This is a genomic window from Myxococcus qinghaiensis (assembly GCF_024198215.1).
GTDB classification, from domain to species: Bacteria; Myxococcota; Myxococcia; order Myxococcales; family Myxococcaceae; genus Myxococcus; species Myxococcus qinghaiensis.
Genome location: NZ_JAKCFA010000037.1, coordinates 1 through 57,671 on the forward strand (window position 1 = coordinate 1; position 57,671 = coordinate 57,671).

General features: G+C 68.1%; 38 protein-coding genes (1 of these 38 running past the window's edge). 22 read left to right on the forward strand and 16 right to left on the reverse strand.

What is annotated here, in order from left to right:
• Positions 1-108 precede the first annotated feature (108 nt).
• The 5 genes from LZ199_RS42425 to LZ199_RS42445 form a co-directional block, all read right to left on the reverse strand.
• Positions 109-2,634 carry a hypothetical protein gene (locus tag LZ199_RS42425; RefSeq protein WP_253999574.1) on the reverse strand — a complete coding sequence of 842 codons (2,526 nt, stop codon included), beginning with the start codon at positions 2,632-2,634 and terminating at the stop codon, positions 109-111.
• Positions 2,631-3,758, reverse strand: a complete 1,128-nt coding sequence (locus LZ199_RS42430; RefSeq protein ID WP_256569832.1) for a metallophosphoesterase family protein — start codon at positions 3,756-3,758, stop codon at positions 2,631-2,633. Before LZ199_RS42430 ends, LZ199_RS42425 begins: the two co-directional genes overlap by 4 nt.
• Before the next feature lie 496 nt (positions 3,759-4,254).
• Entirely contained in the window at positions 4,255-4,515 is a 261-nt protein-coding gene (locus tag LZ199_RS42435; RefSeq protein ID WP_253999522.1) for a DUF3892 domain-containing protein, read from the reverse strand.
• A 90-nt stretch (positions 4,516-4,605) separates the two neighbouring features.
• Positions 4,606-5,283 carry an iron-containing redox enzyme family protein gene (locus LZ199_RS42440; RefSeq protein ID WP_253999573.1) on the reverse strand — a complete coding sequence of 226 codons (678 nt, stop codon included), beginning with the start codon at positions 5,281-5,283 and terminating at the stop codon, positions 4,606-4,608.
• Between the two features lie 84 nt (positions 5,284-5,367).
• The gene (locus LZ199_RS42445; protein ID WP_253999523.1) at positions 5,368-6,174 is read right to left on the reverse strand and encodes a GNAT family N-acyltransferase; all 807 of its coding nucleotides are present in this window, start codon (positions 6,172-6,174) and stop codon (positions 5,368-5,370) included.
• Between the two features lie 270 nt (positions 6,175-6,444).
• On the opposite strand from LZ199_RS42445, the gene LZ199_RS42450 reads away from it, so the two are divergent.
• From LZ199_RS42450 to LZ199_RS42470, 5 genes are all read left to right on the forward strand, one after another.
• The gene (locus tag LZ199_RS42450) at positions 6,445-7,032 is read left to right on the forward strand and encodes an RNA polymerase sigma factor (RefSeq protein WP_253999524.1); all 588 of its coding nucleotides are present in this window, start codon (positions 6,445-6,447) and stop codon (positions 7,030-7,032) included.
• Position 7,033: 1 nt separating this feature from the next.
• Positions 7,034-7,408: a hypothetical protein gene (locus LZ199_RS42455; protein ID WP_253999525.1), complete on the forward strand. Its 375-nt coding sequence runs from the start codon at positions 7,034-7,036 to the stop codon at positions 7,406-7,408.
• Positions 7,405-8,133, forward strand: coding sequence for an ImmA/IrrE family metallo-endopeptidase (locus LZ199_RS42460; RefSeq protein WP_253999526.1), 729 nt, complete (start codon positions 7,405-7,407; stop codon positions 8,131-8,133). Before LZ199_RS42455 ends, LZ199_RS42460 begins: the two co-directional genes overlap by 4 nt.
• 2 nt (positions 8,134-8,135) lie before the next feature.
• On the forward strand, positions 8,136-9,317 hold the full coding sequence (locus LZ199_RS42465; RefSeq protein ID WP_253999527.1) for a hypothetical protein: 1,182 nt from the start codon (positions 8,136-8,138) through the stop codon (positions 9,315-9,317).
• A gap of 275 nt (positions 9,318-9,592) precedes the next feature.
• Positions 9,593-11,533, forward strand: a complete 1,941-nt coding sequence (locus tag LZ199_RS42470) for an ATP-binding protein (RefSeq protein ID WP_253999528.1) — start codon at positions 9,593-9,595, stop codon at positions 11,531-11,533.
• 7 nt (positions 11,534-11,540) lie between these two features.
• Here the strand turns inward: LZ199_RS42470 and LZ199_RS42475 are convergent, their stop codons facing one another.
• Positions 11,541-13,565 (reverse strand): serine/threonine-protein kinase, encoded by a 2,025-nt coding sequence (locus LZ199_RS42475; RefSeq protein ID WP_253999529.1) that lies wholly within the window; start codon positions 13,563-13,565, stop codon positions 11,541-11,543.
• A gap of 220 nt (positions 13,566-13,785) precedes the next feature.
• Between LZ199_RS42475 and LZ199_RS42480 the strand changes: the two genes are divergently transcribed.
• Entirely contained in the window at positions 13,786-14,940 is a 1,155-nt protein-coding gene (locus tag LZ199_RS42480) for an alkaline phosphatase PhoX (protein ID WP_253999530.1), read from the forward strand.
• Positions 14,941-15,006: 66 nt separating this feature from the next.
• Here the strand turns inward: LZ199_RS42480 and LZ199_RS42485 are convergent, their stop codons facing one another.
• Positions 15,007-15,669 carry a hypothetical protein gene (locus LZ199_RS42485; protein ID WP_253999531.1) on the reverse strand — a complete coding sequence of 221 codons (663 nt, stop codon included), beginning with the start codon at positions 15,667-15,669 and terminating at the stop codon, positions 15,007-15,009.
• Between the two features lie 433 nt (positions 15,670-16,102).
• On the opposite strand from LZ199_RS42485, the gene LZ199_RS42490 reads away from it, so the two are divergent.
• The 3 genes from LZ199_RS42490 (at position 16,103) to LZ199_RS42500 (ending at position 19,424) form a co-directional block, all read left to right on the forward strand.
• Positions 16,103-17,821 carry a B12-binding domain-containing radical SAM protein gene (locus tag LZ199_RS42490; protein WP_253999532.1) on the forward strand — a complete coding sequence of 573 codons (1,719 nt, stop codon included), beginning with the start codon at positions 16,103-16,105 and terminating at the stop codon, positions 17,819-17,821.
• Between the two features lie 84 nt (positions 17,822-17,905).
• On the forward strand, positions 17,906-18,793 hold the full coding sequence (gene folD, locus LZ199_RS42495) for a bifunctional methylenetetrahydrofolate dehydrogenase/methenyltetrahydrofolate cyclohydrolase FolD (RefSeq protein WP_253999533.1): 888 nt from the start codon (positions 17,906-17,908) through the stop codon (positions 18,791-18,793).
• Positions 18,794-18,905: 112 nt separating this feature from the next.
• Positions 18,906-19,424 carry a hypothetical protein gene (locus tag LZ199_RS42500; protein ID WP_253999534.1) on the forward strand — a complete coding sequence of 173 codons (519 nt, stop codon included), beginning with the start codon at positions 18,906-18,908 and terminating at the stop codon, positions 19,422-19,424.
• Between the two features lie 17 nt (positions 19,425-19,441).
• Here the strand turns inward: LZ199_RS42500 and LZ199_RS42505 are convergent, their stop codons facing one another.
• Positions 19,442-20,449 (reverse strand): zinc-binding alcohol dehydrogenase family protein, encoded by a 1,008-nt coding sequence (locus tag LZ199_RS42505; RefSeq protein WP_253999535.1) that lies wholly within the window; start codon positions 20,447-20,449, stop codon positions 19,442-19,444.
• Between the two features lie 266 nt (positions 20,450-20,715).
• Here LZ199_RS42505 and LZ199_RS42510 point away from each other — a divergent pair, with 266 nt between their 5' ends.
• Positions 20,716-21,132: a peptidase inhibitor family I36 protein gene (locus tag LZ199_RS42510; protein WP_253999536.1), complete on the forward strand. Its 417-nt coding sequence runs from the start codon at positions 20,716-20,718 to the stop codon at positions 21,130-21,132.
• Positions 21,133-21,192: 60 nt separating this feature from the next.
• On the opposite strand, the gene LZ199_RS42515 is transcribed toward LZ199_RS42510, so the two are convergent.
• The gene (locus tag LZ199_RS42515; protein ID WP_253999537.1) at positions 21,193-25,227 is read right to left on the reverse strand and encodes a PPC domain-containing protein; all 4,035 of its coding nucleotides are present in this window, start codon (positions 25,225-25,227) and stop codon (positions 21,193-21,195) included.
• 326 nt (positions 25,228-25,553) lie between these two features.
• The gene (locus LZ199_RS42520) at positions 25,554-25,844 is read right to left on the reverse strand and encodes a hypothetical protein (protein WP_253999538.1); all 291 of its coding nucleotides are present in this window, start codon (positions 25,842-25,844) and stop codon (positions 25,554-25,556) included.
• A gap of 317 nt (positions 25,845-26,161) precedes the next feature.
• Here LZ199_RS42520 and LZ199_RS42525 point away from each other — a divergent pair, with 317 nt between their 5' ends.
• The 9 genes from LZ199_RS42525 to LZ199_RS42565 are packed head-to-tail and all read left to right on the forward strand — an operon-like array spanning position 26,162 to position 37,650.
• Entirely contained in the window at positions 26,162-27,004 is an 843-nt protein-coding gene (locus LZ199_RS42525) for an enoyl-CoA hydratase-related protein (protein ID WP_253999539.1), read from the forward strand.
• Positions 27,001-27,687, forward strand: a complete 687-nt coding sequence (locus tag LZ199_RS42530; protein ID WP_253999540.1) for a TetR/AcrR family transcriptional regulator — start codon at positions 27,001-27,003, stop codon at positions 27,685-27,687. Before LZ199_RS42525 ends, LZ199_RS42530 begins: the two co-directional genes overlap by 4 nt.
• Positions 27,684-28,511, forward strand: a complete 828-nt coding sequence (locus tag LZ199_RS42535) for an SDR family oxidoreductase (RefSeq protein WP_253999541.1) — start codon at positions 27,684-27,686, stop codon at positions 28,509-28,511. The genes LZ199_RS42530 and LZ199_RS42535 overlap by 4 nt, the downstream gene beginning before the upstream one ends.
• 48 nt (positions 28,512-28,559) lie before the next feature.
• Positions 28,560-30,398, forward strand: a complete 1,839-nt coding sequence (locus LZ199_RS42540; RefSeq protein ID WP_253999542.1) for an AMP-dependent synthetase/ligase — start codon at positions 28,560-28,562, stop codon at positions 30,396-30,398.
• A gap of 32 nt (positions 30,399-30,430) precedes the next feature.
• The gene (locus tag LZ199_RS42545) at positions 30,431-31,570 is read left to right on the forward strand and encodes an acyl-CoA dehydrogenase family protein (protein ID WP_253999543.1); all 1,140 of its coding nucleotides are present in this window, start codon (positions 30,431-30,433) and stop codon (positions 31,568-31,570) included.
• Between the two features lie 29 nt (positions 31,571-31,599).
• Entirely contained in the window at positions 31,600-32,748 is a 1,149-nt protein-coding gene (locus LZ199_RS42550; RefSeq protein WP_253999544.1) for an acyl-CoA dehydrogenase family protein, read from the forward strand.
• A gap of 34 nt (positions 32,749-32,782) precedes the next feature.
• A complete protein-coding gene (locus LZ199_RS42555) occupies positions 32,783-33,994 on the forward strand; it encodes an acetyl-CoA C-acetyltransferase (protein ID WP_253999545.1) in 1,212 nt (403 codons plus the stop codon).
• 41 nt (positions 33,995-34,035) lie between these two features.
• Positions 34,036-36,213, forward strand: a complete 2,178-nt coding sequence (locus tag LZ199_RS42560) for a 3-hydroxyacyl-CoA dehydrogenase NAD-binding domain-containing protein (RefSeq protein WP_253999546.1) — start codon at positions 34,036-34,038, stop codon at positions 36,211-36,213.
• Between the two features lie 30 nt (positions 36,214-36,243).
• Positions 36,244-37,650, forward strand: a complete 1,407-nt coding sequence (locus LZ199_RS42565) for an aldehyde dehydrogenase family protein (RefSeq protein WP_253999547.1) — start codon at positions 36,244-36,246, stop codon at positions 37,648-37,650.
• A 90-nt stretch (positions 37,651-37,740) separates the two neighbouring features.
• On the opposite strand, the gene roxA is transcribed toward LZ199_RS42565, so the two are convergent.
• Entirely contained in the window at positions 37,741-39,762 is a 2,022-nt protein-coding gene (gene roxA / locus LZ199_RS42570) for a rubber dioxygenase RoxA (RefSeq protein WP_456094069.1), read from the reverse strand.
• Positions 39,763-40,117: 355 nt separating this feature from the next.
• Here roxA and LZ199_RS42575 point away from each other — a divergent pair, with 355 nt between their 5' ends.
• On the forward strand, positions 40,118-41,086 hold the full coding sequence (locus LZ199_RS42575; protein ID WP_253999549.1) for an SAM-dependent methyltransferase: 969 nt from the start codon (positions 40,118-40,120) through the stop codon (positions 41,084-41,086).
• Between the two features lie 68 nt (positions 41,087-41,154).
• On the opposite strand, the gene LZ199_RS42580 is transcribed toward LZ199_RS42575, so the two are convergent.
• Complete coding sequence (locus LZ199_RS42580) at positions 41,155-42,018, reverse strand: family 3 encapsulin nanocompartment shell protein (protein WP_253999550.1); 864 nt, start codon at positions 42,016-42,018, stop codon at positions 41,155-41,157.
• 13 nt (positions 42,019-42,031) lie between these two features.
• The gene (gene lysW, locus LZ199_RS42585; RefSeq protein WP_253999551.1) at positions 42,032-42,229 is read right to left on the reverse strand and encodes a lysine biosynthesis protein LysW; all 198 of its coding nucleotides are present in this window, start codon (positions 42,227-42,229) and stop codon (positions 42,032-42,034) included.
• A 218-nt stretch (positions 42,230-42,447) separates the two neighbouring features.
• Here lysW and LZ199_RS42590 point away from each other — a divergent pair, with 218 nt between their 5' ends.
• Positions 42,448-43,704 carry an MFS transporter gene (locus LZ199_RS42590; protein ID WP_253999552.1) on the forward strand — a complete coding sequence of 419 codons (1,257 nt, stop codon included), beginning with the start codon at positions 42,448-42,450 and terminating at the stop codon, positions 43,702-43,704.
• Between the two features lie 7 nt (positions 43,705-43,711).
• Here the strand turns inward: LZ199_RS42590 and LZ199_RS42595 are convergent, their stop codons facing one another.
• The gene (locus LZ199_RS42595; RefSeq protein ID WP_253999553.1) at positions 43,712-54,046 is read right to left on the reverse strand and encodes a non-ribosomal peptide synthetase; all 10,335 of its coding nucleotides are present in this window, start codon (positions 54,044-54,046) and stop codon (positions 43,712-43,714) included.
• Positions 54,047-54,140: 94 nt separating this feature from the next.
• Complete coding sequence (locus tag LZ199_RS42600) at positions 54,141-55,241, reverse strand: ornithine cyclodeaminase family protein (protein ID WP_253999554.1); 1,101 nt, start codon at positions 55,239-55,241, stop codon at positions 54,141-54,143.
• Between the two features lie 185 nt (positions 55,242-55,426).
• Here LZ199_RS42600 and LZ199_RS42605 point away from each other — a divergent pair, with 185 nt between their 5' ends.
• The gene (locus tag LZ199_RS42605; RefSeq protein ID WP_253999555.1) at positions 55,427-56,458 is read left to right on the forward strand and encodes a hypothetical protein; all 1,032 of its coding nucleotides are present in this window, start codon (positions 55,427-55,429) and stop codon (positions 56,456-56,458) included.
• Between the two features lie 84 nt (positions 56,459-56,542).
• Here LZ199_RS42605 and eno read toward each other — a convergent pair whose 3' ends face one another.
• A protein-coding gene (gene eno, locus LZ199_RS42610; protein ID WP_253999556.1) for a phosphopyruvate hydratase crosses the window boundary here: on the reverse strand, positions 56,543-57,671 show its 3' portion. 155 nt of this gene lie beyond the right edge of the window; the window shows 1,129 of its 1,284 coding nt (coding positions 156-1,284); its start codon lies beyond the right edge, outside the window — the gene reads right to left on this strand; its stop codon occupies positions 56,543-56,545.

The window sequence follows — 57,671 nt, forward strand, 5'->3', positions numbered from 1 at the left end:
ACCTGGGACTGCTTCTACTCCCGGAACGAAGGAGCGAGAGGCGCTACCCACGAGTCGTAAAGATAAAAATGAGCAACTACGACAAGAAGTGGGTGAAACGCCCCCGCCCTAACTGACCGGCATTGGCGCTAGCCGCAGGCAGAACAGGGTCTGCTCCTGCATCCCCCACGAGTAGCTCGCCAACGCCTTGTCCCCGTCGGAAGTCCGCATCCCCGCATCGAGGGACTCGGGTGCCAGCGAGAGCTGCTCGTTCCGCCCACCGCCGCGGATGTGCTCCAGGCGCGAGTGAACCGCGTCCTGGACCGGTGTCACGAACGTCCGATTCACGCGCTCCCGCCATTCACGCACCAGCTTCCGGAGAAGCTCGGCCGCGTCGGCCCGGGTCTTGATCTGCTGGTGCTCCTCCGTCGCCAGCACGAGCCGCTCCTCCGCTTCCCCCAGTCGCGAGTACACCCCCACCTCCGCCGCCTGCCCCAGCAGCGTCTCCGCCCGGGTGATTCGCTCCTGGGCCGTCTTCTCGTCCCCCATGACTCGCTCACGCGCCTCCTCGAGCTGCCGACGCTGCGTGGCCGCCCGCTCCTCCGGGCTCGGCAGCTTCGCCCTCAACCCCTTCACCATGTTCTCCAGACGCACCAGCTCGCCCTGAGCTCGCTCGACCTCGGCCCCGAGCTGCTCCAGTGACATGCCCAGCGCCTGAAGCTGGGCCTTCATCGTCAACTCCAGTTCTCGCGCCGTCTGCGTCGCGGAGTCTCGCGCCTGGGTGAGCGTCCGCACCTGCTTCTCCGCCTCGCGATACGCCGCCTCCGCGTCGGCCTTCTTCTTCTCCCGCTCCTTCACCTCCTGCTTGCGGAGCTTCAGCTCCTCGGAGAGCACCGCGAGCTCCGGAAACGGGTGCGTGGCCAGCTCTTGAACCGAGAGGTTGAGCTGTCCCGCCAGCGTCCCCACCTTCCCCGCCAGCTCACGCCGCCTGTCCCGGAGTTCCTCCATACTCTCGACGCCCGCGGTCTCCAGGAACGTTGTCCGGGCGCCTTCGTGCTTCTGTTGCTCCTGGAGCACCACCCGCTGCGACTCCCACTCGGCACGCAGCCCGTGTGGGCTCTCGACGCCATGCTCGTGGAGGCGGCGCGCCAGCTCCTTGCGGAACTTCTCCACGTCCGCCTGGAGACTCCCAATCTCCTCGGCCTGGGTGCGAACACTCACCTCGCCCACACCCTGGATGCGCAGACTGCCCGCGCTCACGCCCGCGAACAGCTTCTCTTCGGCCTTCGCCAGCTTGAGGCGTTGGACGCGCCCCTCTGCTTCCCACTCGATGCTCCGGGCCCCCTCGGGCTTGAAGACGACCTCGATTCCCCGCACCTCCAGCTTGTCGTGCGCCTGTCGCAGCTTGCGCTCGACATCCTCCACGCGCTTGACGTCGGTCTCGGACAACGGCCTCAACGCCGCTGTCTTTCGCCGCAGCCCCTCCACGGCGACCTCCAGTCGCTCTCCCTGCTTGAGCTGTCCGTCCAGCCGCTGCTGCTCCACCAGCACCTGCCGAGCCTGGTCCAGCAGGCGTCCGCGTTCTTTTCGCTGCTCCGCCTGCTCCTGTTCGCCGAGCCGCGCCTGGTAAGAATCTCGGGCCTGCCGCTGCGACTCCTCCCGGCCACCCATGTCATCCTGGGCCTTCTTGAGGAGCGGCTCCGTCTTCGTCGCGAGAGTCTGGTGCAGCGTCACTTTCTGGCGGAGTGCGAGCAACTCCCGCTGCTTGCCGTCCAGATGCGCCCACTCCTGACGCTGGCGCTCCACATCCTTGTCCCGAAGCGCGATCTGCTGCTCCAGCTTCGCCTCCACCTCGACACGTGCTTGAAGCGCCGTGAGTCGCGTCTCGAAGTCCGCCCGCTCTCCCGCGAGGTCAGCCAGAGCGCTCCTCGCCTCCTCCATGTCCCGGGCATGCGCCGCACTCGCCTCCTGCTCTGCACGAAGTCTCTTCACCTCTTCCTCGATGGACGCCACGAGCGTCGCCCTCCCCACCAGCTCGCTGCCCGTCGCCGCCTTGCCCTTCTTCTCCGTGAAGAACTCGAGATAGGCGGCCTCCACCCGCTTCAGCACCTCCTGTTCCTGCTGACTCATCGCCGCGACACCCACGGCCGCCATGAGCCGCGCCTTCAGGGACATATCCATTTCCGGCAACACATGACGCTCGGGGGATTGATTCAGCCAGAGCAGTCGGGCCAGCCCCCAGTGCCCCATCTTCGTCGCACCGGACTGTGCTTCTCGGGAGAGCAGGAACCCTCGCGCCATTTCATCCGACCGCTGCGAGTCCGCGAGCCGCTCGAACCGGGTCCCCGTCCACTCGTCCAGCAGGCTCGTGGCATCGTCCAGGAACGCCTTCTCCAGGCGATAGCGCTTCCCTCCTGACTCCAGCTCGACCGTCACGCGAGGCGACAACGTCGTCCCCCACGGACGCAGGTTCTGTATCTCCTTGTCCTTGGTCGAGTTCCGGTCGAACAGCGCCCGCGCGAGGGCCAGGACGAGGCTCGACTTCCCCGCCTCGTTCGGCGCATGGACGACATGGATGCCCACTCCCAATCCCTTCAACTCCACGGGATTTCGGAAGCAACGGAAGTGCTGAACGCGAAGTCCGCGCAGAATCATCGCCACGCCTCCATCACCAGCTCCGACAAGAGACTGCGGGCAGCGAGCCGGCCAGCCTCCGACACATCCGCCAGTCCAGGAGACGAGGGCCGGGACAACTCCTCCAGGAGTGAAGCGACCAGGGGGCTGGAAGCAGCCGCCTTGGCCAGCAGCCCCTCCACTTCGGCTTTCTGAATGTCGCATCGATCGACAACGACATGCAGGAACGCCCTGCCCAGAAGCCCCTCCTTGAGCCGCGCCAGCACCGGCGTCGCGGCTTCCGAGGACACCCCCATGGTGCGAAGCCGCAGCAGCGTCCTGGCCGGCTGCGCCGTATCCCTCACGAGCCCCAGGACGCGCTCGGCCTCCCGCTCCGCATCCTTGCCCAGGTCCAGCTCCACCGTGCGCCACTGCAACACGCCGGTGGAGACCGGGGTCAGTCGGGGCGGCGCGCCTCGCGACGCGAGCTCCACGAGCAAGGCCTGTCCCGAGCCGTCCTCGCCGAACTTCGTCGCCTCATGCGCCCCCGCATAGGCGGTGCGCCCCTCGTGGACGTACTGCCCATGCCAGTGCCCCAAAGCGAGGTAGTCGAGCCCGACCCGGCTCACGGCATCCAGGCCAATGGGAAAGTCGTCTGCGGCATGCTTCCCCTCGATGCGAAGTGAGCCGTGCGCCACGCCTACACGGATGGCATCCACGTTCGCACGAGCTCGCCACGAGGCTGTCGGGTCCTTCATTCCTTTCTTCTGTCGAAGCGGGGCGGCCAGCAACACCGCCGACGTCCCTGGAATGGGAACGGGCGCATCACCATCCAACATGTAGACCCGAGCGGGCCGCTGCTTCCAGGAGGCCCGGTGGTAGACGGCGTCAGGCGTCAGCGCGTCATGGTTGCCCGGAAGGACGAACACCGGCGCCCGCGAGCCCTCCAACACCGACACCACCTGATGAACGAGCCGGTCCTCGACCAGATTGTCCTCGAAGATGTCGCCCGCGAGCACGACGGCATCCACCTGATGGCGGTTCGCCGCCTCAATGACATTGCGAGCCGCCTCCAACCGCGCATCACGCACCGAGGACGCCACCTGGGCCACGTGTCTTGCCCGAAGCCCCATCTGCCAATCCGCGGAATGAAGAATCCTGACCATGCCTCACCGAGCTGCCGCGAAGTCCAGACGCGGCGGGAAGGAGTGTCGACCCGAACTCGATACACGGTACCGACACACGGGAAGGTCAGGACATACCTCCCGAGGAGTAGCCTCTCCCCCCGCAGGCCCTACCCGATGAGTGAGGACGCACCCACCCGGGTAACAAATATCAAACGCATCAATCCATCCGAGGGGCGTGTCTTTGTCCCAGAGGCTCCGCTAGGATCGATGCATGCACCCGCTCACCGCCAGCGTGGCTCGACTCCAGCCAGACAGGCGGAGTCCGGCCCTCTCGGGTGTTCCATGCCTGGGAGGTAGGGCGACGGGCCGGAAGGGCATCTACCACTGGGGTGGTAGGGACAGCTTTCCCCTCTCCCGTCTATGGAGAGGAAAAAGGGGATGAACATGGCAACCCATCGGAAACCTGGCTGAGCCACCACGGACGGGGCCGGCCCTTCCTCCGGCCCCGCCCGTGGCACCCAGTCACCCGGCCGGCTCAGAACTCCGGCAGGGACAACAGATTGTCGACAACACTGATGTTCGGCACCGACCGCAGGTAGGCCGGTCGCGCATTGACGACCTCCACCCGAGCATCCACGGGCAGGGCCTGGACCCTCGCATCGCCACCGTCTTCAATCCATTCCACCATCTGCTGCCGCGTACTCGTCCCCGTCATGAGTCCATCACGCCAGCGAACCCGTGAGATGTGCTCAAGCCTCCGCCCGCCCTCGAGGTGGATGTGAGTGATGTAACGCATGGCGCCCCCGCTCGCGTGGATGTCCTGCTTCGAGCGGGAGAATGGCGGGGGCCGGGTGGGTTGTCTCTACCTCGGGAGAGGTATGGAAGCTCACAGCTCACGGAAGATGGCCGGATATACGACGCGCGTCGTGCGAGCCGACAGCAGCACGGCGGACTGCTCCTCCACGTCCGTCAGCGTCCGGAGCACCGTCGCCAGCTCCTCCACGTGGTCTCCATCCAGTCCACCGTGGGCCCGCAGGAACGTCACCGACTTGCCGATGTTGGGAATGGCCGCGACCTGGACCAGCCGCTCGGACGCCTCCGTCGCTCGCGCCAGGGAGAGGTACTCCAACACATAGGACGTCCCCAGGACCGCGGTGGGGATGCCCGCCCGGGAGGTGAAGAAGTTCCAGCCGGTGTAGGCCTCCACGCCAGGGCACGGCTCCATCGCGTGGACCTGCTCCTGCGAGCAGCCCAGGTTGTACAGGTCGGCGAGCAGCCAGCGCTCGTGCCCGCGCTCCTCCGCGGCCTTCTGGAGCAGCAGCTCCGCCAATCGCGGGTGCCGGCCCAACCGATTGAGCCGCTCCCCCGCGCTCTTCAGCAGCGGAGTGCTCCAGCGCGCGTAGTGATACGTCTGCACCAGGTAGTGGATGTAGCCCTCACGGTCCAAAGTGCCCGCGAACAGGCGGCTCGCGTCGGGATGCGCATCCAACGTCGCCACCAGGGCGCGCGCCTCCTGCTCCAGCAGGCCCACCCAATCCATCGGCTTCGAGCACTCCAGCGTCATCTGCACGGACGTCTCCTGTCCGGGGCTCACGCTCCCGGCTGTTACGGGTTGAAGGTGAAGGAAGAAATGCGGCGGGGCTGGGGGTCAGCCGGCGCGACGCAGGAGGCCGTCGAGCGCGCGGAACCGCTCCAAGGTGCTGCCGGGGACGTCGTCGAGCGCGGCGATGAGCGGCAGGATGAAGCGGCCGAAGCTCGCGTCGTAGAGCGGCCCGGAGATGAACCGCGCGCCCATCTTCCGGGCGAAGAGACAGGGCGCCCTCGGCATCCGCAGCCCGTCCAGGCGGCCCCACCGCGCGCGCTCACGCTCCGCGGGCGTATAGAAGGGACTGCTGGGGAACACCGGCGCCTCGCTCGGCTCCGAGTCGCGCACCCGCCAGCGGGGGCTCGTCCATCCCCGGTACGCCGCGACCTGGGCACTGAGACGGGCGTCCTCCCACGAGTCCGTCTCCAGGTTCGCCGCTGCAATCCAGTGCGTCACGCCGCGCCGCCGGCTCTCCGCGTAGATACCCGCCTGCAGATGCGCCACCGCCTCGGAGTGCCGCCAGCGCTCGAGTACGCAGAAGCGCGCGGTCTCCGCGAACACCATGCCCGGCCCGCCCACGCCCGACAGGTCCAGCCGCTGCTCCAGCTCGATGCCCAGCCGCCCACCCGTGGCGAGCGCCACCTCGGGGTTCGTCATCAACATCCGCAGCGTCGCCACCGGCTCGCGGTCCGCGTAGACGACCAGATGCACCGTGGTCTCCAGCGTGTCGAAGCAACTCACCTCCCGCCTCGACGGAGAGGACTTCGCGGTCATCAGCTTCAGCTCTCCCCCAAACACAGCCCAACGGACGCGAAGCGCGTCATCGAGCTCTCGCTGGGTGGTGGCAACTCGGCAGTGCATGGACGTCATGGGTTCCCTCACGAACTCAGGTCGGTCGCGGCGGCTCGCCGTCTCCTGTCCCTTCATTCGTTGCCGGGATCCAAAGTGCGCACGGCGCTGATTTCTCCGGCGCAAGCCCGGCGGCATACCACCTGGGAGGTACAGACAGAGGGACTGGCCTCCAGCAACCTTTCATGGAGATGCACAAACCCACCTCCGTCGAACTCGCCAGGGTGGGAACGAACATACATGTCGCAGTCAACCCGAGAGCGGGCAGGAGTTTCCCGGCGAGGAGTGGGGATGAGGTTTCCATCACAAGCGGAGGAACAGGCACTTCATGAGCGCGTCCTTAAAAAGAACGAGGCACTGGCCTCCCAGGATGTCTTCAGGGTCTTCATGGACCCCATCACCCGAGTGCTTTGCCGCAGCCGGAGAAGACCCGAAGACGACGAGGCGTACGACGCGGTCTGCGACGTCCTCATGGAGTATCTGGAGAATCCCGAACGGTACCAGGCCCACAGGAGCCGTCTGTCCTCGTATCTGACACGGAACGCCGAAATGCAGGCCCGGGATACGCACCGCGCCCGGGAGGCCCGCCAGCGCCGAGAAAGGGAATTCGGGGAGGTAATCGAACTTCGCGCGACGGCTCCGAATAGAAGCCTGGAGATCAACGTGGAGGTGGGGCACCTCATGGGACGACTCGAACAGGCCATTCAGGAGCGGGACCGGGCCGCCTTCGGGCTCATCCTCCAAGGTGAGCGCTCCACCGACGCCCTGGCCAAGGCCATGAACCTGCCGACGCTGCCGGAGAAAGAGCTCCGCCGCGAGGTGAAACGGAACCGGGACCGCCTCATGAAGACCCTGGGACGGATCGGGAAGGAGGAGTGAGATGTCGAACCCTGATTGGCTCGAACGGGCCGCCCTGCGTGCCCAGCGCGCGTCCTGGACGCTTGCCTATACATTCGAGAGGTATCGCCAACTGGAGGAGCGGACCGAGGCCGAACTCGCGCGGGACCTGTGCTGCACGCGGGAAGTCCTCTACTGGCTGTGTCTGTGCCGCAAACCCGAGGGCCCGGACTTCGACACCCAGGTCACCGCCATCACCGAACGTCATGAAGTGAATCGCAAGGCGCTGGTCGACGTGATTCGACACGTCGAAATCGTGGAGGCCCTGTCCAAGCAGGTCACGGCCGCCAACGGAGAGGAACCTCCCCTCCAGATGGCCGCGAGAGACCGCGTCCCGGGCGAGAAGACGAGTCCATGACGCCGCTCTGGCTCGAGGAGGCCGTGGAGGAGTGTGGCTTCACGGCCCCCTCGCGCTTCCCACGAAACCTGTCGACGGAGATTCCCTCGCGGCTCTCCGTCAAGGTGGTGGCCCTGCCCCACCTGACGCAACAGGCCGTGAGGGACTGGCTCTTGCGCCGGGGCATCCGTCAGCCCGTCGAGGGTGATGCGAATGACTTCCATGGCTGCATGGTGGCGAAAGCCGGACACGGCTTCCTGTTCGTGGACAGGTCCGAGGAAAACGCCGAGCAGCGCTTCACCGTCGCGCACGAACTGTCGCACTTCATCCTGGACCAATGGCTTCCACGCCAGCGGGCCTTGCGGGTGTTTGGCGAGCAGATACTGCCGGTGCTCGACGGCCTGCGTGAGCCCACGCCAGAAGAGTCCATGACGGCCCTCTTCGAGAAGCTCTCGCTGGGGCCTCCGGTCGACCTCATGGCCCGCGATGCCTCCGGGCACTACGCCCGTCGCGCGGTGATGGACTCCGAGTGGCGCGCGGACCTGCTGGCCCTGGAACTGCTGGCTCCGGCGAGGCTCGTGGCGCCCCTGGTGATGGACATTCCCGCCGAGGAGGCCACGGGCCTGCTGTTCTTCCGGTACGGACTTCCCCGGCAGAAGGCCGACACCTACGTCCAGGAGTTGCGCCGCCGCCTGCGCACTCCGCGATTTTCCATCGAGAAGTTCCTGGGAGTGGAGGGAGGGTAGACATGTCGAGCAGGCTTCCACCGGAAGAGACAGGTGAGTTGTTTGGGGATGACGACTATCGGGAGACGTTCGGCGAGGACGTGACCTCCGTGTTGGACCTCGACCGATGGTCCACGGGGCTCGACCTGGACAAGGTCATGGAGAGATTCCGGAGCGAGATTGCCGGAGCCATGCACAAGGAGGGGCGGCTGCGCACCCTCGTCCGCAACGAGATTCTCCCCCGACTGTCCACCCGCAGCGGCATGCTTCCCGAGGCAGGGGTCTACAAAGTCACGCCAGAGGAGCTGTCGCTCATCCATGAGCGGCTGCTCTTCCAGGGCAAGGTCGACGCCGTGGCCGGCAGCTCCGTGAACCACGACAGCCTGCCCATCGGCATCTCCCAGATTGGCGTGGGGGTCGTCGGCTACCAGGGGAACTCCGGCGCCTTTTCGAAGCGCCTGTTTCGCAAGGAGATGGCCGCGCGAAACACGAATCCCGCCCAGGAAGCGATGGACTACATCAACATGCGCCAGAACCGCTTCCAGGGGAACAAAGACACCCTGTCCCGGATGGCGCGTCGGGGCATCCGGACCTATGCGGAGCGGGCCGCTCTCTTGAACAAGTCCTCCGCCGAGTGGCGGATGGGCATTGGCAATCCCTGCGCGCACGAGCTGCTCTCCGGCTCCGGCTACATGACCCTGCTGGAGCGCTCGCTGTCCGTGCTCCAGCGTGTCATCCATGAACACAAGAAGTTCGTCTTCGTCTCCGGCTCACTCCAGGACCGGGGATTCCTGACGATGGGCTTCGCGCTCGACGCGGGCGAGTACGCGCTCCTCGAGACGCTCGAGAGTGATGGCGAGCACATCGTCGGGGGCTGGGAGTACGGAGGCCGGAGCAAGCGCATGGCCTGGGAGTTCGTGCGCGACTCGAGCTCGTGCGTCGTGAAGGGACTGTTCCGGATTTCGGACCACTCCCCTCCCCGGCTGTTCTACGCGCACCGCGAGCACGTGCACGAGGCCGCCTGGGTCGCCATGGCCGACAGCGTGCTGCGTCCCGAGCGCGGCTTTCCCCTGCTGCTCGACGTCGCGGAGATGTCCTGCCGCAGCGCCTTTGGCGACGACGGCTTCCTGGGGCTGGTCCACGACGCGTATGCCCAGGCGGGCGCCAATCTCCAGTTCTTCAGTGAGCGCAGCATGCGCCGGTAGGGGGAGACACCATGTCCCATGATGGCAAGGGTCCGAGGTCACCAGGTCCAGGGCTGTTCGACAACACCCCGAGTCGTGCACCGCATGGTCTGAACGGCCACCCGGCGCCGCTCCATGCCCTCGGAGGACCTCGCGGTGAGCCACCGCGCCAGGGGCCGCCCACGGGCGGTGAGCCTCGCAGGCAGTCGTCTCCGGTACCGCCGTCCCGCACGGCTCCTCCGCCGTCGAGCAGACCCTCGCCACCGGAACCACCTCCTCCAGCAGCTCCGCCGCCGATGACCGCGCGCGAGGGACGCGGCGGCGTCGTCCGCGCGACACCGCCGGAGGCTCGCGCCGCGCTCGAGGAACTGAGGAACGACACGACGGCGGCCCCGCTCGACCCCGAGCTGGAGCTGGCCGCGGGCTTCACCCACTTCGACACCACGTCGAGCGAGGACAACCTGCTCACCGTCCTGCTTGCCCGCGACGACATCCACCTGCTCGCGTCCCAGACGCTGGTGCGGGTGAAGTCCCGCGAGGACAAGCGCACCTACCTGGGGGTCGTCGTCCGAGGCCCCTTCGCGGAACCCAACGCCGTCCCCGCCAACTCGACGATGGCCATTGGCGTGGTGACGCACGGCAAGAAGCTCACATACACGTTCGACTACCACGGTCGCGCGGAGGTGGAGCTCCTGGGCGAAGAGGTGGAGGGCACGCTGAAGCCTCCCCGCTTCCGGCCGCGTCCCCAGAGCCCCGTGTTCGTACTGGATGACAAGGAGAGCGAGCGTGTGCTCGGCGTGGGCGGCGACCTGTGCCTGGGCGTCGTCGTGGGTTACGAGCGGATGGAGGCCCGCCTCAACGCGCGCGACAAGTCCGTCCTGCCCCGCCACACCGGCATCATCGGGACGACGGGCGGCGGCAAGTCCACCACCGTGGCCACGCTCATCCACCGCGCCCAGGCGGAGGGCATCGCCACCGTCATCTTCGACGTGGAGGGTGAGTACACGCATGTGGATGAACCCACGGACCACGTCGCCATGCTGGAGGCCCTCAAGCGCAGGGGCCAGCGGCCTCAAGGCGTCAGGGACCTGCACCTCCACCACCTGACGGGCCGCTCCAGCCGCAACCCGCGCCACAAGAACCTGCACCGCTTCGCCCTCAACTTCTCCAGCCTGTCACCCTATGCCCTGGCCGAAATCCTGGACATGTCGGATGCGCAGCAGGAGCGATTCCTCAAGGCCTACGACGTCACCAAGCTGCTCCTGGAGGACTTCAAGATCTTCCCGATAAGCGAGCAGGAGAGACAACAGGCGCTGGACGTGGACGAGCTGTCGACAGGATATCCCCGGATGACCATCCAGCATGTGCTGGATGTCGTGAGCGCCTACATCTACAGCCTCAGTGACGAGGGCCGCGCGGAGGCCAGGCCCCGTCCTCGCGCCTCGTCACGACGCAGGGAGCCCCTGTTGGAGGCACTCGAGGGACTGGATGCCCCAGCACCCGAAGAGGCCTCGCCTCCGCCGGGCAACGCCCTCACACTCTACAGCGACTTCAAGAGCAACCCGGGAATGGTCATGCGCCGGGTGATGGCCCAGAGCAGCCGGCACGAAATCAGTTGGAAGGCCCTGGCCAGCAAGCTTCACCGCCTGCGTCGCCTCAACATCTTCGACGTGGGGTCAGCTCCGGGCGTGGCCTACAACTCGATGCTCGCACCAGGACGCGTGTCGGTCATCGACCTGTCGGACACGGACTCGCCCCAGCTCAACAACCTGGTCATCGCCGACATCCTGCGAGGACTTCAGGAGGCGCAGGAGGCGCGCTACGAGAAGGCGAACAACCAGGACCAGGCCGTCACCCCCGTGCTCATCATCATCGAGGAGGCACACGAGTTCCTGTCCGCCAGCCGCATCAGCCAGATGCCCGTGCTCTTCGAGCAGGTCGCCCGCATCGCCAAGCGCGGACGCAAGCGCTGGCTCGGGCTCGTCTTCGTCACGCAGCTGCCTCAACATCTCCCCAATGAGGTGCTGGGCCTGCTCAACAACTTCATCATCCACAAGATGACCGACAGCTCCGTCATCTCCCGCATGCAACGCACGGTGGGAAGCATCGACGAGAGCCTCTGGAACCGGGTGACCCGGCTCGCGCCAGGTCAGGCCCTGGTCTCCTTCAGCAACTTCGCCCGCCCGCTGATGGTGGCGGTCGACCCCGCCCCGGTGAAGCGCCTGCTCGTCGACTGAGCTGGCGTTACTTCCCGCCCTCCGCACGCCATTTATCGTAGGCCTTGACCAGCTTATCGACAGGGGCGTGCACTGGGTGGGAAGCGGGAGCCACCACGAGAAATTGCCTGAAGTGCTCGATTCCCGCCTCCCTCATGTTGAGTTCTTCAAAGGACAGCCCGCGCATCAAGTGGCAGTCGGCATTGTCGGGGGCCACCGCCAAGCACTCGGCGGTGACAGCCAGCACCTCCCGGTGTTCCTTCCGCTTGCGCAAATCCCTGGCGCGGCGAACCAGGTCATTCACAGAGGGCGGGGGAGCAGCGGCGTCGTAGACAACCGTGTAGCCAGTGGTCGATGGCTTCGCCTTTGAGACAGGTTTCGAAGGGGCCGGACGCTGCACGGGCTTCCTCGCCTCACTCCTCCTCGAATACTCCTCCATCAGCGTCCGCGCGGTTCCGACCAGTGAATGCTCGGGATGGCGCTCGACGAAGCGCTGATACCGACTCACGGCTTCATCGAAGCGCCCTTCTCTCGCCAGGCTGGCGCCGGAGATCATCAGGCACTCGGCGTGGTCCTCCACCGTCTCAAGACATTGTTTCGCGAAGTCGATAGCGCTCTGATAGGAGCCCCCATCAAGCGCCCTCTGGGCCCACTTCCGGTACGACTCCGCCACCTCGGCGGCGGACTTGGGTTTGGGAGGCATGCCCCCTATCTGTCCCGGAATCGGATACGCGGGATTGACCCCACTGTCTCGTGTCGCCACGGGCGCGGCTGGAGCGTCCCTTCCCTTTCCGGTCGCATCCCATAGGAACGCGTAGGCACCCAACCCCAGGCCCACCACCAGCAGCACGACGAGCGCGCTCCCCAGGACCCGACTCGACGGCTTGCCCCGTGGCGCGGGCGCCACCGCCGCATGGTCCTCCGGTGGGGCCACCACCGCCGGCAACAGCTTGCGCTTCGTCCGCTGTGGCAACGGCTTCGGCATCCCGTCCTGGCTCAAGCCCCCTTCCATCGCCGCTCGGGACGGTGTCGAAGAGGGTGCGTCCGCCGGCTGCCGCCACAGGGTCAGCTCATCGACGAAGGAGGAGGGCACGGACAACTCCCGTCCCTCTTGCGCCACGTCCTCGCGAAACAATGACCGCGTCAGATAGGCCAGGTTCATCGCCGAGAACCGAGGCGCATGCGAATACAGGAATCCCGCCAGCGCATCCCCGAAGGCATTCGCCGACTCGTAGCGCCCCGAGGCCTCCACGGACAGCGCCTTCATGACCAGCGCGTCGAGCTCCGCTGGAAGCTCCGGGAATACCGCCCGGGGCGAGGGGAACTCGCCGTGCGCCATGCGCATCAGCACCGCGGCCTGGGTGCCCGTCACCGGCAACTGGCCACAGAGCATTTCGTACAACACCAGCCCCGTGGCCCAGACATCCGTGCGCGCATCCACCTCCAGCCCCCGGGCCTGCTCCGGGGAGAAGAACATGAACTTCCCCTTCACCACCCCGGGCTCCGTCTGGAAGTTGCGAACCAGGCGAGCCTTGGCGATGCCGAAGTCGACAATCTTCACCTGGCCCTCGTAGCTGATGAGGACGTTGTCAGGGGAGATGTCGCGATGGACGATGCCCAGCGGCATCCCCTTGTCGCCCGTGCGCGTATGCGCGTAGTGCAGGCCTCGGCACATCTCCACGGCGATGTATGTCGCAAGCGGAATGGGCAACCGTGGCAGGCCCGTCTTCGCCGCGCGCTTCAGGATGTGGTGCAGCGGCTGGCCGTCCACCAACTCCATCGCCAGGTAGTACTGACCCTCCACGCGGCCGAAGTCGAGGACCTGCGCGATGTTGCCATGGGACAACGTGGCGGAGATGCGCGCTTCGTTGATGAACATCGACACGAAGGCGTCGTCCGCCACGAACTCAGGAAGCACCTTCTTGATGAGGACGGCCTTCGTCACGCCGGCGTCGCCCGTCCACCGGGCTCGCCACGTCTCCGCCATTCCGCCCCGACCAAGCCAGGACACCAGCTCGTATCGGCCAAACCTGTCGCCGGGTTGCAAGGCCATGTCAGTGCAGACCCTACCGCATATTCCTGGCAGCCAGAACTTGCCGGGCCCTTCGGGCAGACCACGCAGAGCACGACGGCCCAGGTCATCCCCAGGGCCGTCCAGGGACGCGCGCGGTGCCATGTCCCCCCGTGGACACGCCCCCGTCCTCGGAGCGCGATGGGCGCGCGGCATGCCTGGAACCAGTCTCCAGGGCTTGTCCCCGAACTGGAGCAAGCCCATGCAGCGCAGGAACTTCCTTCGACTCACCGCGATGAGCAGCGGACTGCTCGTCCTGGGGCCCGGCTTCTGGCGTTCGGCCTATGCGGCCCCGTCGCGGCCAGGCCCCGGCCCCTATGGCGCCCTCTCCGGAACACCAGATGCGCAAGGCCTGCGACTGCCCGCGGGCTTCACCTCTCGCATCCTCGCTCGCACGAATGAAGTCGTCCCTGGGACGAACTATCCCTGGCACGGCAGCCCGGATGGCGGCACGTGCTTCGCCACGGGCGACGGTGGCTGGGTCTACACGTCCAACAGCGAGCTGCCCCTGCTCGGCGGTGCCTCCGCGCTGCGCTTCGACGGCGGCGGCGGCGTGGTGGGCGCCTATCGCATCCTCGGCGGAACCATCGCCAACTGCGCGGGAGGCCCGACCCCGTGGGGCACGTGGCTGTCTTGTGAGGAATGGGACGGCGGACACGTATGGGAGTGCGACCCGCTGCGTCCCTCGCAGGGCCTGCGCCGCGCCGCGCTGGGCACCTACGCCCACGAGGCCGTCGCGGTGGACCCCGTGGGACGACGGCTGTACCTGACGGAGGACCGCCCCCACGGGCGCTTCTACCGCTTCACGCCAGCCCAGTGGCCTTCACTCGCCTCCGGCACGCTCGAGGCCGCGCGCCTGTCAGGCAATGCGCTGGAGGGCACCGCGAGCTTCAGCTGGGTGAAGGTCTCCGCGTCGAGCCCCGCCTGGCTCCAGCCCGCGCGGTTCGTGACCACCGCGTTCGATGGCGGAGAGGGCTGCTGGTACGACAGCGGCACCGTCTACTTCACCACCAAGGGCGACAACCGCGTCTGGGCCCACACCCCGTCCACCGGACGGGTGGAGATTCTCTACGACGACAACCTCTTCCCGGACTCGCCCCTGCATGGCGTGGACAACGTCACCGTGTCCCGCTCGGGGGACCTCTACGTGGCCGAGGACGGAGATGACCTCCAGCTCTGCCTCATCACCCCGCAGCCGGAGCGGATTGTCTCACCGTTCCTCCAGCTCGAAGGCCATGCGGGTTCGGAGCTCACCGGCCCCGCATTCAGTCCAGACGGGCACCGGCTGTACTTCAGCTCGCAGCGGGGAACGGACGGACAGGGCGTCACCTTCGAGGTGAGCGGGCCCTTCCGCTGAACACAACCACAGCCCCCGCGCGGCGCAATCACACCTCGCCGCGCGGGGACGTCACAGCGGGGTTCGTCAGGGCGAGTAGTAGAACGCCGAGCCCCAGAAGAAGCCCGACTTCCCGCTGGGAGGCGTGCCGAGGTAGCAGTTGGCGCCGTCGAACCAGCCCGCCTCACACACGTTGTTCGGGCCGCGCGTCATGTAATAGTTGTTGGCATGCATGAAGGGCGAGCCGTCGCCCGCAGGCATCGAGGCCACGAAGCAGTTGGCGCCATCGAAGGTCGCGTCGACCGTGGTCCCGTTCCAGACGACGTCGCCCGGGCACGCATCACCGGCCACCGACACCACGAAGCTGGAGGAGCAGACCGTCTGGCCCGCGGTGTTGGTGACACTCAGGTTGACGGTCGACCAGCGACCCGGCTGCGCCGCGGCAGCCAGGATGAAGCTCAGATACATCGTCGTCGAGGAACCGATGAAACCCTTGGTGCCATTGCTCCAGGACACGCCCGGCGCGGCGCTGAAGGCCAGGTTGATGAGACCCGCGCTCCCGGAGGAGGTCGCGGTGATGATGTACGTCCCGTAGGCCAGCCCCGAGACATTGATGGTGTCGGAGTACCCCGTGCCTGGGTTCACGGTGGTGTTGGTCGGCCAGCTCGTACACTGGGCATCCGCACGGCCCGGAGAGGCGACGATGAGCGCCATGGCGACGGCCGCGGCACACAGCCAACCGCGAGACATACCGATACGAGAGGAAGAAGTCGAAGACGAGATGCGCATGCAGCCCCCTGATGAGTGAGAACCGCACTTTGCTGTGATTGAAGGTCTGCATACAAGCCTGAATGCGAATCATTCACATCCATTTCACCTCCCACTGTGACATGCCACGCTACAAGTCTGTCAGCCACGTCAGGAACGATGAGAAAACGGGCTGTCTTTGTAGCGTCCGTTGCTACAGCCGTGGCGAGCCTGTCAGACGTGATGCCTCCCCCCGCATCGAAGCGAAGGCCTCGGCGATACGAATCCGGAGTCCGAGGCGGGGCGAAGGCGCGGCAGGCCCAGGCGGCCCCGGCGCCGCTCGGACGCCCGCCCGCTGGAGGTCACCATTCCCGCGCCGACGGAGGCCCGAATCGTCTACTGTGCCCCCCTTCTCGGAAAGGTCGGTGCTTGTCGCATGGGTGGTGGTCGTGAGCTCTCGCCAGTTCTCCTCGTGGGCGCCGGTACGGGCGAGGCCACGTGCGGCATCCTCTACCTGGCGAGCTACCTGCGACGTGGCGGCATCGAGGCCTTCGTGCGGCTGTACGACGGCGACGAGACGGAGGCGGAGGTGGTGCGCTCGTTCGAGGGCCTCGTCGCCCGCGTCCGGCCGCGCGTGGTCGGCATCAGCCTCAAGTGGTTCCACCACGTGGACCGCGCGCTGCTCATCGCCCGGACACTGAGGAAGATAGACCCCGGGATTCGCATCGTCGTGGGTGGCAACTCCGCGTCGTACTGGTGGAGGGAGCTGCACGCGTTCGACTGCATCGACCACATCGTGCTGGGTGACGGCGAGGTGCCGCTGCTGGCCATCTGCCAGGGGGAGGAGTCCCCGCCCAACTGCGTGTCGCGCTCCCCGTCCGGCGCCTCCCGGCGACTGCCCCTGACCTACATCCAGGGCGCCACCAACACCGAGGACATCTACTACTCCCACTTCGACGAGCTGTTCCTGAGCCAGTTGGACCGCAACTCGTTCTCCGGCTGGGTGGCGCCCGGCAAGGGGTGTGGCGAGAACTGCCTCTATTGCGGCGGGGCCCGGGGCAACCAGAAGGCGGCCTTCGGGCGCGCGAAGCCGTTCCTGCGCTCCGAGCAGAGCGTGCGGAGGGACCACCAGGAGATCGCCGGACAGACGTGGCAGATGCGCTACGACTTCGCCGGCAGCACCGCGGAGTTCCTGGGGAGCACCTGGGCGGGCGTGGACCTCTCGAAGCACTGCTGCACGTACTTCCTGTGGGGCGTGCCGCGCCTGGAGCTCGTCGCCGAGCTGGCCCGGACCTTCAAGCGCGTCTACATGGTCATCGACATCGGCTGCTTCTCCGAGCAACAGCGCCTGGACCAGATGGGCAAGGGCCTGCTCAAGCCCTGCGCCAGGGACAGCGAGCTGCTCCAGGTCATCGACGCCTGTCGCCGCCATCCGAACCTGGACATGGAGATCTCCGGCATCGGCGGCCTGCCGTTCACTGACACGGCCCGGCTGGCGGAGGAGCTGCGGCTGGTGGAGCGCGTCATCAGCCTGGACTGCGTGGTGGGTTATCAGCGGCTCGAAGCGCAGCCCGGCGCCCTGGTCACCGAGCATCCCGCCCGCTTCGACATGGTGAGCGAGGCGAAGACGTTCAAGGAGTTCGTCGACTACTTCGAGCAGCGCGAGCCCGGCGACGTGTCGGTGCCGATGATTCGCTTCCGCGACGCGGCGCTCGAGGCGGCCGTGCAGCGCAACTCCGACCAGGTGGACGCGCTCGCCTGGAAGCACCGGGACACGCGGCGCACCGTCGACGTCAATGGACGCACCCGGCTCCTGAACACCGCGCCGTCGACGCGGCGATTCACGCTGGGGGAGTGGCTGGGCCAGCACCGGGCCCCGGCGAAGGTGGCTCAGGAGCCCGTGACGGTCCTCCGCTCGGTCGACGGCATCACCCTGACATGCGCGCCCACGGTCAGCCCTCGCAAGTTCTCGGACCCGACGCTGGTGCAGGGGCAGGACGGGGCCATCCTCCTCGCCGCCCTGGCCGCCTTCGAGCGTCCCGCGACGGTCTCCAGCGCCGTGAGCCAGTTGGGGACGAAGGCGCGGTTGGATCCACACTCCGCGCGCGAAGTGATTGACCACCTGGTGGACGGCCGCTTCCTCCAGCCGGCGTAGGGGCAGTCACCAGGGGTCAACAGCCGGGCCTCCCCACCCCAGAAAGGGCGCGGCACGGCCGGGAATCTGGCGTATGGAGCCCCCATGGCGCGGAACATCGATGGAACCGAGCTGAGCCGGGTGATGCGGGCCGAGATGGCTCAACAGGTGGCGGAGCTTCAGGCCGCCGGAGTCACGCCAGGGCTCTCCGTGGTGCTGGTGGGCAACAACCCCGCGAGCCAGGCCTATGTCGCGAGCAAGACACGCGCCTGCGAGGCCCTGGGGATGAAGGGCCAGACGCTGAACCTGCCGGAGGACGTGTCCAAGGACGAGCTGTTCGCCGTCATCGACCGGCTGAACTCGGACGCGACGGTCCACGGCATCCTCGTCCAGCTCCCCCTCCCCGCGCACCTCCCCTACAAGGCCGTCCTGGAGCACATCCACCCGGACAAGGACGTGGATGGCTTCCATCCGCAGAACGCCGGGCTGGCCTTCGTGGGTGACCCGCGCGCCTTCATCCCCTGCACCCCCGCGGGCATCCTGGAGATGCTGCGCCGTGAGAACATCCCCACGCGGGGCAAGCACGTGGTCATCGTGGGGCGCAGCCTCATCGTCAGCAAGCCGCTGGCCTCGCTGCTGATGGCCCCCGGCCCGGACGCCACCGTCACCATCACCCACCGGCACACCCCCGACCTCGCCTCGTTCACCCGGCAGGCCGACATCCTCATCGTCGCGGTGGGCAAGCAGAACCTCATCACCGCGGAAATGGTGAAGCCCGGCGTGGTGGTCATCGACGTGGGACAGAACCGCGTCGAAGACCCGGGCTCCGCGCGCGGCTTCAAGATGGTGGGCGACGTGGACTTCGACGCCGTCAGCCAGGTCGCCGAGGCCATCACCCCCGTGCCCGGAGGCGTCGGCCCGATGACCATCACCATGCTGCTCGCCAATACCCTCCAGGCCGCTCGGGCCCGCGTGACGCGAAGCCAGCCGTAGAGGAGGAGCCCCGGCCTCCGGGTGAATATCTCCCCGCGCACTTCGTCGGGAAGTTCACAAAGCTCGCTCGCTGGCACACCAGGCCGGCCAGCGCCTCCTCGTGAACGACCCCATGAAGAACCCTGTCCTCGCCACTGTCGGGCTGTGCCTCTGGCTTGCCACCCCGGGCACCGTCCTCGCCGCGCCCCGCGCCTTCGACTTCTCCTCCCCTGCGCGGTCCACGCGAGTGATGGAGTCCCGGGCCCTCTTCGGACCTGGCCGCCTGGCGGAGGGCAACCGCCTCCGCGCCCTCTCCGTCGATGGCCACGCGGCGACCAGCGAAGGGATTCCCACCCACATCTGGCTGGTGCCCCTGCTCCTCACCGGCGTGGGACTCGCCGCCGGCATCGCCGTCTGCGCGGGCTACGACAAGGGGGGTGAGGGCTGTGGAACCAGCCTCCTGACGGGCATCATGCTGGGGCTGTCGCTGGGGGCGGGCTATCTCAGGCTCGTCACCGGCTCTGACTGGGATTGGGAGGACAACGAGGAATTCGCCGCACCCCGGGCCCGGTTCAACATCCCCCTGGGGCTCACGCCTTCGCTGGGTATCGTCAATGACAGGGCAGTGCTCGGGCTCGGAGCGCATTTCTGACACACGCGCCCCGCGCGTCAGAAGCCTTCCAGCACCAGCTTGCCCTTGGCTTTGTGTGACTCCAGGAGCTGGTGGGCGCGCCTCAGGTTCGCCGCGTCGATGCGGCCGAAGTGCTCGCCCACCGTGGTCCGCAGCATGCCCGCGTCCACCAGCTTCGACACCCGCTCCAGCATGTCGTGCTGCGCCTGCATGTCCGGGGTGCCGAACATGGAGCGGGTGAACATCAGCTCCCAGTGGAGCGACGCGCTCTTGCGCTTCAATTCGCGCACGTCGATGGGGCCCGGGTCGTCGATGACGCCGAGCCGGCCCTGCGGCGCCAACGCCTCCACCAGCTGCGCGTAGTGCCGGTCCGTGTGCGTCAGGCTGGCGATGAACTCCACCTGCGGCACGCCAATGCGCTTGAGCTCCTGCGCCAGCGGCTGCTGGTGGTCGATGACATGGTGCGCCCCCCGCTCGCGAACCCAGTCCTGCGTCTCCGGACGCGAGGCCGTGCCAATCACCGTCAGCCCCGTGAGCCTCCTCGCGAGTTGCACCAGGATGGAGCCCACCCCTCCCGCGGCGCCCACCACGAGCAATGCGCCGCCCCCCTTCCCCTCCGGCACCTGGAGCCGGTCGAAGAGCAACTCCCACGCGGTGACGGCCGTCAGCGGCAGCGCCGCCGCCTCCGCGAAGCCCAGCGACGTCGGCATGTGGCCCACGATGCGCTCGTCCACGACGTGAAGTTCGCTGTCGGTGCCAGGCCGGGTGATGGTGCCAGCGTACCAGACGCGCTCCCCGGGCTTGAACAGCTTCACCCCCGCCCCCACCGCCCGCACCACACCGGCCGCATCCCAGCCCAGCACCTTCACCTCCCCAGCGGGTGGTGTCGCGCTCGCGCGAACCTTCACATCCACGGGATTGACGGAGATGGCGCGCACCTCCACCAGCAAATCCCTCTCACCTGGGACGGGGTCTGGCAGCTCCACGTCGAGCAGCGCGTGGGGGTCCGACGCGGGGAGAGGCTGGCGATAACCGACGGCTCGCATGGGAAGCTCCTGAAGGCTTGTCGAACAATTCAACGTCATTGAACGCCGACGTCCGCACCAAACCCAGTCGGAACTGGCGCGAACTGCCTTTGCGTCCAATCAAAGACACTCCTTCCAGGAGCATGGAACTTCTCCTGACCTGCGAACGCAAACAGTCCGCCAGCGGATAGACCTTCCTTTGGGAATCCGTCTCCAGGGCACCCCTCCCGTCGCAATGCCACCATTTCCCCGCAGCCCACCCCGGGATGCACAAAGGAGACACCCCCATGAATTGGCACACGTTCGGTCGGAATCCCCGTCGTCTCATTCGCTCGGGTCTGCTGGCCCTGAGCTCCTTCGCGTTGCTCGGACTTTCGGCGGCGACGGTGCTGCTGACCCCCGCCCAGGCCTCGGCCGAGGAGACCTCCCCGTGTCCCTGGTCTGGAGTCCTCTGCCTGTTCGACGGGCCTGACTACACCGGCGCCGTCTGGAACGTCATGGCCTGGCCGCCGGGCGGTTCGGGGACGTGCGTAGGGCTGCCCGAGCACGGCTGGGAGGACCGGGCCGTCTCCGCCATCAACACGAATGACCAGGCCGCGGCGCTGTTCCCCAACGAGAACTGCCAGGGCTATCCCCAGATGGTGGGCCCGGGCGAGTCCGCCAGCCCGCTGTACTTCGCCCCCAAGAGCGTCTGGGTCTACTGACGCACCGGGTACGCCGCGAGCCACACCTTCCGGCTCGCGGCGCACCGGACCCGCGTGGCGCTACGGGGCTTCCACGAACACCCACTGGTCGCGATAGGCCGTCGTCGGAGTCATGGTGACGTACCAGACGCCCGGCTCGGGGTCCAAGACCCAGCAGGCCCCGTAGCTCCCTCCTCCCGACGAGGCACAACCAAACTCCGTGGCCGTCGGAGGGCTGCCCTTCCGGGTCGCGATCTTGACGGAACCGGCGGGAGACCCGGTGTCCATGGGTCCCGCCTCCACCGCGAGATGGTCCGCGCCTGGGGGAACCATGACCTTGAAGGTCCTCGCGAGGCTCACCGAGCCGGTGAGCCCCTTCGTATACGTCCCGCTCCGCACCAGCGGCACCGTGTCCACCTGCCGCGCATGGAACCCCACGATGCGGGCCGTGTCGTAGGTCGCCGACGAGGACCTCACCAGCGTGTACCAGGTGCCCGCCTGGGGCGCCGACACCTGACACCGCACGGTGCCTGCGGTGGGCTCCGCGCAGCGCGTGCTGGCCGTGGTGGGGAGCGTGTCCTTCGCCAGATAGACGGCCAGGTCGCCTGTCGTCGTCGCCGGGGCCGACGCCTCGAAGAGCAGCTCCGTCTCACCCGCCGGCACCTCCAGCGTGAAGAACTGGGGATGGCCCGGCTTGATGACGAGGTTGGGAAGGGGCACGCCGTTGGCGAGCGCCGTCACCGTCCCCGCGTTGATGAAGCCTCCCATGAGGGACAGGCCCCGGTACCGCGCCGGCCCCGTGAGCGACACGAACCACGTCCCCTCGCTCGGGTTGGGGATGACACACACCTGCCCGCTGGAGGTGGTGGACCCGGAGCAGTCCACGCTCGCGCTCCCCACCGGCCGCCCCCCGAACTTCACCTTGAGCGCCGGGTTCCCCACGCCGTTTCCCGTCCCGAACCACAGCAGGCCCTGGCCCGGCGGCACCTCCAGCTTCCACACCTGCTGCGAGCCGGGCTGAGCCGTGAGCCCGGTGAGCGCGACATGGGACGTCAGCGAGGGAATGCCTTCCGCCTGCGTCATCGACCAGGTCCCCGACAGGCGCGCCTCGGACGGTATGTTCGTCACCGTCTGCGTCCAGTGCCCCACGTACCACGTGCCGGCGCGAGGCTGGACGAAGTCGCAGTTCTCCTCGCTGCCCATGGCGTTCCTCGACGCGCAGTCATGGCTATAGGTCGTGGGAGGAGCCCCGTAACGCACGAAGAGGTTCGCGTTGCTGGTGTTCGTGGTCTCTCCCTTCAGGTTGAAGTTCAGGTGGCTGGCGCCCGGAGGCACCTCCAGCTTGAAGACAGTCATCGTGGACACGGGGACGTTCTGGACGGGCTGCTCCCACATGCCATTGACCAGCTCGCGCGCCTCCCGGTTCATCGTGGTGATGCGCATCATCCCGTCGTACGCGGAAGAGCCATACAGGGTGATGAACCAGACGCCTCCCGCGGGCGTGGGGATGTCACAGGCGCTCCGGGACTTGCACTTGTATGAGAACTCGGTCGGAGAGGCCTGGTGCTGAATCCAGATCTCCGGCCCGGTGCCCACGTGATACGGCTTGTCCACCAGCTCCACCAGCAGATAGGGCCGCCCCTCGGGGAGCTCCAGGCGGTAGGTCCGGAAGACGTTCGACGAAGGCAGGACGGGCGTCGCCGTGTCGGCGGTGATGGAGGAGATGGGCCCCGTCTCCGAGTGCCGCGCCACGAGGGTGGCGTTGTAGCCCGCGCCCGGAGGAGGCCACATGCTGGTGACCTTCACGAGCACGAACCAGGGCCCCTCCTGGGGGTCGAAGTAGTCACACCGCTCATAGGACGAGTACGACTGGGTGGAGGCACAGTCGTAGTCCGTGGTCGTCGGCAGGGAGCCGCGCTTGACGTAGAGACTCGCGTCGGCCTGGCTGGCCCCCTGCGTGACGAAGGTCAGCCCGTTGCGCCCCGGGGGCACATCGAAGCGGTAGTAGTTGGGCTGGAAGCCCTCCGGGATGCCATTCACGGTGATGCCATTGAGCAGGGGGGTGGGCGCGGTCACCTTCGCGACGAGCGTCTGTCCCGAGAAGGCCGCGCGCGCGCGGACGCGCACATACCAGGTGCCACCCGCCGGGCGCTCGATGACGCAGGTGACGCCCATGAGACAACCCGAGAGGCCCGTCGGAGGCGGCACACCGCCGGGCCGGGCATCCACCACGACGTCAAGCGTAGGATTGCTCAGGCTGAACTCGAGCTTCACCTGGTGGGGCGGCACCTGAAGGGTGAACAGGCGATCCTCCAGCGGCATGCCGGAGATGGGGGCCGAGGGCTGGTCGAGCACCAGTTCTCCCGTGGAGACAGGCACGGAGCTGGTGTATCCGGCCGTCAGTGTGTGACCTTCGAAGTTGTTGTTGCCGCTCGGCTCCACCCAGAAGTGCCACGTGCCCGCCGCCGGGGCGTCGATGACGCAGGAGCCAGGCAAACCCTGCCTGCACACATAGCCCCCATCGTGTTCGGGCTTGCGGCCAAGCCGCGCCGACACGGAGGCCGAGCCCGCTCCCCCCTGGGCCCAGATGGCCAGCCGCGCCTGACCCGGCGGCACCTGCAACGTGTAGTAGAGACGGTCATTGCCATGGCCCCCCACGCCCGTCACGGGCTGGAGGTTCGTCAACGCCGTGTGGCTGACCACGCCCCTGTACACACCCAGGACCGACAAGTAGTCGAAGTAATTGTAGGGATAGTGTGGAGCCACCCGGACGTACCAGGTGCCCGCCTGGGGTTCCTCATAGGAACACCCCGCCCCAGTGCTCGTCTGAGAACAGTCGTAGTCAGTGCCCACCGGCGGGCTGCCGTACTTCACGGACATGAAGAAAGAGCCGGCGAAAACGTTCGGCACCTCGAACCGGAGCGTGGCGACGGCTGGGGGGACTTCCAGCTTGAACAGGAACGGCCCGCCCGTGTCGCTGTAGAGGCCCGACACCGTCAGGCCATTGGTCAGCGGGATGGCCTGCTCGGCGCCACCCACCGTCTGCGCCAGCAGGGTGATTCCACTGAACGCCGCATAGGCCCGCACCATCACGTAGTACGTCCCCGCCGCCGGGGCCGTCACCGTGCACGTCTCCGCGTTGCCGCTGACCCACGAACGGCAGTCATAGCTCGCCGTGGTGGGCAGCGCTTCCCGCTTCACGTAGAGGTCCGCGTCGCCCGTTCCTCCCGTCAGCGTCACCTTCAGGGAGGTCTGCTGCGCGGGCACCTCCAGCTTGTAGAAGAGGTTGACGTCCTTGGCCGCCGAGAGGCTCAAGACGGGCTGGCCATTGATGAGCGCCGTCACGGGAGGCACCACCGTGCCCACCAGCTTCGCACCGCTGAAGACCTTGTAGCCGCGCACCATGACGTACCAGGTGCCCGACAGGGGCGCCGACACCAGGCAGCTCTCCGAGTTGCCGACGTTGCGGGAGCGGCAGTCATAAGTCGCGAGGTCGGGTGTGGAGCCGCGTCGCAGGTAGAGGTCCGCGTCGCCCGTCCCTTCCGAGAGCGCCACGCTCAGTTGCGTCTGTCCCGCCGGCACCTGGAGCGAGTACATCAGCCAGTCGCCCACGACTCCGGACACGCCGGTCACGGCCTGGCCAGGGGTCAGCGTGCGCACGGGGCTGGTGCCCGTGCCATGGGGGGTGACGGTCCCCGTGAGCGTCACGTTGGAGAAGGCGCTCGTCGCGGTGAGCAGCACGTACCACGTGCCAGCGGCCTCGCGGCCGGACACCGTGCAGCGCTCCACGCTGTCCGCTCCCGCCGACGTGCACTCGCCCGTCGTGGCCGTCGGCGCGGCGCCGAAGCCCACCTTCATGTCCAGGTTGCCGGGGCCTCCCGTCGTGGTGAACGTCACCGCGCTCTGGTTGGCGGGGACGTCCATCGTGTAGAGCCGCTGCCCGCCCGTCGGGGCCGCGATGAACGGGACGGCCGTGCCCGGGGTGAGCACCCCGTCCACCAGGCCCTGCTCGCGGCGCTCGGTGGAATCCAGTCCGGACTCGGGTAGCTCATCACCACAGCCGCTCCACAGGAGCAGCGCTCCCGCGAGCAGGCAGATGCGTTGAAGACAATTCACAGGGTCCTCGAATCGTGTCGGGGCCTCGCCGTGGCTGCCGCGAAGCCCCAGGTTCGTGCAATCGGGTGACACTTGCTTCCGTCACCTTCGAACGGGCCCCGGCGCGAGCTGTCGCGGTGCGCCACGAGGATTTTTCAACACGGTTTTCAGCAAGGAGGACCCGCGAGGTCTCCCGAGGTCGCGCGCATGCGAGGCACGAGCGAGCACTTCGAGATGCGACGGCATGCGGCGCCAGGCCGTCCCGCCACGTCGCGAACTCAAGTCCGCTCTTCGCCCACCACGCGCCAGGATGCGCATGGTGGGCACGGAAGAACCGTGAGGCCGAGCTACTGCTGCTCCGTGCACTCGAACGACGCGTTGGCCGCCTCTTCTTCCTCCATGGACACCAGCGCGTCTTCGATATCCTCACGGGCGGCGGTGCACGTCCCCACCGACCAATCCTCGAACCACTCCCCGCACGTGATGATCCGCCTGCCTCCGGGAACGGTACAAACCAACCAGCACGGCGGCGTATCCTGACACTGGTCGTCGCAATCGGGAGGAAGGGCCGACGCGGACGACGGGGCCAACGCCAGCGCGGCGAGACCCGCGAGCAGGGACTTCGAGAAGAGATTCATGGGGGGCTCCACGACAACGGGTGAGCGGGCCACGCGTCGCGGCCCGCGTCCCAGACTATCTGGGCTTGAGCATTCAAAGCTCGCATAGACAGACACCCAGGAGGCTTCCTCTCCCGTTGCAAGTCTTCGCGGAGGGTGCATCGGCCCCCGCCCGGCTCTAGGCTCGGTCCCACGTGACTCCTCTTCGCACCGCAAGGACAGCTTCCCGGATGACGCAACACGTCGAAAGGCACGCAGGACTTCGCAGGGCGCTTGTTGTTGACACTCCGCCAACAAGTTCCCATCATCTCCCTCACAGGAGCAATGAGGCCCCAGCCATGAGCTACGAACACATCCGGTTCTCGGTCGCGGATCGGATCGCCACCCTCGAGCTGAACCGACCCGAATCGCGCAACGGCTTCACGGTGACGATGGCGGACGAGCTGGCGGACGCGCTGTCCGTGGCGGACGCGGACGAGGCCGTGCGCGTCGTCATCCTCACGGGGGCCGGCAAGGACTTCTGCGTGGGGGCGGACCTGAGCGGGTTGTCGTTCGAGGTCGCCAACAGCGCCCCGCCGGAGCACGGCTGGGTGGAGCCGGCGACGCGGGTGACGCGCAAGCTCTTCGCGCTGCGCAAGCCGGTCATCGCCGCCGTGCGCGGCGCCGCGGTGGGCGTGGGCTCCACCATGTTGCTGCCGGCGGACTTCCGCCTGGCCTCCAAGGACAGCCGGTTCGGCTTCGTGTTCAGCCGGCGAGGCATCTACCCGGAGGCGGGCTCCAGTTGGTTCCTGCCCCGGCTGGTGGGCATGGGGCGCGCGCTCGACTGGATGGTGAGCGGCAGGCTCATCCCCGCCGAGGAGGCGCTGAGCGCGGGGCTGGTGCGCTCGCTGCATGAGCCCGACGCCGTCTTGGACGCCGCGTACGCGCTGGCGCGAGAGCTGGTGGAGACCACCGCGCCCGTGTCCGTGGCCGTCATCCGTCAATCCCTCTACCGGATGAGCGCCCTGCCCTCTCCCGAGCAGGCCTTCGCGTTGGACAGCCAGCTCATCGCGACGCTGGGCCAGAGCCCGGATGCCGTGGAGGGCGTCATGGCCTTCCTCCAGAAACGGCCACCCTCCTTCGCGCGCACCGTGGAGCAGGACCTGCCCGCGTTCCTTCCCTGGCGGGAGCGTGAGTCATGAGCCCCGCGCCCGCGCCTCGCTGGAAGCGCCTGGAACCAGATGCGCGCAGGGAGCAGATTTTGGAGTGCGCGATGCGCCTGTTCGGCGAGCGCCCCTACGCGCAGGTCTCCACCACGGACATCGCCAAGGAAGCCGGCGTCGCCCGGGGGCTGCTCAACCACTACTTCGGGCAGAAGCGGGACCTCTACCTGAAGGTCGTGAAGAGGATGCTGCTCATGCCCGGCCTCGAAGAGAAAGTCAGCCCCACGGGAACCCTGCGCCAGCGCGTGGAGCGCAGCGTCGAGTGGTACCTCGACACGGTGGCGACGCACGGAAAGACCTACGTCGCCGTCACCGGCGCGGGCAGCATCGCGGACCCGGACGTCGAGCGCATCATCTCCGCGGCGGACGACGTGGCCGCGGCGAAGACGCTCGAGTTCCTCGGCATGAAGGTGGAGGTCGGCAGCGACGCCCGGCACCGCGCGATGATGCGCTCCTACGCCGGCATGGTGAAGGCCACCATCCGCGAGTGGATTCGCGGTGGCACCCTCTCCCGCGAGGAGGCGCACCTGCTCCTGAGCGAGGCGCTCATCACCATCGTCCAGGACGTCCTCCCCCAGCTCACCCCACCCCAAGGTCGCGCCGACAAGGGTGACGCTCCCGCCGTCAAGCCGGGAGCCCCGCGCGAAAAGGACGAAGGATGACCCAGAAGCCACTCGCGGGACGCACGCTGCTGATGTCCGGAGGAAGTCGTGGAATCGGGCTGGCCATCGGCATCGCCGCGGGCCGGCTGGGAGCCAATGTCGTGCTCCTGGCGAAGACCGACACGCCGGACCCCCGGCTGCCGGGCACCGTGCACACGGCCGCGGACGAGATTCGCGCCGCGGGTGGCCACGCGCTCGCTGTGGTCGGCGACGTGCGCGAGGAAGCCGACGTGCAGCGCGCCGTGGACGAGGCCGTGGCGCGCTTCGGTGGCATCGACTTCTGCGTGAACAACGCGAGCGCGCTGGCCCCCCTGAAGACTGACGAGCTGCCGCTCAAGCGGTTCGATTTGATGCAGCAGATTCAAGTCCGGGGCACGTTCCTCCTGACGCGCACCGCGCTGCCGCACCTGCGCCGCTCCCCGCACGCGCACATCCTCTCGCTGTCGCCTCCCATCAACCTGGCGCCGCACTGGCTGGGCAAGCATCCGGCGTACACCATGGCCAAGTACGGCATGACGCTGCTGACGCTCGGCTGGGCGGCGGAGTTCGCGGAGGCCGGCATCGCCGCCAACGCGCTCTGGCCCAGGACGCTCATCGCCACCGCCGCCGTGAAGAACCTGCTGGGGGGAGATGCGTCCATGCAACGGGCCCGCGCGCCGGAAATCATGGCGGACGCGGCCGTGGCCATCCTCCAGCGCCGGCCCCGTGACTGCACCGGGCACACGTTCATCGACGAGGACGTCCTGCGCGCCGAAGGAATCACAGACTTCAGTCGCTACGGCGGCGGTCCCGACGTGATGTTGGACCTGTACGTCGACCCCTGAAGTGAAAGCCCGCTGAGAGTCGTTGGCAATCTAGTGCTGGAGGTGCCCATGGGTACGTCGCTCGCAGACCTGGAGGCGCAGTGCCAATCCCTGGCGAACAAGCTCACCCTGCCGCTGCTCCTCAAGCGCAACGCGGAGGAGTACGCGGACACCCCCGCGCTCAGCGCCGGTGACTCGACGCACACGTGGGTCCAGCTTCGCGCGCGCACCGCCGCGCTGACTCGCGGGCTGGGCGCGCTCGGCCTCCAGCGTGGCGAGCGGATGATGATCATGATGTCGAGCCGGCCGGAGCACTGGCTCATCGACTATGCCGCCGTGCACCTGGGCGCCATCCCCTGTACCGCGTACCAGACGCTGAGCACCGAGCAGGTAGGCTACGTCGCCCAGCACAGCGCGGCCACCGTCGTGGTGCTGGAGGGCGCTGAAGAAGTGGCCCGCTGGCGGCCCATCCTCAAGGCGCTCTTCTCCCTCAAGCGCATCATCGTCATCGACGCGGCGGCGGTGCCCGTGGGGGACTCGCGCTACGTCTCCTTCGCGCAGGTGGAGGCGGACGGAGGCAGGCTGCACCAGGAGTCTCCCGACGTCTTCGAGGAGGGCTGGAAGAGCATCCGCCCCGAGGACCCCATCGCGATGATGTACACCTCCGGCACCACCGGAGACCCCAAGGGCGTGGTGCTCAGCCACCGCAACGCCTTCTATGAGGCCATCTCCGTGGACGCCGTGGTGCCCACGCCGATGCAGGCGCCGTCCATCGCCTACCTGCCGCTGGCGCACATCGCGGAGCGGGAGCTGGGCCTGTACCGCTTCCTCTACAAGGCGCTGCACGTGCACATCTGCGCGGACCCCGCGGGCGTGGTGCCGCTGATGGCCAGGGTGCGGCCCCCCGCCTTCTTCGGCGTGCCGCGCGTCTGGGAGAAGCTGGCCGGCGGCCTCAAGGCGAAGCTCTCCACCCTGGAAGCGCCCCGGCGCGACGCCATCATGGCCGCGCACGCCACGGCGCTGGAGGCGTTCCGGCTGGAGGGCTCCGGAAAGAGCGTGCCGCCGGAGCTGGCCCAGAAGGTCGCCGCGGTGGAGGAGATGATCCTCAAGCCCCTGCGCGCGACGCTGGGCCTGGACGCGCTGAAGTGGGCGAGCAGCGGCTCGGCGCCCATCCCCGTGGAGGTGCTGGAGTACCTGGGCGGCTTCGGCATCAAGGTGCTGGAGGTCTGGGGCATGAGCGAGACGACGGGCTGCGCCACCATCAACACGCCCACGGAGTTCCGCGTGGGCGCGGTGGGCCGGCCCATCCCCGGCCTTCACGTCCGGCTGGCGGCGGACGGCGAAATCTTCGTGCGCGGGCCCGTGCTGTTCCTGGGCTACCTGGGCGCGGACGGGAGGATTGAGAGCCCGGTGGACGCGGACGGCTGGCTCGCCACGGGCGACATCGGCACCGTCGACGACGAGGGCTACCTCACCATCACCGACCGCAAGAAGGAGCTCATCATCACCTCCAGCGGGAAGAACATCGCCCCGTCCCGCATCGAGGGAATGCTGCGCGCCCACCCGCTCGTCGGACAGGCCATCGCGATTGGCGACGGCTGGCCGTATGTGACGGCGCTCCTCTGCCTGGACGCGGACGTCGCGCCCACGTGGGCCAAGGCGCGGGGCCTTGCGCCCCAGTCCCTGCTGGAGCTGACGAAAGACGCGGCGGTCCGCTCCGAGCTGGAAGCGCTCGTGGCCTCCATCAACAGCCGGCTCTCCCGCGCCGAGCAGATCAAACGCTTCGAGGTCGTCACGGAGACGTGGGGGCCGGCGACGGGCGAGCTGACCCCGACGCTGAAGCTCAAGCGCCGCGTGATTCTCAAGCAGTACGCGGAGCGCATCGCCTCGTTCTACGAGAACGCCTGACACACCACCCGCCGCCTCCCTCACGAGTCCCCATGCATGCGAGAACTCCGGAGCAAGCGTCCTTCGCTGCTTCCATCGACGCGTTTTGTCGCGCCAAGACGGGCACCCGCGCGCAGCGCGACGCGCTGACCCAGCACGGCGTCGAGGCCCACAACCCGCGGCTCTATGCCGAGATGGCGGAGCTGGGCTGGCTGGGCGTGGGCATCTCCCCCAAGTACGGCGGCTCCGACGGCGGCATGTCCGAGATGTGCCTGTTCGCCGAGCGCACCTCGTACGGGCTCGCCCCGGTGGGCGGCTACATCACCACGGCCGTCGCCGCGAGCCCCTACGCGAAGTTCGGCAGCGAGGCGCAGAAGGAGAAGGTCCTCACCGGCATCACCCGGGGCCGCGTGGAGGCCATCTCCATCTCGGAGCCCGACGCGGGCTCGGACGCGGCCGCGATTACGTGCCGCGCCACGCGCACCAGCGGAGGCTTCCTCGTCAACGGCCAGAAGACGTGGTGCTCCAACGCGCACTTCGCCGACCACCTGCTGCTCGTCGCGCGCACCCAGTCCTCGGGCTCCCGGCACGAGGGGCTCACCATGTTCTGCGTTCGCACGGGCACGCCGGGCGTGGAGATTCGCGGCATCCCCACTCTCAACGGCAAGGAGGTCAACGACGTCTTCTTCACCGACTGCTTCCTGCCGGAGGACTCCATCGTGGGCAAGGTGGACCAGGCCTGGCCGCAGCTCATGTCGGGGCTCAACAGCGAGCGGCTCCTGCTCGCCGCCTCCATGCTGGGCCGGGGCCGGCGCGCGTTCGACGACGCCGTCACCTACGTGAAGGAGCGCAAGCAGTTCGGCAAGCCCATCGGCTCTTTTCAGGCGCTCAAGCACCGCATCGCGGACCTGGCCACGGAGCTGGAGTGCTGCGAGCTGCTCATCTACCGCGTGGCGCAGCTGGCGGATGAAGCGCCCGACCGGATGCTCCCCCGCGAGGCGTCCATGGCCAAGCTGAAGACGACGGAGACCGCCAAGCGCGTGGCGCTCGAGGGTGTTCAGATGATGGGCGGCTACGGCTACGCGACGGAGTACGACATGGAGTCGCACCTGCGCGCCACGGTCATCTCCACCGTCTACGGCGGCACCAGCGAAATCCAGCGCGACATCATCGGCAAGACGTTCGGACTGTAAGAGCGACTCACGACGGAGCGAGACAGACAATGACGGCACGTCCTCGATGGAGCTCTGACGAGCTCGAGCAGGTGCGTGGCCTGGCGGCCACCTATTTCACCAAGGAAGTCCTCCCCAACGTCCCCAAGCACGTGGCCCAGGGCCACCCGGACAAGGCACTCTACCGCCGGGCGGGCGAGCTGGGCCTCCTGTGCATGTCCATTCCAGAGGCGTACGGCGGAGGCGGCGGCACGTTCGCCCACGAGGCGGTGCTCACCGAGGAGCAGGTGCGCGCCGGAGACCCGACGATGGGCTTCGCCGTGCACTGCTCCATCGTCGCGCACTACGTGCTCGCGTACGCATCCGAGGCCCAGAAGCAGAAGTGGCTGCCCAAGCTCGCCAGCGGAGAGTGGGTGGGCGCCATCGCCATGACGGAGCCCGGCGCCGGCTCGGACCTGCAGGCCATCTCCACCCGCGCCGTGCGTGACGGAGACTTCTACCGGGTGAGCGGCTCCAAGACGTTCATCTCCAATGGCCGGGTGTGCGACTTCCTCATCCTCGCGGTGCGCACCAGCGACGTGAAGGGCCACGCGGGCATCTCCCTGGTGTGCGCGGAGGTCTCCGACACCACGCCCGGCTTCGAGCGGGGCCGCATCCTGGAGAAGCTCGGGGGCCATGGCCAGGACACCACGGAGCTGTTCTTCGATGACCTGCACGTGCCCGCCGTGAATCTGCTCGGAGGCGAGGAGGGCAAGGGCTTCGCGCAGCTCATGTCGCAGCTGCCTCAAGAGCGGCTGAGCACCGCCATCCTCGCGCAGGCGAGCATCGACCGGGCCGTGGACCTCACCGTCGAGTACACCAAGCAGCGACAGGTGTTCGGCAAGCCACTTTTCGCTCTGCAGAACACGCGCTTCGAGCTGGCGGAATGCGCGACGTTGCGGAGGGTGGGCCGGGCGTTCCTCGACGAGTGCATCGAGCGACACCTCGCGGGCGAGCTGGACGTGGCGTCCGCGGCCATGGCCAAGTACTGGCTCACGGACCAGGCGTGTATCGTCGCGGACCGCTGCCTGCAGCTTTTCGGAGGGTATGGGTACATGAAGGAATACCCCATCGCCCACCTGTTCGCGGATACTCGCGTCATGCGCATCTTCGCCGGCGCCAACGAGGTCATGAAAGAGCTCGTCGCCCGTTCGCTGTAGCCCACTCCCACACCAAATCCCAAGGAGGCTCCCGGTGAGCCAGGAAGCATTCATCTTCGACGCGGTTCGTACTCCTCGCGGCAAGGGCAAGAAAGGCGCGCTGCACGGCACCAAGCCCCTGTCGCTGCTCGTCGGGCTGGTGGACGCGCTGAAGAAGCGTCACCCGAACCTGGACCCCCAGCGCATCGACGACGTGGTGCTGGGCATCGTCTCGCCCGTGGGAGACCAGGGCGCGGACATCGCCCGCACGCTGGTGCTCGCGGCGGGCCTGCCGGAGACGGTGGGTGGCGTGCAGCTCAACCGCTTCTGTGCCTCCGGCCTGACGGCGGTGAACATGGCCGCGCAGCAGGTGCGCTCCGGCTGGGAGCAGCTGGTCATCGCGGGCGGCGTGGAGAGCATGTCGCGCGTGCCCATGGGCTCCGACGGCGGCGCGTGGGCCATGGACCCCGCCACCAACTACGACACGTACTTCGTGCCGCAGGGCATCTCCGCGGACCTCATCGCGACGATGGAGGGCTTCACCCGCGAGGACGTGGACCGCTACGCCGCGCAGTCGCAGGAGCGCGCCGCCAAGGCCTGGGCCGGCGGCTACTTCAAGAACTCCGTCATCCCCGTGACGGACCAGAACGGCCTCACCATCCTGGACCGCGACGAGCACATGCGGCCGGAGTCCACGGTGGCCTCGCTGGGCCAGCTCAACGCGTCCTTCGTCGGAATCGGCGAGATGGGCGGCTTCGACGCGGTGGCGCTCCAGAAGTACCACGCGGTGGAGCGCATCGAGCACGTGCACACCCCGGGCAACTCCTCCGGCATTGTCGACGGCGCCGCGCTGGTGCTCATCGGCTCGGAGAAGGTGGGCAAGGAGCTGGGCCTGACGCCGCGCGCGCGCATCGCCTCCGTGGCGACGTCCGGCGCGGACCCGACCATCATGCTCACCGGCCCCCTGCCGGCGACGCGCAAGCTGCTCGACCTGGCGGGCCTGTCCGTGAAGGACATCGACCTGTTCGAGCTCAACGAGGCGTTCGCCTCCGTGGTGCTCAAGTACCAGAAGGACCTGGGCATCCCGAGCGACAAGCTCAACGTCAACGGCGGCTCCATCGCCATGGGCCACCCGCTGGGCGCCACGGGCGCGATGATCCTCGGCACCATGGTGGACGAGCTGGAGCGCCGCAAGGCGCGCCGCGCGGTCATCACCCTCTGCGTCGGTGGTGGCATGGGCGTGGCCACCCTCATCGAGCGCGTCTGAACCCCTTTGACTCACCTTTCGACAAGATTCGAGCGAACCCCATGAGCGAGCAGAACACCATCCGCTGGGACAAGGATGCCGACGGCATCGTCATCTTGACGCTGGATGACCCCAGCCAGTCCGCCAACACCATGAACGCCGCGTACTTGAAGTCCATGCGCGCGACGGTGGACCGGCTGGTCAAGGAGAAGGCCGACATCACCGGCGTCATCCTCACCTCCGCGAAGAAGACCTTCTTCGCCGGCGGCGACCTGAACGACTTGCAGCGCATCCGCAAGGAGGACGCGAAGCAGGCGTTCGAGCTGGTCCAGGAGATCAAGGCGCACCTGCGCACGCTGGAGACCTTCGGCAAGCCCGTGGTCGCCGCCATCAACGGCGCGGCGCTGGGCGGAGGCCTGGAGATTGCCCTGGCCTGCCACCGCCGCATCGTCGCGGACGTGAAGGGCGCGCAGGTGGGCCTGCCGGAAGTCACGCTGGGCCTGCTGCCCGGTGGCGGCGGCGTGGTGCGCACGGTGCGCATGCTGGGCATCGTCGACGCGATGATGAAGGTGCTGCTCCAGGGCCAGCGCTACCGCCCGCAGGAGGCCAAGGAAGTGGGCCTCGTGCACGAGGTGGTGGAGTCCGTGGAGGCGCTGCTGCCCGCGGCCAAGGCGTGGATCAAGGCGAACCCGACGGCGCAGCAGCCGTGGGACGCGAAGGGCTACAAGATTCCGGGCGGCACCCCGTCCAATCCCGGCCTCGCGGCGAACCTGCCCGCCTTCCCCGCCAACCTGCGCAAGCAGATCAAGGGCGCGAACATGCCCGCGCCGCGCGCCATCATGGCCGTGGCCGTGGAAGGCACGCAGGTGGACGTCGACACCGCGTTCACCATCGAGTCGCGCTACTTCACCGAGCTGGCCACCGGCCAGGTCGCGAAGAACATGATTCAGGCGTTCTTCTTCGACATGCAGCACATCAACTCCGGTGGCGGCCGGCCCAAGGGCTTTCCGCAGCACACGGCGAAGAAGGTCGGCATCCTGGGCGCCGGGATGATGGGCGCGGGCATCGCCTACGTCTGCGCCAAGGCGGGCATCGACGTGGTGCTCAAGGACGTGAGCCTGGAGTCCGCGGAGAAGGGCAAGCAGTACTCCGTCAAGCTGGTGGAGAAGGCCGTCCAGAAGGGCAAGTCCACGAAGGAGAAGGGCGACGCGCTCCTGGCGCGAATCACCCCGACGGCGGACCCCGCCCAACTCAAGGGCTGCGACCTGGTCATCGAGGCCGTGTTCGAGGGCGTGGAGCTGAAGCACAAGGTGTTCCAGGAGGTGCAGGACGTCGTCGCGCCTGACGCCGTCCTCGCGTCCAACACCTCCACCCTGCCGATTACGTTGCTGGCGGAGGGCGTGAAGCGCACGGAGGACTTCGTGGGCATGCACTTCTTCTCCCCCGTGGACAAGATGCCGCTCTTGGAGCTCATCGCGGGCAAGAAGACGAGCGACGCGACGCTGGCGAAGGCCATCGACATCGCGGTGCAGATTGGCAAGACGCCCATCGTCGTCAACGACAGCCGGGGCTTCTTCACCAGCCGCGTCATCGGCACGTTCCTCAACGAGGCCATCGCCATGGTGGGCGAGGGAATCGCTCCGGCGTCGATTGAGCAGGCGGGCCTGCAGGCCGGCTACCCGGCGGCGCCCCTGGCGCTGATGGACGAGCTCACCCTGACGCTGCCGCGCAAGATTCGCCTGGAGACGAAGGCCGCCGCGGAGGCCGCGGGCCAGACGTGGGTGGAGCACGGCAGCTACGCCGTGGTGGACGCGCTCATCGACAAGCACGGGCGCAAGGGCCGCTCCACCGGGGCGGGCTTCTACGAATACGTGGACGGCAAGCGCGCGAACCTGTGGCCGGGGCTCTCCCAGCACTACACGAAGCCGGGCCACACCATCCCCTTCGAGGACATGAAGGAGCGCATGCTGTTCGCGGAGGCCATCGACACGGTGCGCTGCTTCGATGAAGGCGTGTTGCGCTCGGCGGCGGACGCCAACATCGGCTCCATCCTGGGCATCGGCTTCCCGGCGTGGACGGGCGGCGTGGCCCAGTTCATCAACGGCTACGAAGGCCCCAGCGGCACGGGTCCGCGTGGCTTCGTCACCCGCGCGCGCGAGCTGGCGCAGCGCTACGGAAAGCACTTCCTGCCCCCCGCGTCGCTCGTGGAGAAGGCCGAGAAGGGCGAGTTCTTGAAGTAGCCGCGCGAATCTCACGCAAGGAGAAGTCCCATGGCCCAGGGTTCCACCCGCCTCGCCGCTGTCCCGTCTTCGTTCGATGCGAAGGCGCTCGTCGAAAAGCAGCGTGCCTATTTCGAGTCCCGCGTCACGCTCCCGCTCGAGTGGCGGCGGGCGCAGTTGGAGACCCTGGGCCAGGCCGTGCGCAAGTATGAGGCGGAGATCTTCGCCGCCCTCAAGTCGGACCTGAACAAGAGCGCCGAGGAGGCGTATCTCACCGAGGTCGGCAGCATCTACGGGGAGATAAAGAACGCGCTCAAGCACGTGAAGTCATGGATGAAGCCGCGCAAGACACCAGCGCCCATCGTCATCCAGCCGGCGCGGGCCTATCAGTACGCGGACCCGCTCGGCGTGACGCTCATCATCGCCCCCTGGAACTACCCCTATCAGCTGTCGATTGCGCCGCTCATCGGAGCGCTCGCCGCGGGCTGCACCGCCGTGCTCAAGCCCAGCGAGCTGGCCCCGGCGACGTCGAGCGTGCTCACCCGGCTGCTGACAGAGGCGTTCCCGGAAGACGTCGTCACCGTCGTGGAGGGGGACGCGGAGACCAGCCGCGCCCTCCTCGCGGAGAAGTGGGACCTCATCTTCTTCACCGGCGGCACCCAGGTGGGCCGCGTCGTCGCGGAGGCCGCGGCGAAGCACCTCACGCCCACCGTCCTGGAGCTGGGCGGCAAGAGCCCGTGCATCGTGGACCGGAGCGCGGACCTGGAGGTCACCGCGCGCCGCATCGCCTGGGGCAAGTTCGTCAACGCGGGCCAGACGTGCATCGCGCCGGACTACGTGCTGATTCCTCCCGAGCTGAAGGAGCGCTTCACCGCGCTGGTCCAGAAGGCCGTCACCGGCTTCTACGGCGCCGACGCGCGCACCAGCAACGACTACGGCCGCATCATCAGCCCCCGGCACTTCGAGCGCGTCTCGGCGCTCGCGGGGCACGGGAAGGTGGCCTTCGGCGGTGAGCGCGAGGCGTCCTCACGCTTCTTCGCGCCCACCGTCATCACCGACGCGCCCCTGTCCAGCCCGCTGATGCAGGAGGAGATCTTCGGTCCCCTCCTCCCGCTGGTGGACTGCCCGAGCATCGACGAGGCCATCCGCTTCGTGCGCTCGCGTCCGAAGCCGCTCGCCCTCTACAGCTTCGCGAAGGACTCGGCCGTCAACGAGCGCGTCCTCACGGAGACGTCCAGCGGCGGCGCGGTGGTCAACGACGTCTGCGTCCACTTCGCGGTGGAGGGTCTGCCCTTCGGTGGCGTGGGCGAGTCCGGCCTGGGCGGCTACCACGGCCAGTCGAGCTTCGATGCCTTCAGCCACAAGAAGAGCGTCGTGAAGCGGCCCTTCCTGCTGGACCTGGCCATGCGTTACCCGCCGTACGTGGGCAAGCTCGGCCTCTTCAAGCGCCTGATGTAGCAACGGCCCCCGGGGTGTTCCTCCCGGAGGCCGCCGTGCTTCACCTCCCACCCGTGACAGGCCCTGGCGCCCGTCACGGGTGAGTCGTTTTCAGAGCGTCTTCATGTACTCGATGAGGGCGTAGCGCTCGCTGTCGGTGAGCGACTGGGTGAAGTCGTGGCCCTCGTTGCCGAGCCCGTACAGGTGCGAGTTGAAGATCATGCGGGAGTTGATCTGCTTCTGGCTGATGGGCGGCGGCGACTGGTAGGCCAGCGAGTTGTAGTTGGCGACGACGTTCGCGATGTTGGCGAACAGCACGTCCAGCGTGGCCATCTCGTGACTGCACGGAATGAAGGGGTCATTGGCCGGGCGGTCTCCGCACGCCAGCGCCGTCACCTTCCAGCCGAGCTTGGTGAAGTCGTAGGAGGAGAAGCTCGGGTCGAAGCCCGCGTTGGTGCCCAGGTTGTTGGTGGAGGTCTGGATGCGCTTCCACACCTTGGGGCGGTCCGACGGCTTCAGCACGCCCCAGAGGGTGGGCACGCTGGAGTTGTGGAAGTACGGGGCGGAGGCCCACGCGCCGTAGAGCGGCGTGGCCACGTAGCCGAACGGTTTGATCCACGCGTTGGGTCCCTCCGGTGAGTACACGGGCCCCATGCCGGTGTCATAGGCGGCGCGCGGCACGCGGCGCAGGGCGCTGGAGATGGGGTCGTCGTAGAAGGGGCCGTGGTTGGGGTGCTCGTCGTTGTAGGCGAGGAAGGACGTGTTCCACGCGCGGCGCTTGCGCTCGTCCGCCATCAGGTCCTTGCGGGCCGGGTCCGTGCGGATGGTCTCAATGGGGGTGATGACGCCGGAGATGCCCTTGAGGCGCGGGTCGGGCAGGTATGCGGGGTTGGCCGCGTAGCGCGGCGAGTAGACGCCGTGGCAGCTCGCGCAGGAGCCGTTGCCCGGAGTCTTCGGAATGGTGGCGTTGGCGCCATTGGCCCACAAGTCGCGCTCGTGGAAGAGGACCGCGCCCTGCTCGGCGAGCGTGGTGTTGATGGGCTTCGGGTAGGCGGGGGGCGACATCGAGACGAAGAAGTTGTCGTTGTCCTCGAACTCGGCGGTCAGCGCGCGGCGCTCGGCCGCGTTGCGCCCCAGGTTGGCGACGGCGAACGCCATCTCCGAGCGGACGTTGTCGGACGTCAGCGCGCCGTCCCAGAACTGGCGCGTCTTGAACGCGCGGTACCACCAGTTGGGAGCGCGGGACATGCCACCGGCGTGGGTGGGGAAATACTCGAGCAGGCTGGGCACCATGGCCAGCGAGTCCATGTCGAAGAGCGCGGGCAGCAGGTCGACGATGCCAATGGCGTCGCTCATGCCGCGGCCCACGCTCCAGGGCACCGGGGCAATCTGGAAGACGTTGCCCACCACGGTGGAGCGGAACATGTCGGACTGGATGAGGCCGGCGTCCAGCGCGTCGTTGGAGCGGCCCCACACGAAGCCCGACTCCGATTCCGTGCCCAGCCGCGAGTCATGGCAGCCCGAGCAGGTGGAGGCGATGGCGCCCGTCCAGCGGCCGTTGGAGTCGCGCTCCTGCACCAGGCCGAGCGGGAGCTGACCGCTGCCGCCGTTGGTGAGGTTGGGGTTCTCCCAGGGCATCGGATAGGGATTGCGGAACGGGGCCTTCGACATCCCGTAGCGTTTGATGACCTGCTCGTCGAAGTCCGAGGGGCGGAACAGATAGCCCCACAGCGTGTACATGCTGTAGTACGCGGTCGCCGTCGAGAAGGGCTGGAAGTACGCCCGCGTCTCGATGTTCTTCTTTCCACGGGCGACGCTCGCGCGGAACTCGCCGCAGTTCTTCGGGTTCGGCGCCAGCGTCGTCACGAACGGCGGCGGAGGGTTGTGCAGGTCCACCCAGTACGCGTTGAACTGCACCGCGGCGCCCGGCTTGTTGACGCCCGGGACGACGAGGGTTCGGGGGTCCACCGGCAACAGCGTGGAATCCGGCTGGCCCTGACACGCCGACCCGAACGGAGAACGGTTGGCCGTCATATCCAACAACGGCGGGTCCGCGGCCTCCGCCCGGGTGACGACCAGGGCCAGCAGCAAGGAACTCGATAAAGCCCACTGACGACTTCGGTGCAGTCGCATGCGCACAGCCCTCCACTTCTTATTGGCACACTGACAACAGCACGTTACTTAGGCCCCGGAGTGCGGGCGCACAATACGCAGCGCGTCAGCGAATCCGGGGTTTGGAGGGTTTGGGGGACCTAACGACGCGTGGATACAGGTGTTTTCGCGCGCTCTACGTCATCGGCAGCCGCCACTCGCCGGGCGTCACTCCCAAAACAATTCCAATCAAGGCCACCTGAGCGCGCGACAGGACAATTCCTCCCACCTTGCCGGACTTGTGCCCACGCTTGCCTTTGACTTTCCGTGCCCTGACAGCTCCTCAATCCCTGCATTCCGAGCCATAATGCCAACATCGCTGTCGGGGAGGCTCGCGATGTTCAATGTCATGCAGGTCGCAAGGCAGCTCAAGAGCGCGGTGCTGGCGGACCCGGAGCGCTTCTATACGAACGAGACGGGCGCCTGGGTGACCGGGCTTCCAACACCGCAAGAGATTCGTGTCAGCACTGGACGGGAGCCCTTCTGGATCAACCTGGGCTACTGGCGGGACGTGGAGCGGGTGGACGAGACGAACTGCGAGCGCGTGGGCGAGCTGTTCATGGCGGCCCAGGCGCAGATGGCGCACCTGCTGGCGCGGACGGCGCGGCTGAGCGAGCGCGACGCGGTGCTGGACTGCGGCTTCGGCTATGCGGACCAGGACATCCTCTGGGCGGAGGCCTATCGCCCCGCGCGCATCGTCGGGGTCAACGTCACGCCCAAGCAGGTCCATATCGGACGGGAGCGCGTGCGGCTCACGGGGCTGGACGCCGTGGTGAAGCTGGAGCTGGGCTCGGCGACGCAGCTTCCCTTCGGCGCGGGAGAGTTCGACGTCGTCTTCGCCCTGGAGTCCGCGATGCACTTCCGGACGCGCGGCGACTTCCTGCGCGAGGCGTTCCGGGTGCTGCGCCCGGGCGGGCGCCTGGTCATGGCGGACATGTGCCAGAAGACGGACCGCGAGACGGGCACGGGGCTGCGCCGCCGCCTGCGTCACCGCTACTGGCGCGGCAGGATTGCCTTCCCCGAGGCCAATGTCTGGACGACCCAGCGCTACCTCTCCGAGCTGCGACAGGTCGGCTTCCAGCAGGCCCGACTGGACTCCATCGCCTCGGATGTCTACCCCGCCGTCAACACCGCGCTGGCCGCGCTCAGGGGCATGACGGCCGCCGAGAAGCAGCCCGGCAGCGTCACCGTCGCCAAGGTGCGCGAGGACGTCCAGCGCGCGCGGCAGATGGAGTTCGAGCAGCTCCAGTGGCTCACGCTGTTCAACTGCGACGAATACGCGGTGGTCTACGCGGAGAAGCCCTGAGCCGAGCACTTCGGCACCCGCCGTCCGGAAGGCAGTGACTCCAGACGGTGGGGTGGCCGGCGCCTGCGTCAGACGAGCGAGGCGACGTAGAAGTGCGTCGGCAGGTGGACGACGAGCGCGGTGTGAATCTCGCCGCACACGGCCAGGCCCTCGCGCGGGAAGATGCCCGGAGGCGCCTCCGCGAAGCGGATGGAGGAGCGGCCACTGTCGAAAATGGTCGCGGCCGCGGTGAAGTCCCCGACGATGACCTGCCCGGGGTCCACCATGCGCGCGCGGGCGATGCGCACGCCCATCGCGGTCAGGTCCGCCAGCAGTCCGCCGCGTCCCACGAAGTACCGGTAGTAGTCCGCCGGATTGACGAGGATGCCGTCGGCGCTGCCGCCCATCTGCTCCACCCTGTCGCACGCGGCGAGCAGCGACGAGACAGGGTCCGAGAGCGCGGGCAGGCGGGCAATCCCTGGCGTCTCCAGCAGTCCACGCACCCGCTCTCCTCCGCGTCCGCGCGCGAGCGCCTGGTTCTCCGCGGTGCACAGCCGCACCAGCAGCCGGAAGTCGATGAACGTCGCCAGCGTCTCCGGGTCATCGAGCAGCGCCGGAGGCACTTGAATCCAGGCCGTCGTCGGCTTGAGCGTCGCCAGGTCCGTGTGGAACTCGAACGCGGCCTCGGGTCGCAGGCCCACGTCCTCCACCGCCACGGTGGGCGCCGTCTTCGGCGGGGTCTCGTGCCAGTACTTCACCTTGGCACCGTCCGCCTTCGCGACCTTGAACAAGGCGCGCACGGCGATGCGCGGACGTCGCTTGAAGCCCGGGAACGCCTCGGTGATGGTGTGAGGGAACTCCACCGAGGCCTTTGCGCCCTGCGTGGCGACCGCCTGGGCGAAGACCCTTCCGGGCGAGAGAACGGGTTGCTCTACTGTCTCGTTCGCGCTCATGTGGATCCAGGGCCTACTCGCCCCAGTCCTCCTCTACCTCGGGTGCCTCTTCGAGCCGCAGTGGATTGAGGCCCACCACCTCCAGCTCACCGTCACAGCCCGTGCATGTGAGGACCTCTCCCTGCACACGGCCCGTGCCATCGATGGGCTGAGAACACGTGGGACACAGAGCCTGCCCGGTCTCTTCCGACTGCTTCGTCAGTGCTTGCATGCCCTTGCTCCTTGTTCAACCGCCGTCGCTGTCGCTGACGGCAACGGGTTCATGGGGCGCGATGTTTCACACCCTCCCTGAGTCCCAGGCGCGTGCAGTCTGGGAGCCTTCTCCGCCCTCGTCAAGGCAAGCTGGGAAAGGCTCGCGAGTGCAGCAAGGCGGCATTTCTCAGCTGACTCGGCACGAGCGATTTCTGTGCTCCACTGTCGCCACGTCCCATGTCCATCCGGCGACTTTCGAGCCATCCGTCGTTTCGTGCCTTCAGTCACCCGGCCTACGTGAAGGTCTGGTGGGGCGGGCTCATCTCCACGTTGGGGACGTGGATGGAGCTGGTCGCGCTGGGCATCTACGTGACGGAGACGACAGGGCGCGCGGAGTGGATGGGCCGCATCACCGCGCTGGCGTTCCTGCCCTCCATCGTGCTCGTCCCACTCGCGGGAACGCTTGCGGACCGGTTCGACCGGCGAGCCTATCTGGCGGTGTGCACGCTGGCGCAGGCGGTGATTGCCGGAGCGCTCGCGGTGCTGGCCGCCACGGGTCGGCTCACGCTCACGCCGCTGGCCATCCTCTGCGTCCTGCACGGCTGCATGAGCGCGCTGACGCTGCCGGTCTTCTCCGCGATGACGGCGGTGATTCTCCCCTCGGAGCAGCTTCACAGTGGCCTCAGCCTGGACCTGGCGCAGGCCAACCTGGGACGCATCTTCGGCCCGGCGCTCGCGGCCCTCATCCTCACGCGAGGTGGGGTGGCGTGGGCCTTCGTGTTCAACACGGTCTCCTTCGTCGCCGTACTGGTGGCGCTGGCGTGGATGGGGCCGGTGCGTCGGGGGAACCCGCGACCTGGGGAGGGGCTGTGGAGAGGAGTGAAGCGCGGGCTGCTCGCGGCGCGTGAGGACGTGGGCATCGCCGCGGCGCTGGGTGGCACGCTGGGCGTGGCCGTGCTCATCTCGCCCTTCATCGCGCTGGTGCCGGTGCTCGCGCTGCGCGTGCTCCATGGTGACGCGGCCACGGCGTCGCTGCTCACCACGGTACAGGGCGTGGGCGCGGTGACAGCAGCCGTGCTGGCGGGGACGCTGGCCGAGCGCTGGGGACGAGGAGCACTGCTGGAGCGGACGATGCTCCTGTTGGGGCCCGTGGCCGCCGCGTACTGGCTGTCTCCGAACGTGCCCATCGCGGGGGTGTTCCTCTTCGTGCTCGGCGCGCTGTATCTGCTCGCCGTGGGAGGACTGAGGACGTTGTGCCAGGGACGCGCGAGCGCGGAGCTGCAGGTGCGCGTGAGCGGCCTGTTCAACCTGGTCCTCAACCTGGGGTACTCCGGTGGCGTGTGGTTGCAGGGAGCGCTCGGGGACCGGCTGGGACTGCGCGCCGTCACCGCATGCGCGGCGCTGCTCTTCTTCGCGCTGGCGCTGAGCGTGCGCGTGCTGCTGCCGGGTCGGCTCGCTTCGCTGGAGGCGCGGTTGCCTCCTCCGTCCACGTGAGCGCGGCTCATGCGGATGCGCTCCGGGGCTGTGCCTTCGCATGGGCTCGAGCCAGCGCGTCGCGCAACAGTGTGGCGAGTTGCTGGACGCCCGGAAGCCGCAGCAGCGCGTAGTGGTCTCCGGCAAGGGTGTGGACCTCCACGCCGCCCCTCGCCAGCAGCTCCCACTCGTGGGCACGGGGCGACTCGCCCGACTCCATGGAGAGCAACGCGCCCGAGTAGGGGCGCGGGACATAGCGCCATGCGGCCCGGAGGTTGGACTCGAACACCTGGCGCAGAGCCGTGAGGCCCGACTCGGGCAGCGCCGCCGCCTGACGTCCCGCCTCCTCCAGGAGCCGCAGCGCCTCTTCCGGAGGGAGCCGTGAGAGTTCTTCCTCGGAGCACGGCAGGTCCGCGCCCGCCGCGCGCAGCAAGTCCCTGAAGAAGAGCGCGCCCAATCTCGCGGGCTCCAGCCACTCGCGGTCCACCCCACCTCCTGCATGGGCTCGCGCATAGGTGTCAATGAGCACCAGCAGATCCACCTGCTCGCCTTGCTCCTGGAGTTGCTGTGCCATCTCGTAGGCAAGAGTGCCGCCCAGGGACCACCCTCCGAGCAGGTAGGGTCCCCTCGGCTGCACAGTGCGAATGGCGCGCAGGTGGTGCGCCGCCAGCGCCTCCACGCTGTCATGGGGCACCACCTCACCGTCGAGTCCCGGAGCCTGCAATCCGAAGAAGGGCTGCTCGGCTCCCAACAGGTGCGCGAGCTCCGCGTAGGCGAGCACCGTTCCGCCCACGGGGTGGATGCAGAAGAAAGGCCGCTTCGACCTCCCACTCCGCAGCTCCACCAGCGACGACGCGGGACCCAGCGCCTGCTGCAACACGCTCGCGATGCGCTCCACCGTCGCCCCCTGGAACAGCGTCGCCACCGGGAGCGCGCGTCCGGTCAGCTCGCGAATCCGTCCGAGCAGCCGCACGGCCAGCAGCGAATGCCCACCCAGTTCGAAGAAGTCCTCCCGAATCCCCACGGGATGCAGGCCCAGCGTCTCCTCCCAGGCACGCACGAGCTGAAGCTCCAGCGAGGTCCGCGGAGGAACACGCTCCACCGAGCGCGCGGTCACCTCTCCCTCCGGCGCGGGCAGCGCGCGACGGTTCACCTTGCCGCTGGGCGTGAGCGGCAGCGAGTCCAGCGGGACGAAGAGTCCCGGCACCATGTATTCGGGCAGTCGCTGCTTGAGGAAGCCGCGCAGCTCGCTGGCCGCCGGAGGACCGCCCTCCCCGCCCACGACATAGGCCACCAGACGCGTGAGCCCTGAACCATCCGCGCGAGCCTCCACCACGCAATCCTTCAGCGCCGGGTACCGCGCGAGCACTGCCTCGATTTCCGCCAGCTCGATGCGATAGCCACGGACCTTGACCTGCGCATCGCGTCGCCCCAGGAACTCGAGCGTCCCGTCCGGTCGATACCGCGCGAAGTCTCCCGTGCGGTACAGCCGCGCCCCAGGAGAGAGGTCGAGCGGGTCCGGCACGAAGCGCTCCATCGTCAGCTCCGGACGGTGGAGGTAGCCCCGCGCCAGCACGTCCCCGCCGAGATACAGCTCCCCCGGGACACCGAGCGGCACGGGCGCCTGCCGCGAGTCCAGCAGATGGACGCGAGCGTTCGCGATGGGCCGGCCGATGGAGGGAAGGTCCGGCCACGACTCGGGGTCCCCTTCCAGCGTGTGGGCCGTCACCACGTGCGACTCCGTGGGCCCGTAGTGGTTGTGAAGGACGCAGCCGGGCAACCGCCGCGCGAAGCGTCTCAGCGCGGGAGTCACCCGAAGCTGCTCGCCCGCCGTCACCAGCTCACGGAGGCGTCGCGGCGCGAAGTCCTCTCGGTCCGCCACCTCCGCCAGATTCTGGAGCGCGACGAACGGCAGGAACAGTCGCTCCACTTCACACCGGTCCATCAGCTCCAACAGGGCGTGCGCATCCAGGCGCAGCTCCTCGGGAATGAGCACCAGCTCGCCTCCCGCCGCCCAGGTGGAGAACAGCTCCTGGAAGCTCACGTCGAAGCTCAGCGGAGAGAACTGGAGTGTCCGGGCCTTCGGCTGAAGAGAGGCACCGAGCTGCCACTGCACCAGGTTGAGCAGCGGCCCGTGCGGCATGGCCACGCCCTTGGGCGTACCCGTGGAACCCGAAGTGTAGATGACGTACGCGAGCGACTCCGGCCTCGCCACCGGCTCCAGGTCCGCTGAGCGCTCCTCCGCGAAGCGAGCCGCCTCTGTATCGAGAGCCAGTCCGCGCGCGATGCCCTCCGGCAGCACCTCGGAGAGAGAGGACTGCGTGAGCAGCCACGACGCTCCCGACGAACGGAGCATCCACTCCAGACGCTCACGCGGATAGGCGGGATCCAGCGGGACATAAGCGCCGCCCGCCTTGAGGACGCCCAGCACACCCACAGCCAGGTCGAGCGAGCGGCGGACGCACAGCGCCACCGGAACATCAGGGCCCACGCCTCCACGACGAAGGAAGCGCGCGAGTCGGTTCGCCCGCTGGTTCAGCTCGCCATAGGTCAGCGTCTGTTCCCCGAAGCGGACGGCGATGGCACCGGGCGTGCGCGCGGCCTGCGCCTCGAAGAGCACATTCACGCAGGGCGCCGAGGAGCGGGGTGCCTCGGTGGCGTTCCACTCCACGAGCAGACGACGTCGCTCCGCCTCTCCCAACAGCGGCAGCGACTCCACGTCCTGTCCCGGCTGGGAGAGCGCGGCCTGGAGCAGCCGCGTGTAGTGGCCGGCCATCCGCGACACCGTCTCCTCATCGAAGAGGTCCGTGTTGTATTCCCAGTACGTCACGAGCGACTGGGGCAGCTCGCGCACGAAGAGGGTGAGGTCGAACTTCGCCATGCCCGGCTCGAAGGACACCTCCTCCACCGCGAGACCGGAGAGCGACAACGGAGCCGTGGGCCCGGGCATGACGAACATGACCTGGAAGAGCGGCGAGCGACTCAAGTCCCGGCTCGGCTGCAGCGCGTCCACCAACTGCTCGAACGGAAGGTCCTGATGCGCGAAGGCCCCCAGGCACGCGCGCCTCACCCGCCGCAGCAGCTCCCGGAAGCTCGCTCCTTGAGTCTCCGTCCTCACCACCAGCGTGTTCACGAAGAAGCCCACCAGCGCTTCCACCTGCCTCCAGTTCCTTCCGGAGATGGGCGTTCCCACCACCACGTCCGTCTGTCCGCTGTAGCGCGCCAGCAGCGCCTGGAATCCCGCCAGCAGCGTCATGTACAGCGTCACTCCCTCCTTCCGGCTCACCTCGCGCAGTGCGCCCGCCAGCTCCGGAGGAAGTCGCACCGCCAGATGGCCGCCGTTGAACGACTGCATGACGGGCCGAGGCCTGTCGGCGGGAAGCTCCAACACAGGCGGTGCCCCGGCGAGTTGCTGCTTCCACCACGCCAACTGCTTCTCCAGTACCTCCCCCTTCAACCACTCCCGCTGCCACTTCGCGTAGTCCGCGTACCGCACCTCCGTGCGTCGCTCGTCGGCGGCGTTCCCGCTCATCTTCGCCGCGTACGCGTCGCTCAGCTCCCGCTCCAGCACGCCCACCGACCACCCGTCGAACACGATGTGGTGCACCACCCACACCAACACGTGCTCCTCCTCCCCTACCCTCAGCACTTTCCCCCTCAACAGCGGGCCGCGCTCCAAATCGAAGGGCCTTCGCGCCTCCGCTTCCACACGCGCCAGCACCTCCCCTTCCTCCGCCTCCTCCACGCGCAGCTCGAACTCCACCTGCTCGTGGATGCGCTGCACCGGCCTGCCGTCCACTTCACCGAACGTCGTCCGCAGTGACTCGTGCCTGCGCGCGACGTCGTGGAACGCGCCCTCCAGCGCCTTCACTTGCAGCGGCCCCTTCAGCCTCACCGCGAAGGGCATGTTGTAGGAGAAGCCCTCGGCATCGAGCTGGGAGAGGAACCACAGTCGCTGCTGCGCGAAGGACTGCTCCGCCACGGCACTCGGGGGCCCGCGCACCAGCGGCGGTGGTGCCGCGCCCCTGGCATCTTCCAGCACGTCCTCCAGGTGTTCCGCGAGCTGCGCCACCGTGGGGGACTCGAACAGCACGCGGACCGGGAGCTCGCGACCGACGACCTCCTTCAAGCGCGATACCGCCTGCGTCGCGAGCAACGAGTGGCCTCCCAGCTCGAAGAAGTGCGCCTCGACGCTCACGCGCTCCAGCCCGAGCAAGGGTCCGAAGACCTCCGCGACCACCCGCTCCATCGCGGTGCGCGGCGCCACGTAGCCACCGCGAGCCTCCTCCGCGCGCGGCACCGGCAGCGCCTTGCGGTCCACCTTCCCCGTGGGCGCCAGCGGCAGCGTGGGCAGCGACACGAAGGCCGAGGGCACCATGTACTCGGGCAGCTTCTCTTGCAGTCGCGCGCGCAGCTCCGAGGGCTCCAGTCGCTGGCCCTCCTGGAAGACCACGTAGCCCACGAGCCGGCGGTCTCCCGGCGTGTCCTCGCGGACGACGGCCACCGCGTCCCTCACGCCAGGCAGGGCTCGCAGCACCACCTCCACTTCGCCCAGCTCGATGCGGAACCCGCGCAGCTTCACCTGCCCATCCAGGCGGCCCAGGAACTCCAGGTTCCCATCCGCGAGCCAGCGCGCCCTGTCCCCCGTCCGGTAGTAGCGCTCACCGGGCACCGCGCCGAGCGTGTCCGGGACGAAGCGGTCCGCGGTCAGGTCCGGTCGACCATGGTAGCCATGCGCGAGGCTGACACCCGCGACGCCCACTTCGCCCGGGACACCCAGGGGGCAAGGCTCGCCCTTCGAGTCCAGCACGTAGAGCCGCACGTTGGTGATGGGCTCGCCCACCGGAGGCAGCGCGGGCCACGACGACGGTGGGCCCGAAGCCCTCCACGCGGTGACGACGTGCGCCTCGGAGGGCCCGTATTGATTCTCCAGCACGCAGCCCGGGAGCCGCTCGAAGAAGGCCACCAGCGCCGGAGTCACCTGGAGCTGCTCGCCCGCCGTGACCACCTCCGTCAAGGGCGGCAGCACGTCCTCCGCTCCGGCTGCGTCACACACGGCCTGGAGCGCGACGAAGGGCAGGTACAGCCGCTCCACCCGGTGCCGCGCCATGTACCGCAGCATGGCGCTGGGGTCCCTGCGCAGCTCGGGGGTGATGAGCAGGACGCGCCCGCCCAGGCACCAGGTGCCGAACAGCTCCTGGAAGGAGACATCGAAGTTGAGCGAAGCGAACTGGAGCGTGGTGGCGTCCGGCTTCACCGTGCGCCGCAGCAACCACCAGAGCATGTTGCCCACCGCGCGGTGGGACATGACGATGCCCTTCGGCCGGCCAGTGCTTCCCGAGGTGTAGACGAAGTAGCAGTTCGTCTCCGGAGAGACGTCGACGGAGGCAGCGACGGTGGGGCGCCTGGCGATGGCGGCGCTCTCGTCCTCCAGGCACACAAGTCGAGTTCCGGTGCCAGGAGGCAGCGCGGCGACGAGGTGCGACTGCGCCAGCACCACGGGCGCGCGCGTGTCCTCCAGCATGAGCGCAAGTCGCTCGACGGGCCAGGTCGGGTCCAGCGGGAGGAAGGCCGCGCCCGCCTTCAGGGTCGCGAGCACCGCCACCGGCATCTCCAGGCTCCCCCGGTCCAGGCACAAGCCAACGGAGCCGTTGGGTGGAACCCCCAGCGCCACCAGGTGGTGCGCGAGCTGATTCGCGCGCGCGTCGAGCTCCCCGTAGGTCAGCGAGCGAGTGCCATCCGAGACCGCCTCCGCGTGAGGAGTCCGCGCGACCTGCGCCTCCACCCAGCGGTGCATCAGCCCCGGCACATAGGTGGCGTCCTGGCGCGAGCCCCAGTCGAGGAGCAGGCGCTGTCGCTCAGCGTCTCCGAGCAGCGGAAGCTCCAGGACCTGTCGCTCCGAGGACGTCACCGCCGCGCTCAACAACCGGCCGTAGTGCCCGGCCATCCGCGACACCGTCTCCTCGTCGAAGAGCTCGGTGTTGTATTCCCAGTACGTCACCAGCCCGCGCGGCGTCTCCCACGCGAACAGCGTCAGGTCGAACTTCGACACCCCGGGCTCGAAGTCGAGTTCCTCCACTCGAACACCGTCCAGGTCGAGCGGCGACAGGGTGCCCGGCATGACGAACATGACCTGGAAGAGCGGCGAGCGACTCAAGTCCCGGCTCGGCTGCAGCGCGTCCACCAGTTGCTCGAACGGAAGGTCCTGATGCGCGAAGGCCCCCAGGCACGCGCGCCTCACCCGCCGCAGCAGCTCCCGGAAACTCGCTCCTTGAGTCTCCGTCCTCACCACCAGCGTGTTCACGAAGAAGCCCACCAGCGCTTCCACCTGCCTCCAGTTCCTTCCCGAGATGGGCGTCCCCACCACCACGTCCGTCTGCCCGCTGTAGCGCGCCAGCAGCGCCTGGAACCCCGCCAGCAGCGTCATGTACAGCGTCACCCCTTCCTTCCGGCTCAGCTCACGAAGCTGTCCTTCCAGCCCGGCGGGCAGCGTCACCCGCTTGAGCGCGCCACGGTAGGTCCGCACCGCGGGCCGCGCCCGGTCCGTCGGCAGCTCCAGCACCAGCGGCGCTCCCGCCAGCTCCTGCTTCCACCACGCCAGCTGATTCTCCAGCACCTCCCCCTTCAACCACTCCCGCTGCCACCTCGCGTAGTCGGCGTACTGCACCTCCAGGACAGGTCGCTCCGACGCATCACCTTTCACCCTCGCCGTGTACGCGTCGCTCAGCTCCCGCTCCAGCACGCCCACCGACCATCCGTCGAACACGATGTGGTGCACCACCCACACCAACACGTGCTCCTCCTCCCCCGCCCTCAACACCTTGGCCCGCAACAGCGGGCCTCGCTCCAAGTCGAAGGGCCTTCGCGCCTCCTCTTCCACCCGCGCCAGCACCTCCCCTTCCGCCACGTCCTCCACGCGCAGGTCGAACTCCACGTCCTCGTGAATGCGCTGCACCGGCCTGCCATCCACTTCACCGAACGTCGTCCGCAGTGACTCGTGCCTGCGCATCACCTCGCGGAACGCTTCCTCCAGCGCCTTCACGTCCAGCCGTCCACTCAGCCGCCGCGCGAAGGGGACGTTGTAGGAAATCCCTCCCGCATCGAGTTGCGAGGTGAGCCAGAGCCGCTGCTGCGCGAAGGACTGCTCCACCACGCCACCGTGCAGCTGATGCGTCAGGGGTGGCGGCTGCGCGCCATGGTTCTCCTCCAGTCGCTCCGCGAGCCGAACCACGGTGGGCGACTCGAACAGGACGCGCACGGGCAGCTCGCGTCCCACCACCTCTCGCAACCGCGACACGGCCCGCGTCGCCAGCAACGAGTGGCCACCCAGCTCGAAGAAGTGGTCCTCCACGCCCATTCGCGCCAGGCCCAGCAGGGGCGCCAGCACGTCGGCCACCACCTGCTCCATCGCCGTGCGCGGCGCCACGAACTCGCCTCGCGCGTCCTCTGCGCGCGGCGACGGCAGGGCCTTCCTGTCCAGCTTCCCATTCGGAGTGAGCGGAAGCGCCGGCAACGAGACGAAGGCCGAGGGCACCATGTACTCAGGCAATCTGCTTTGCGCGTGTGCTCGAAGCGCCTGAGGCGTCAGCGCCGCATCCTCGGTGGGGACGAAGTACGCGACGAGCCACCGACCTCCGGGCCCATCGTCTCGCGCCAGCACCGTCACCTCGCGCACCTCGGGATGCGCGGCGAGCGCGGACTCCACCTCCCCTGGCTCGATGCGGAAGCCTCGCAGCTTCACCTGACCATCCAGCCGACTGGCGTACTCCAGCGTCCCATCGCGCAGGAAGCGCACCCGGTCTCCCGTGCGGTACAGCCGCGCTCCCGGCTCCGTGCTGAAGGGATGGGGCACGAAGCGCTCCGCCGTCAGCTCGGGCCGTCCGAGATACCCCCACGCCAGTCCATCACCTCCCGTGTACAGCTCGCCCCACACACCGACGGGCACCAGCGACAGGGCCGCGTCCAACACGTAGACGCTCGTGTTGGAGACAGGCCGCCCGATGGGCACCGACGCGCCGACTCGCGCCCCATCCGTCAGTCGATGCGTGGTGGTGAAGGTGGTGTTCTCCGTCGGGCCATAGCCATTGGTGACGCTCCCACCCCGAGCCAGCCGCGCGCGGACGGCTCCGGGCGACACCACGTCACCTCCCGTGAGCACCTGACGAACACTCGCCAGCGCGTCGGGCCGGGTGGCCATCACCTGCTCGAACAGCGCGGAGGTGAGCCACAGCGTGGTGATGCCATGACGCGACAGCGCGCCTTCCAGCGCCTCCACGGCGGGCGCGTGCTCCGAGAAGACGACCAGCTTCCCGCCGTTGAGCAGCGGTCCCCACAACTCCAACGTGGCCGCGTCGAACGAGATGGGCGCCAGTTGGAGGAAGACCTCCTCCGCGCCCAGCTCCGCGAAGCGGGAGCCCTTCACAAGTCGCACCACGGCCCGGTGCGGAATGCACACGCCCTTCGGTCGTCCCGTCGACCCGGACGTGTACATGACGTAGGCCAGCGCCTCCGCCGGGACGGACACCTTGGGGCCCTCTTCCGGCTCGGTGGCGAACCGCGCCCATGACGACTCCAACGCGATGACCTCCACGGCCACGGAGGGAAGTCGCGAGCTCAGCGACGGCTGGACCAGCAACACCTGGAGCCCCGCGTCCTCGCACATGAAGGCCAGGCGCTCCGCGGGATACGACGGGTCCAACGGTACATACGCGCCACCCGCCTTCAGGATGCCGAGCGTCGCCACCACCATCTCCAGCGAGCGCCGGGTGAACAGCCCCACCCGGCCACCCGCCGCCACCCCATGCCGCCGCAGGTGATGCGCGAGCTGACAGGCCCGCCGGTCCAGCTCGACATAGGTGAGCCGAACACCCTCGAACTCCACGGCGACGGCGTCCGGCGTCCGTGCCACCTGCGCCTCGAACACCTCGTGGATGCTCGCCTCGCGCGGATATCGGGTCCGGGTGTCGTTCCACTCGACGAGGAGCTGCTCCCGCTCGGCCAGGCTCAGCAAGGGAAGCTCGGAGACCCGCAGCTCTGGATGCGCCACCACCGCTTCGAGCAACCGCACATAGCGCTCGGCCAGCCGCGACACCGTCTCCTCATCGAAGAGGTCCGTGTTGTATTCCCAGTACGTCACCAGCCCTCGCGACGTCTCGCGCGCGAACAGGGTGAGGTCGAACTTCGACACGCCCGGCTCCAGCGGAACGTCCGAGGCGTCCACCCCTTCCAGCGCCAGCGACGAGCCGGGCTCCCCCTGGAGCACAAAGGCCACCTGGAACAGCGGCGAGCGACTCAAGTCCCGCCCCGGCTGGAGTGCCTCCACCAGTTGTTCGAGCGGCAACTCCTCGTGCGCGAAGGCTCCCAGGCACACGCGCCGCACCTGCTTGAGCACCTCCCGGAAGGGCACGTCGTCGACGCGGGCTCGCAGCGCCAGCATGTTGGCGAAGAAGCCGATCATCCCCTCCAAGTCCCGGGAGCCGCGTCCCGCGAAGGGCGAACCGACGACGATGTCCCGCTGCCCGCTGTGGCGCGCCAGCAACACCTGGAACGCCGCCAGCAGCGTCATGTACAGCGTCACCCCTTCCTTCCGGCTCAGCTCGCGAAGCGGACCCTCCAGCGTCTGAAGCGGTGGCAACCACGTGAGCGCCCCGGAGAACGTCTGCACCGCCGGCCTCGGGCGGTCCGTCGGCAGCTCCAACACCAGCGGCGCTCCCGCCAGCTCCTCCTTCCACCACGCCAGCTGGTTCTCCAGCACCTCGCCCTGCAACCACTCCCGCTGCCACCTCACGAAGTCCGCGTACTGGACCTCCGTGCGTCGCTCTTCGAGCCCCTTCCCCTCGTACGCCTCGCTCAGCTCCCGCTCCAGCACGCCCACCGACCACCCATCGAACACAATGTGGTGCACCACCCACACCAACACGTGCTCCTCCTCCCCCACCCTCAACACCTTGGCCCTCAACAGCGGACCTCGCTCCAAGTCGAACGGCCTGCGCGCCTCCTCCTCCACCCGCGCCAGCACCTCCCCTTCCGCCACGCCCTCCACGCGCAGCGCGAACGCCACGTCCTCGTGGATGCGCTGCACCGGCATGCCGTCCACTTCGCCGAACGTCGTCCGCAGCGACTCGTGCCGCCGCATCACCGCGCGGAACGCCTCCTCCAGCACCTTCACGTCCAGCCGCCCCTTCAGCCTCGCGGCGAAGGGAGCGTTGTAGGCAAGCCCCTCCGGTTCCAGCTGCGCGAGGAACCACAGCCGCTGCTGAACGAAGGACTGCGCCACCACGCCACCGTGCGGCTGGTGCACCAACGGAGGCCGGCGCCCCGCGCGCTCCACCTTCGGACGGGGGGACTGCTCGTGCTGCGACATGGTGCTCCTCGAGTCCTCGCGAAATCCCGCGACACCGCCGGGCGAGCCACGGGACTCCCGCGTGAGAGGCAATGAGAGGAAGAGAAGCCGTGCTTCAGGCCACGCGGACCTTGTGTCGGGAGTCCCCCGGCGCCTCCTGACCCGGCTGCGCATCCCGCTCCGGCAAGAGCAGGTCATAGGGGTCCATCGCGTCCCCCGCGAGGCACTCCAGCTCCACGTCCATGCCCAGGCCATGCCTCCGGGCCAGCTCCGTGAGGACGCGCGTCACCGCCTCGTCCTCCAGCGAGAAGCCCGTGGAGTCGAACACCGTGGACCGCTTGCGCCAGTCCCCATAGCGCTCCGGGTGCTGCACCACCTCGATGATGTCCGGGCCCACCTGCTCGGGCCTCAGCTGCTGACACTCCCCTTCCACGAGCGCCTGGGGGAGGAAGTCCGGGCACACCAGGCTGCGCTCCAGCAGCGAGCGCGGCAGCTCCACCTTCCCCGGCAGGTCCGAGCCCACCGCGTTGACATGCAGCCACGGTCGCAGCCCCCCATCCTCCAGCACCGGCCCCTCTCCCACGCCCACGGACGTCACCGTGCACAGGATGTCCGCCTCCGCCTCCACCGTCTCCAGCGGCACCGCGCGCACGTCCAACCCCAGGAAGCCCACGCGCTTGGGAAAGGAGCGCTGAGTGGCGGGGTCCACATCAAAGGCAAGCACCCGTTGAATGCTGAACACGCGGGACAACGCATGCAATTGCGTGACGGCCTGCGCCCCACACCCCACCAGCCCCACCACCCGGCTGTCCGGGTCCGCCAGATGGCGGCTCGCGATGGCGGACGCCGCCCCCGTGCGCAGCGCCGTGGCCAGCACCCCGTCCACCACCGCCGTCAGATGCCCCGTCTCACAGTCATAGACACTGTTGGTCGCGATGATGGTGGGAACCCCGTAGCGCCTGGGATTCAGCGGGTTGTAGCCCACTACTTTGATTGTAATTGTTTCACCCTGACGCATCACCGGCATCCATTCCAGCACGCCTGTCCGAGCATTGCGCAGCGTGAAACCGTCCCGCTGCCGCAGCTCCGTCCTGGACGTGTCGAACGCACGGAAGGCGCCCTCTACCTCCTCGATGACCTGGTCCATCAGGGCATCGATTCCAACCTCATGCACGAGCTTGCGCAGGTCCGCCTGGGTGACGAGAAGTGTCTTCACGGGCGCTCCCCTCGGGTGGAGTCGAGCGCACTCTGCATCATGCGGCGAGGCCTGTGAAGACAATCAAAACAAACAGACACATCATTACCAGACCAGAAGAATAATCACCCCTGATTGCCCATGACCACACTTGCCGACATTGCACGATTTACAGGAAGTAAGCACAAGCCCTATCATCCAACGCCGTGAGCGCACGAACGGACACCTCGGAGCTGTCGTGGGGTTGGGTTCGCAATCCCCGATTCGACCTTCTCTTCATCGTGGGGACCGCGTTGCTGGGATGTGTCTTCGCCCTGGCCGCGCTGGCGAAGCCGTCGCTATTCCCCCTGCTGTTGACCATCGACGTGTGGCTGCTCGGCTACCACCACGTGGTGTCGACCTTCACGCGCCTGGGCTTCGACGGGGAGAGCCGGCAGCAGCACCGCTTCCACATCTGGGTGCTGCCGCTCATCGTCTTCGGCGGGACGTTCGCCGTGTACACGTTCGCCGGCGTCTGGCCGCTGATGAGCATCTACTTCTACTGGCAGGGGTGGCACTACCTGCGGCAGAGCTACGGCGTCAGCCGCATCATGGAGCGGGCCTCGCGCAGGCCGCCCTCCGGCAACCCCGCCACGGTGTGGATGCTGTACCTGCTGCCCCTGGCGGGCCTGCTGCACCGCTCCTCACAGGGCTCCACCACCTTCCTCAAGCTGGACGTGCGCATGCTGCCGGTGCCCCAGGAGGTGGCGTGGGTGGCGGCGGCCAGCGCGCTGGTGGCGGTGGCGGCCTGGGCGGTGCTCCAGGCGCGGGCGCTGCGCTCCGGCGCCGGCAGTCCCGCGCAGACGCTCTACCTGGCCACGCACGCGGGCATGTTCACCCTGGGCTATTTCGTCATCCCCAGCCTGGAGACGGGCTGGCTGGGGCTCAACGTGTGGCACAACGCGCAGTACATCCTCATCGTCTGGCTGTTCCACAACCGCCGCTTCGCGGACAAGGTGAGCCCGGCGCACCGGTTCCTCTCCACGCTCAGCCAGAGCCGGTTGATGGTGCACTACCTGGTGGTCTGCATCGCCATCTCCGCGCTGCTCTACACCTTCATCCTCAAGGGACTCGGGTGGATTCCGGCGGCCAGCCTGCTCATCGTCCAGACGCTCAACTTCCACCACTACATCGTCGACAGCCTCATCTGGAAGGTGAGGCAGCCGGCGGTGCGGCGCAACCTGGGGCTCGCGGCGTGAGCCCCGCCGTCACGAGGGGGAGCGCTCCCCGCGTGACGGACGGCACGACGGCCGGACGACTTCGCCCGGCCGCCGACGCGAGGCTCAGGAGCGAACGCGCAGCACGGAGCGGCCGCCGTAGCGCGCGGACTTGCCCAGCTCCTGCTCGATTCGGATGAGCTGGTTGTACTTGGCAGTGCGGTCCGCGCGGGACAGCGAGCCCGTCTTGATTTGACCGCAGTTGGTGGCGACGGCCAGGTCCGCGATGGTGGCGTCCTCCGTCTCGCCGGAGCGGTGGGACATCACGGCGGTGTAGCCGGCCTTGTGCGCCATCTCCACGGCGGCCATGACCTCCGACAGCGTGCCAATCTGGTTGACCTTCACCAGGATGGAGTTCGCGATGCCGTTCTTGATGCCGTCCGCCAGCCGCGTCACGTTGGTGACGAAGAGGTCGTCGCCGACAATCTGGACCTTCTTGCCGATGCGGTCCGTGAGCAGCTTCCAGCCAGCCATGTCGTCCTCGGCCAGGCCGTCCTCGATGGAGACGATGGGGTACTTCGCCGCCAGCCCCTCCAGGTACTTCACGTGGTCCTCGACGGAGCGCTTCTTGCCTTCGCCCTCGTAGTCGTAGACGCCGTCCTTGAAGAACTCGCTGGCGGCACAGTCCAGCGCCAGGGCGATGTCCTCGTTGGGGCGGTAGCCGGCCTTCTCGATGGACTTCATGATGAAGTCGAGCGCTTCCTCGGCGTTCTTGAGGTTCGGCGCGAAGCCGCCCTCGTCACCCACGTTGGTGCCGTGGCCGGCCTCGGACAGGCCCTTCTTCAGGGTGTGGAAGACCTCGGCGCCCATGCGCACCGCCTCGGAGAGCGACTTCGCTCCCACGGGCATGATCATGAACTCCTGGAAGTCGATGGGGTTGTCCGCGTGCGCACCGCCGTTGATGATGTTCATCATCGGCACGGGGAGCAGGTTGGCGGAGACGCCCCCCACGTAGCGATAGAGCGGCAGTCCGCGCGCGGCGGCGGCGGCCTTCGCCACGGCCAGCGACACGCCGAGGATGGCATTGGCGCCGAGCTTCTTCTTGTTCGGCGTGCCGTCGAGGGCAATCATCGTCTGGTCGATGTCGAGCTGCGCCTCCGCGTCCATTCCGCGGACCGCGTTGAACAGCTCGTTGTTCACCGCGGCGACGGCCTTCAGCACGCCCTTGCCGAGGTAGCGGCTCTTGTCGCCGTCC

Bases quoted from the DNA above. Each gene is read 5' to 3' on its own strand.
- lysW (WP_253999551.1), bottom strand. From the start codon at position 42,229: ATGCAAGCACTGACGAAGCAGTCGGAAGAGACCGGGCAGGCTCTGTGT.
- LZ199_RS42450 (WP_253999524.1), top strand. From the start codon at position 6,445: ATGAGGTTTCCATCACAAGCGGAGGAACAGGCACTTCATGAGCGCGTC.
- LZ199_RS42460 (WP_253999526.1), top strand. From the start codon at position 7,405: ATGACGCCGCTCTGGCTCGAGGAGGCCGTGGAGGAGTGTGGCTTCACG.
- LZ199_RS42470 (WP_253999528.1), top strand. From the start codon at position 9,593: ATGACCGCGCGCGAGGGACGCGGCGGCGTCGTCCGCGCGACACCGCCG.
- LZ199_RS42435 (WP_253999522.1), bottom strand. From the start codon at position 4,515: ATGCGTTACATCACTCACATCCACCTCGAGGGCGGGCGGAGGCTTGAG.
- LZ199_RS42455 (WP_253999525.1), top strand. From the start codon at position 7,034: ATGTCGAACCCTGATTGGCTCGAACGGGCCGCCCTGCGTGCCCAGCGC.
- LZ199_RS42490 (WP_253999532.1), top strand. From the start codon at position 16,103: ATGGGTGGTGGTCGTGAGCTCTCGCCAGTTCTCCTCGTGGGCGCCGGT.
- roxA (WP_456094069.1), bottom strand. From the start codon at position 39,762: ATGCGACTGCACCGAAGTCGTCAGTGGGCTTTATCGAGTTCCTTGCTG.
- LZ199_RS42545 (WP_253999543.1), top strand. From the start codon at position 30,431: ATGCATGCGAGAACTCCGGAGCAAGCGTCCTTCGCTGCTTCCATCGAC.
- LZ199_RS42520 (WP_253999538.1), bottom strand. From the start codon at position 25,844: ATGAATCTCTTCTCGAAGTCCCTGCTCGCGGGTCTCGCCGCGCTGGCG.
- LZ199_RS42565 (WP_253999547.1), top strand. From the start codon at position 36,244: ATGGCCCAGGGTTCCACCCGCCTCGCCGCTGTCCCGTCTTCGTTCGAT.
- LZ199_RS42510 (WP_253999536.1), top strand. From the start codon at position 20,716: ATGAATTGGCACACGTTCGGTCGGAATCCCCGTCGTCTCATTCGCTCG.
- LZ199_RS42480 (WP_253999530.1), top strand. From the start codon at position 13,786: ATGCAGCGCAGGAACTTCCTTCGACTCACCGCGATGAGCAGCGGACTG.
- LZ199_RS42550 (WP_253999544.1), top strand. From the start codon at position 31,600: ATGACGGCACGTCCTCGATGGAGCTCTGACGAGCTCGAGCAGGTGCGT.
- LZ199_RS42425 (WP_253999574.1), bottom strand. From the start codon at position 2,634: ATGATTCTGCGCGGACTTCGCGTTCAGCACTTCCGTTGCTTCCGAAAT.
- LZ199_RS42580 (WP_253999550.1), bottom strand. From the start codon at position 42,018: ATGAGCGCGAACGAGACAGTAGAGCAACCCGTTCTCTCGCCCGGAAGG.
- LZ199_RS42590 (WP_253999552.1), top strand. From the start codon at position 42,448: ATGTCCATCCGGCGACTTTCGAGCCATCCGTCGTTTCGTGCCTTCAGT.
- LZ199_RS42485 (WP_253999531.1), bottom strand. From the start codon at position 15,669: ATGTCTCGCGGTTGGCTGTGTGCCGCGGCCGTCGCCATGGCGCTCATC.
- LZ199_RS42560 (WP_253999546.1), top strand. From the start codon at position 34,036: ATGAGCGAGCAGAACACCATCCGCTGGGACAAGGATGCCGACGGCATC.
- LZ199_RS42430 (WP_256569832.1), bottom strand. From the start codon at position 3,758: ATGGTCAGGATTCTTCATTCCGCGGATTGGCAGATGGGGCTTCGGGCA.
- LZ199_RS42535 (WP_253999541.1), top strand. From the start codon at position 27,684: ATGACCCAGAAGCCACTCGCGGGACGCACGCTGCTGATGTCCGGAGGA.
- LZ199_RS42530 (WP_253999540.1), top strand. From the start codon at position 27,001: ATGAGCCCCGCGCCCGCGCCTCGCTGGAAGCGCCTGGAACCAGATGCG.
- LZ199_RS42540 (WP_253999542.1), top strand. From the start codon at position 28,560: ATGGGTACGTCGCTCGCAGACCTGGAGGCGCAGTGCCAATCCCTGGCG.
- LZ199_RS42595 (WP_253999553.1), bottom strand. From the start codon at position 54,046: ATGTCGCAGCACGAGCAGTCCCCCCGTCCGAAGGTGGAGCGCGCGGGG.
- LZ199_RS42505 (WP_253999535.1), bottom strand. From the start codon at position 20,449: ATGCGAGCCGTCGGTTATCGCCAGCCTCTCCCCGCGTCGGACCCCCAC.
- LZ199_RS42445 (WP_253999523.1), bottom strand. From the start codon at position 6,174: ATGACGTCCATGCACTGCCGAGTTGCCACCACCCAGCGAGAGCTCGAT.
- LZ199_RS42525 (WP_253999539.1), top strand. From the start codon at position 26,162: ATGAGCTACGAACACATCCGGTTCTCGGTCGCGGATCGGATCGCCACC.
- LZ199_RS42475 (WP_253999529.1), bottom strand. From the start codon at position 13,565: ATGGCCTTGCAACCCGGCGACAGGTTTGGCCGATACGAGCTGGTGTCC.
- folD (WP_253999533.1), top strand. From the start codon at position 17,906: ATGGCGCGGAACATCGATGGAACCGAGCTGAGCCGGGTGATGCGGGCC.
- LZ199_RS42500 (WP_253999534.1), top strand. From the start codon at position 18,906: ATGAAGAACCCTGTCCTCGCCACTGTCGGGCTGTGCCTCTGGCTTGCC.
- LZ199_RS42465 (WP_253999527.1), top strand. From the start codon at position 8,136: ATGTCGAGCAGGCTTCCACCGGAAGAGACAGGTGAGTTGTTTGGGGAT.
- LZ199_RS42440 (WP_253999573.1), bottom strand. From the start codon at position 5,283: ATGACGCTGGAGTGCTCGAAGCCGATGGATTGGGTGGGCCTGCTGGAG.
- LZ199_RS42575 (WP_253999549.1), top strand. From the start codon at position 40,118: ATGTTCAATGTCATGCAGGTCGCAAGGCAGCTCAAGAGCGCGGTGCTG.